Origin of the sequence: Paenibacillus solani, from assembly GCF_050475945.1 — a bacterium.
Classification (GTDB): domain Bacteria; phylum Bacillota; class Bacilli; order Paenibacillales; family Paenibacillaceae; genus Paenibacillus_AQ; species Paenibacillus_AQ solani_A.
Map to the genome: position 1 here is coordinate 692,059 of NZ_JBCMXJ010000005.1, position 57,671 is coordinate 749,729.

The following is a 57,671-nucleotide window of genomic DNA, read 5'->3' on the forward strand; positions in this document are numbered from 1 at the left end:
ACGGCGCACTTTCTTGGCGGTCTGCTTCATGACTACACTCTCACCGAATGTGACCTGTCCATCACCGGCAATGGCTGCTTGGCCATTATGCCGAACTGCACATATCGTAGTGGCATGAAAAGTCATTTCCATGATGCAAGACCTCCCTGAGAAAATAAGTTTAGATTGTATTCAGTTCATTGTCGCTTACAAACACTCTCACTTTATCAAGAGCACGGTTTGCGAGCGCTTCGTTCTTCTCCTTTTTGTTGCGAATCCTTTTCTCCAGGCTTGGCAGAAGACCAAAGTTCGCATTCATCGGCTGGAAGTTTTCAGGATCAGCATGGGTTATGTAATAAGCCATGCTTCCGATGGTTGACTCTTGAGGGAAGACGACGCCCTCCTGTCCAAGAGCTGCCCGCGCCGCATTGATGCCGGCTATCAGTCCAGAGGCCGCGGATTCCACATAACCCTCCACGCCGGTCATTTGCCCTGCTAGGTATAGATTAGGCCGGGTTTTCACTTGATAGGTCTGTTCCAGCAATCTCGGTGAATTAACAAACGTATTGCGGTGCATGACGCCATAACGTACAATTTCAGCGTTCTCAAGACCGGGAATCATAGAAATGATCCGTTTTTGCTCGCCCCACTTCAAATGAGTCTGGAAACCGACAAGGTTATAAAGTGTTCCCGCTGCGTTATCTTGACGAAGCTGCACGACTGCATGAGGCAGCTTGCCTGTATGCGGGTTCACTAGTCCTACGGGCTTCATTGGGCCAAACAATGCTGTTTGCTTGCCACGCTGCATCATAATCTCGATCGGCATGCAGCCTTCGAAATAAATCTCTTTTTCGAATTCTTTTAATTCCGCGACTTCTGCATGGATAAGCGCATCATAGAAGGCGTCAAACTCTTCTTCCGTCATAGGGCAATTCAGATATGCCGCTTCACCCTTATCATACCGCGAGGCAAGATAGACCTTGCTCATATCGATGGAGTCCTTTTCCACGATCGGTGCAGCTGCATCATAAAAATAGAAATAATCCTCGCCCATTAGCTCACGGATTTGTGCAGATAATGCGGGAGAAGTCAGCGGACCTGTGGCAATGACAACAATCCCTTCTTCAGGTATATGCTGGATTTCTTCATTTACAACCTCAATTAACGGATGTTGATGCAGTGTTTCCGTAATCTCTCCAGAAAAACCGTCACGGTCAACGGCCAGAGCCCCGCCCGCCGGAACGGCATTGCGGTCTGCAGCTCCGATGACAAGCGAATTCAACATCCGCATCTCTTCCTTCAGTACACCAACGGCATTAGTCAAGCCGTTCGCCCGGAGCGAATTACTGCACACAAGCTCTGCGAACTTGTCCGTATGATGCGCCGGTGTTTTTACAACCGGTCGCATCTCATATAGTGTAACGGGTACGCCGTGGCTCGCAATCTGCCAGGCAGCTTCACTGCCCGCAAGACCTGCCCCGATAACCGTAACCCGCTGTGATTGTGATTCAGTCAATGTCTTTACCCCCTGTATGCCTTACAAATCTGCTGTTTCGTCTTGTTCCTCGACCATCTCGGAATAATCACAAGAAGTACATTGGAGCTTGACACCTTGCTTGCTTTTTTTCTCTACCATTAAACTGCTGCAGTTCGGACACGGCTTCGTTGACGGTTTATCCCATGATACAAAGTCACATTCCGGATAACGATCACACCCAAAGAAGACGCGCCCCTTCTTACTGCGGCGTTCCACGACATGCCCTTCCTTGCATTTCGGGCAAGCCACACCAATATCTTTTATGATCGGCTTTGTATTTCGGCACTCTGGGAATCCTGAACAAGCAAGGAACTTGCCGAAACGCCCCAGTTTATAAACCAAGTGCTTGCCACATTTTTCGCAGATCTCATCGGAAACCTCATCTTCGATTTCAATTTCCTTCATTTCCTCTTCTGCTACTTCAAGGCGCTTTTCGAAAGATTCATAGAACTCTGCCAATACTTTGACCCAATCCTCAGAGCCTTCCTCCACATGGTCCAAATCTTCTTCCATGTTTGCCGTAAATTCAACGTTGAGAATCTCGGGGAAAAACTGCTCCATCTGTTCGATGACAAGCTCACCTAGCTCGGTTGGCATAAACTTCTTCTCTTCAATGGCAACATAGCCTCTCTTCTGGATCGTCTCCAGCGTAGGTGCATACGTACTTGGGCGCCCGATTCCGAGTTCTTCCAGAGTCCGGACAAGACGCGCTTCCGTATAACGCGGAGGCGGCTGCGTAAAGTGCTGCTTCGGCTCGATCTCCTTCTTCTCCAGGATGTCACCTGTATGAAGCTCTGGCAGGTACTTGTCTTCCTCTGTCGTTCCATCATCGTTGCCTTCGACGTAGACTTTCATGAATCCCGGAAAACGAACCTTCGAACCTGTCGCCCGGAAAACGGTCTTACCCGCTGTGATATCCACGGAAAGCGTATCCAGTACAGCAGAAGCCATCTGGCTCGCCACAAAACGTTCCCAAACCAGTTTGTACAGGCGAAGCTGGTCACGGCTCATAAACGGCTTCACTGACTCAGGATCTCTCAATACGGATGTTGGGCGAATCGCTTCATGCGCATCCTGCGCATTGGCCGCTTTTTTCGAATATTGTCTTGGACTCTCCGGCACGAACGGATCTCCGTACTTCTCGGTAATGTAATCTTTTGCTTCCTCTTGCGCTGTACCGGAAATCCGGGTGGAATCGGTACGCATATACGTAATCAAACCTACAGTGCCTTCCTTGCCAAGCTCGACACCCTCGTATAATTGCTGTGCGACCGACATGGTCTTGGCAGCTCGGAAACCAAGCTTACGTGCAGCTTCCTGCTGCAAGGAACTTGTCGTGAATGGCGGCGACGGGTGCCGCTGACGTTCACGTTCCTTGACCTCGCCAACCTGAAAGGAAGCATCCTTGATCGCTTCGAGGATTTCATTGACTTCCTCTTCATTCGTCAGTTCCTTCTTCGCGCCATTCAACTGAGTGAACTTAGCTTCAAATGCAGAACCGTTAACGGCCAGCTTGGCTGTGATGGTCCAATATTCTTCTGGTATAAAAGCGCTGATCTCGTTCTCGCGATCGAGAATGATCTTCACAGCTACCGATTGAACACGACCAGCGGAGAGACCCTTTTTCACTTTCTTCCATAATAGTGGACTAATCTTGTAACCAACCAAACGGTCCAGGATGCGTCTGGCTTGCTGCGCATTTACGAGATCCATGTTGATTTTGCGCGGCGTCTTGAAAGCATCCTTCACCGCGGTTTTCGTTATTTCATTAAATACAACCCGCAGGCTTTGAGTATCATCAAGCTCCAGCGCGTGCGCAAGATGCCATGCAATAGCTTCCCCTTCGCGATCGGGGTCAGCTGCGAGGTACACTTTTTTCACCTTTTTGCTAGCATCCTTAAGTTCCTTTAAGACAGAACCTTTTCCGCGGATCGTAATGTATTTCGGATTGAAGTCATTTTCCACCTCAACCCCGATCTGGCTCTTCGGCAAATCGCGAACATGACCCATCGAAGCCTTCACGATATACTTGCTGCCGAGATATTTGCCAATCGTTTTCGCCTTGGCAGGCGACTCTACGATGACGAGTGAATCCGCCACAGGTTCATCCTCCTCTCCAACATTCAAACTTTCCCATTATATGATCTTATATATAGCACCGGGTAATTGGGTAATCTGCTTTTTTATGATTAAAGATAACAGAACTGAATGCAAATGTCCAAAATCCCATTGGGTACGCTCGATCATCTCATCAAGCGAACTGTGCCCCTGTTCGAGCATATGGTATATTTGCCGTTCATCATTTGTCAACCCGGCAATATAATCAGGATGCTCTTGACGAAGACCCCGCCGCTCCTTATTGTATGTATCCGAAGCCCTCTTTGGCAACCATGAATCATATTCTTCTATTATATCCCTTGCTTCTGTTACCATCTTGGCGCCTTGCTTAATTAAATCAAGAGTCCCTCTGCTCTTTGGGGAAGTAATAGGCCCCGGCACAGAAAACACATCCCTCCCAGCCTCCAAGGCTAGATCCGCCGTGATTAACGAGCCGCTGCGGGCGTCTGCTTCAACCACTACAGTGCCCAGCGTGAGTCCTGCAATGATCCGGTTTCTCTGCGGAAAGAAACCAGGCAGCGCATTTGTGCCAGGCGGATACTCCGATATAATCAGCCCTTTAGCAGCGATTTCTTCATATAGAGAACGGTTCTCCGGTGGATATATGATATCAATGCCAGCTCCAAGTACCGCCACGGTCTTCCCGCCGCTTCGCAAAGCAGTCTCGTGAACCACGCTATCAATGCCTTTGGCCATTCCGCTAACGACTGCAAGCCCCGACCGTGCCAGCTCTTCCGATAGCATGGCAGCTATTTTCCTTCCATAAGCTGTTGGCACCCTTGTGCCAACCATAGCAATTCCCGGCAGCTCCATCATCTGGATGTCACCAATGCAGTACAACACCCAAGGAGCTTGGGGCGCTGATCTTAATGTATCAGGATAAACTTTATCAAGGGCTGTTATAATACGGACTTTCGCACGGCTTGTCAATTTCCAGTTACCTTCTGATTCCTCAAGGCGCCTGTATTCTTCCTCATTCGACAGTTCGACACTTTTCTTCTCAACAAGTAAAGGAAAGCTCCTCGTCAACTTATTTGCTCTTTCGACAGATAAGCCAAGAGCCCTCCAATCATTCATATCATACGACAGCAGGCCTTCATGCAGCCCACCGGTCGTCATAATCCGGTTGATTGTCTTCCATCCAATACCTTCACTTTCGTGCAACGCAATCAGCAGTATATTGTCTATCTTCATAAGGTGGCCTCCTTAAAATATAAAATCAACAACAAAAAAGCAACCTTTTATCCCCTTGAATGGAAATAAAAGGTTGCTTACCTTAAGTTATATTCATGGATTAAGCCTGTTATCGCACTACAATGAAAACCTTAGTGAGTCGTACAAGACTCCAGAAGGCCTTTCTCTTCAAGCACGCTTACGAGGGTTGATCCCATTTCAGCTGGCGTAGGAGCTACTTTGATGCCACAGGCTTCAAGTACGGAAATTTTTTCCTTGGCCGTACCTTTACCACCTGAAATAATGGCACCCGCATGGCCCATGCGTTTTCCTGGAGGTGCAGTTGCACCACCAATGAAGCCCACGACCGGCTTGGTCATGTTCGCTTTGATCCACTCCGCCGCTTCTTCTTCAGCTGTACCGCCGATTTCACCAATCATGATGACCGCTTTGGTATTCGGATCTTCATTAAACAGTTTTAAGACATCGATAAACTCAGTCCCTTTTACCGGGTCCCCGCCGATTCCCACAGCTGAGGATTGGCCGATGCCGCGGGCTGTCAACTGGTGAACAGCCTCATAAGTCAAGGTGCCGCTTCGGGATACAACGCCGACATGTCCTGGCGTGTGAATATAGCCCGGCATAATGCCGATTTTACATTCACCCGGCGTGATAACACCTGGGCAGTTAGGACCGATCAGACGAGTTTTCTTGCCTTCCATATAACGGGATACTTTTACCATATCCAGCACCGGGATGCCTTCCGTGATGCAAATAACCAGTTCCATTTCAGCATCAATAGCTTCCAGAATGGAATCAGCTGCAAAAGCAGGCGGCACATAAATAACGCTTGCCGTTGCACCTGTTTTGGCTTTCGCTTCCTCAACGGTATTGTAAACCGGCAATTTAACGGTTTCGCCGTTCTCCAGCGTGATTTCTACTTCAGTACCACCTTTGCCCGGTGAAGTTCCGCCGACCATTTGTGTACCGTAATCAAGGGCACCTTTTGCATGGAACAGGGCTGTTTTGCCTGTAATCCCTTGTGTGATAACTTTTGTATTCTTATCGATCAAAATACTCACGATTGATTCACATCCCCTATTGTTATTTGAAAATGAAAGCAACCGCACGGCAGAGCTCTATGACTCATCGTGCCATGCCTCTTCAGGAATGAAATATTACTGAACGAGGGAGACGATCTTCTGTGCTCCATCGGCCATGGAATCAGCAGGCACGATATTCAGACCAGACTCAGCCAGAATTTGCTTGCCAAGGTCCACGTTCGTTCCTTCCAAACGTACAACAAGCGGACGCGTTAAGCCCAACTGTTTCGCTGCTTCGACAACACCGGTAGCAATAACGTCACAACGCATAATACCACCGAAAATGTTAACGAAGATTCCTTTTACCTGAGGATCGGACAAAATAATCTTGAAGGCTTCTGTTACCTTCTCAGTTGTTGCACCGCCCCCAACATCAAGGAAGTTAGCCGGGTCGCCGCCGTAATATTTGATGATATCCATCGTAGCCATAGCAAGACCGGCACCGTTAACCATACAGCCGATATTGCCATCAAGAGCTATGTAACTCAAGTCGTATTTGGATGCTTCGATTTCCTTCTCATCCTCTTCATCCAAGTCGCGCAGTTCAAGGATGTCTTTATGACGGAACAACGCATTGGAGTCAAAGTTAAGTTTCGCATCAAGAGCCATGACGTTTCCGTCACCTGTTACGACAAGCGGATTGATTTCAGCGATAGAGCAATCCTTCTCCACGAATGCCTTATACAAGGCCAGCATGAACTGAACAGCTTTACCTACCAATTCATTTGGGATATTGATCGAATATGCTAGCTTCCGAGCTTGGAATGTTTGAAGTCCGATCGCCGGATCGACAACTTCCTTAAAAATCTTCTCAGGAGTTGCTGCTGCAACCTCTTCGATTTCAGTACCGCCTTCTTCTGACGCCATCATGACGACACGGCCTGTGGCACGGTCCACGACCACACCGATGTAATACTCTTTGCGGATATCGCAGCCCTCTTCAATAAGGAGACGCTTGACTTCCTTGCCTTCCGGACCTGTTTGGTGAGTCACCAACACCTTGCCCAGAATTTCTTCGGCATAAGCACGAACCTCATCAAGGCTCTTAGCCACCTTAACACCGCCGGCTTTACCACGTCCACCTGCGTGGATCTGTGCCTTGACAACGGTTACGGGACTGCCCAAAGATTGTGCTGCTTCCACAGCTTCTTCTACCGTAAACGCCACTTTGCCGTTCGGAACAGCGACTCCATATTGCTTCAGTACTTGTTTTCCTTGATATTCATGGATATTCATTCTCGAATCCTCCTATCAACATGACTGGAACAAGGCTGGCTGACACAAAAACTAATCTATGAAAAGTTCTCATTGTCAACCTTTATATATTAAACCCAAGCTATTGTAACATGTTTTTAAAACGCTTACCTTAAAAAGTTCACAGTTTATCCAACCTATTTGGCATCGGTATGATTCCTTCCAGATATAAATTGGAATTATATGTAATTAAACTTCTATTTTTTACTGATTAAACGCACCAACCCGATAGCCCCCAAGATGACAATGGCAAGACCCACAATTCCAGCAATAAGCGTGATGATAATATTTTCCCATAAAATAACCATTCTACAATCCTCTCTCCTATTCCGGTATATTCACAGTAACTTTTACTATTATACCATTATATCCCTTTTCATGTGAGGTTGCCGGTCGATCTTATATAACAAATCACTTTATCCTTTTTCTGCTATCCGTTAGAATGGTTGAAAAGCAAGTAAGCGCATCCATAAGGAGATTCAACATGAAATGGATTCATTCTTTTTTTCCGACCCGTTCTTTATTCGTTAAAATGCTGATATATTTTCTCGTCGTCATTATCCTGTTGTCGTCTTACAATCTGTGGTCGATGACATTTTACTCTCGCAACGTGAACAACGAGATCGTCAAATATAATTTGACGCTCATCCGCAACACGGTCGATAACTTTGAGAAGCAATATTCGACTTGGAAAAGCCTGCTTCTTAATCTTCAGCATAATGAGTTTGTCGGCAATATTAGCAGACAAGCGGATGCTGGCGGCAAAAGAGGCATCGATTATTTGCAGGTGGATATGGTGATGGACCAGATCAGAACCCTTGTAACTCAGCCGTATTATCATTTGAACAATGTCATGATCTACTATCCGAAACACGCCTTCCTGCTTGAACGCGACGGAATCGTCAATGATGACCGGATGTTTAAGCATTATTACATCAGCGATTCCTATCCTTATGAGTTCTGGAAACAGGGTGATCATGCAAGCCGCGGCTTCCTTCAAATGCTTCCGAGTAGTCTTTTTTCAATTGGGACGGAGAAAAATGAAATGCAGTTGCTGCCGTTGATCACCAACGTGCAGGGCAGCTCCTATAACATCATCGCCTTCGTCAATATGAAAAGCTGGTATGAATCATATAAAGGAATGGCCGGTTCCCGGTTTCTGTTACAGGATCAGGATGGAAAAGTGCTGTTTCAATCTTCCCCTGATCCTAAATCCGAGCTTCTGCCGGAGTGGGACGGTAAATCGGAGTGGATTAAGCAGAAGGGATCATACTATTTTTTCGAAAAGGGTGCCCGTTCGGGATTGACATACGTCTCTATTATTCCGCATAAGGAACTTAATCAGAGCATCAGCCGCATGAACTGGTTTGCCGTACTATTATTTGCAGCTACACTCCTGATAGGCACGGTGGCATCATGGGTCTTCTCCCGTAATATCAACCAACCGCTGAAGAGGATGATAAGAGGATTGGGGCAATCGGAGATGGAGCAGTATCAAGGCAGCATCGCTGAGTTCAGCGCCATATCTAACCATCTGAGTGGCTTGCAGCACGAACGCAAAACAATTAAGGAATGGATGGACCACACCAAGCCCTTACTGACCAGCTACCACTATCTGGCGCAGTTCAAGAACATTGCCATAGACACCTCCGCTTCCAAGGAGCTTTGGGTAGGCGAAGGAACGTTTGTGGTCATCATATATCAGCTTCGTTACCGTCATATCACCACTCATCAACTCGACGCATTGATGACGAGAGCAACCGGGAAGATCAAGGATATCATCACGATGCAGATCCAGGAAGAATTTCCTTTATCGCATACCCTTCAAATGGAAGGCAAGCAGATCCTGTCCATTGTGTATACCCAAGATCGAAGCGATTTACAGCAGTCTCTTCAGCAACTCAAGCGTATCTTTGACCATGATCAAAGCACCTATCTCGTGAATATTGCCGTTTCGTCGGTCTTTCAGCAGACCTCGGAGTTTGACCAAGCTTATGCTGAAGCCGCGTCTCTTCTGCTGCAAGCAATGCCGCTTGAAGAGACTCAGATCATATGGGAGAAGAAACAGTCTGAGGATATAACAGGATTTACTGCTGAGCAGGAGCATGAGTTCTACGTGAACCTGCAGGCAGGCAACGAGAGCAGCTGCCAGACATTGATCGAGCGTGCCCTGGAAAGGCTGCAGCGGCAGGGGGTTACTGCTGAACAACTGAGCCACTTCGCCAAATCGGTATCTGTCCGCATGAGAAGAACGATGGAACTGTTAAAAATTAATACCGAGGTATTTTCCGATAACGATGAGAAGTTTGCTTACAGCGTAACCTCGGAGCAATATCGGGATATTCTTTTGGATGAGCTCGCCCATGCAGCCCAGGCCATCCGTCTGAAACGGGAGGAACATTACGATATAATCCAATATGTCATTCATTATCTCGAGTCCCATTACGCTGAAGAAATCTCTCTGGAGCAGCTGGCTTCCAAGCTTAACATGTCGCCTACATACTTATCCGGGTATATTAAAGAAAAAACAGGAAGCAATTTCAGCGACCAATTAAATGCAATTCGGATCATGAAAGCGAAGGAACTTCTGGAAACGACAAATACGCCGATTCAAGAAGTTGGCAACCGGATCGGTTACCGCAATGTCACCTCCTTCATCCGCATGTTCAAAAAAATAACCGGCCAAACACCTGGCGATTATCGGAAGACCCATTCGTTCCGATCATAGCAGGTGAGCGGCCGGCCGCTTAACCTTTTACAGACCCAATTAAAGCTCCTTTTACAAAGTACTTTTGTATAAATGGATAAACAAGGAGGATTGGCAGGGTAGACACCATGATAGTAGCAAATTTCAATCCGTCTTCAATGACCACAATATCACCTACAACCGGTCCTTCTGTTCCCGTAAATTGTCCAGATAATACGATATTTCTTAATATCACTTGCAGAGGCTGCATATCCGCATCACGCAGATACAACAGAGGACCCATGAAGTTATTCCACATGCCGACTGCGTAATACAATCCAATGGTGGCAAGGACCGGCTTGGAGAGCGGAAGCACAATCCGAAAAAAGATGCCGATCTCGGATAGACCATCGATTTTGCCTGATTCTTCAAGTTCCTGAGGCATCCCCATAAAAAAGGTCCGCATGATAAGCAGATTCCAGGTGCCAACAGCTCCAGGAAGGACCATGCCCCATATCGTGTTGACAAAACCAAGCTCCTTCACAACCAGAAATGTCGGAATCATCCCGCCATTAAAAAACATCGTAAAAACGATCATCATCAGGATGGGTTTGCCCAGGACCATCTTAGATTTGGACAGGGCATAGGCACCAAGTGCTGTTACCATCAGCGAAATAGCGGTTCCCAGGATAACATAAATCAGGGTATTCTTGTACCCCTTCAGTACCCGCCCGTCCTCGAACACGTACTGATACATATCCAGATTGAAGCCCTTCGGCCAAAGCCACACTTCTCCTGAGGCGATAGCAGCGGAATCGCTGAGCGATACAGCCAACATGTAAACAAAAGGGTATAAACATGCCACTACGATCCCAGACAGGATTACGGCATTCAATGCGTCAAACCAATTCCATCTCTGTTTCATCACGTACCTCCTCTACCAGATGCTGCTGCCACTGACTCGCCGGCTGAACCAATTCGCCGCGATGATGAAAATAAAGCTGATGATGCCCGTGAATAGATCAATCGCCGTGGCATAACTGTAATTGCCTTGCGTTAAACCGACCCTGTATACGTAAGTCGATATAATATCTGCCGTTTCGTAAGTGGCTGGAGTTGCGAGCAGATACACTTTTTCAAAACCGATCTCCAGTATTTTTCCAATATCCAGTATCAATATAATCACGATCGCCGGTGCAATGCCGGGCAGTGTAATATTCAGCGTTTGCTTCCAGCGGTTCGCGCCATCCATGCGTGCCGCTTCATATAATTGCGGATCAATGGCCGTCAAAGCAGCCAAATAGATGATGGTCCCCCATCCGATATGCTGCCAAACATCTGTTGTAATATAAATCGTTCGGAACCAGGAGGCCTCTACCAGAAAATTGATTCGGTCCAGCCCGATGGCATTCAGCAATTGGTTGACGACTCCGCCTGTTGGAGACAAGAACATGACTGCAATTCCTGCCACTACTACATTGGATATGAAATGCGGAAGATAACTAACCGTTTGGACAAACCGTTTCAGGAATGATTTACTCACTTCATTAATGAGCAGCGCCAAGATGATCGGAGCCGGAAATCCAAATACCAGCTTATATAAACCAAGCAAAAATGTATTTCTAAGGACCGGCCAAAAGTCCGGTGTATTAAAAAACATATTAAAATACTTAAACCCTACCCAATCACTTTCCGTTATCCCTTTAAAAAGGTTGTAATCCATAAAGGCAATGGAGACCCCGAATATAGGAACATACTTAAAAATGATGTAATACAGAGCACAGGGTAGAAGCAGCAACAGCAGATATTTATCCCGTTTTAACTTGTGTAAGAAACTTTGCTTCTGTGCTTGCACAAAACGTATCCTCCTTCTCATGCTGAAATCCTTATTAACCTGCGAATTGCTGCCCTCTTACGGACCGGGTTTTGGCCTGTCTTACACCAGGACCGGTCCGTTTGAGATAGCAGTGTGTTCATTCATTTAGCCGACGAGCCGCGTGAATGATTAATTGCCTTCGTTCAAGAATTTTTGTGTACGTTCATATGCGCTTTGATGAACTTCCAATACCTTTTGCACGCCAAGTTTGTTTACTTCTGTGACATAAGTATCCCATTCATCGATCGATTTCTGTCCCAAAATAAACTTGGCAATCTGCTCTTCATGGAACTTCTTCACGGTTTCGCCTACCATACTCAGCACTTCATTCTCCTCATTGGTATAGGCGAGTCTTGGCTGCGCTTTGGTTTCATGATCCGGAGCGATTTTCATCGCTGCCTGCATTTTGGGGGAATACATGGATTCATACGCCGTCATGTCCAATACGGTATGAGCTCCTATCGTTGCGATGCCCGTCTTGGTTCTCAAGTCGCCAAATTCTTTATAATCCTCATTAAATTTACGGACCCCATTCTCGGTCGTGAAGGTCTCTCCTTCCTTACCCCAGGTTGCCAGCTCGATGCCTTCAGGAGAATACAGAAAATCCATGTATTTCAGCAGCCGATCCCGCTCTTTCGAATTAGCCGCTACCGAAAAACCGTCAGACTGTAATCCGGCAAACACATTCTGAGACTTGCCATCTGGTGTGCCGACTGGTGGAACCATATAATCCAGACTGAATTCTGAAGCCTTGTCTCCCAGGACCAGTGGCAGTTCATCCATGATCCCGATATAGTCACTAGCGATGAAAGCTTTGTTCTGAAGCAGCAGATCATTAAACTGCTTGCGTTTATGCGCCATAAAATCAGGCGCAACCAAGCCTTCTGTATAAAACTTGTTCATATACTCAACCATCTTCTTGTAGTTGTCCTCGGTTGGACCATAGCGCCACTCTTCATTATCGTAATCGTAATAATATCCACTGTTGGTGTTAAACCCTGGCGCCATATTAATCAAGGGACTCAAGCCGTTAAACACCGCAATCGGGAAGCTGTCCGGATACAGTTCTTTTAGTTTTTTGGCAACCGTGTAGAGCTCGTCGTAAGTAGTCGGCGGCGTCAGATTATGCTTCTTAAATATGTCGTCCCGATACAGCCAAGACCGCCTGGATTGCTGCTCAAGCCCATATAACGGCAAGAAATAATTTTTCCCTTCGGGAGACAGAATCGCTGCCTTCACTTCAGGATGTTCTTCTAGGAACTTCTTGTAGTTGGGCATCTGATCCAAGTGCTCAAAATAATCAACAAATGCGCCACTGGCTCCGTGTGTATTCGCTGCATTCAAGCTGTTAACCATCATAAGATCTGGGATCTCGCCTGAGGAGATCGCCAGATTCATCGTCGTGGTGTAGTCGCTCATGACGGGTTGGACCTTGAAGGAAATGCCAGTTTCTTCTTTTAAGTATTTATAAATTGGCCAGTTCTCTTTATAGGGCCAGTTCGTATGCGAGAAGGTCATCATTTGTAATGTGACTTCCTTCCCTAAGGCAGCGCTTTCAAGATTAGCCCCTTTTGCTTCATTATCTTTAGAACAACCACCGAGTAGTGTTCCGATCATGATGGTCGCCAAAGCCACCATCCCCATCTTTCGTTTCCAAATCCTCATGCAACCCTCTCCCTTATATCTTGTAATGTAAACACCAATCCACTTCATGCATATTGGCGTTTGTGATTATGATTCTACTTGCAAGAACTGTATGCTGCCTACTCACATTCCTTCCCGTTATTGACCTGACCTAAGATTATGAAAAAGTGGCAATTATCTTAAATGAGGTATATCTACCCCTGCGATCCCGCATGAATACTGGGTTTTTGGCTCACGGCATTATGACTATTAGAGCTTACAGAACGTTTCTGCTTGATCCAGCACATACAAGCTACCCTGATAACACAGGAGTACAAGCTTTACAAGCTGTCATCGGTGGAGGTACGCCTACCGTAAGCGCATCTATTATTATCGAGCGATTGGCGTAACAAATAGCTCTATCTATCGCACAAAAAAGGAACCCGCCGCAGCAGGGGTTCCTTTCTTTTTGTTTCAATATCTCAGGCATGAATTGACAGTAGAGAGGTAAACTTTTACAATACGGACAAGAATCCCCCTAACGAAAATGAGGAAGCACCCTTTTCGAATCACGGATATTCTGCAATGTATTCAATTCCAAGATATCGAAAAAGAGGTGCTTTTATGATGTACGGAAAACTTCATAGTGCTTGCTTGCACGGCATTGACGGTGTGGTCATTCAGGTGGAGATCGACCTCGCGAACGGTTTACCGCAGACGACCATCATTGGCCTTCCAGACTCGTCCATTCGCGAATCCGTAGAGCGGGTCCGGGCAGCGATCAAAAACTGCGGGTTTAGTTATCCTTTACAGAGGGTAACCGTCAATCTCGCTCCGGCCGATCTGCGTAAAGAGGGCTCCTCCTTTGATTTGGCGATAGCCATTGGTATTTTGCTGACAAGCGAGCAATGGTCTTTCGCAAATGCCGGACAATTATTAATTATTGGCGAGTTGGCACTCGATGGAACGCTTAGACCAATTACCGGTGTTCTCCCGATGGTAGAACAAGCCAAAAAAGAAGGATATACCGGAGTTCTGCTCCCGCGTGAAAATACATCAGAAGCTGCTCTAATAACGGGTATGGAGGTCTACGGAATTCAGCACTTGAAGGAACTGGTCACGGATGAAGCAGACGAGAATATGGAGGAGGTTGGTACCGGAAGAAAAGGAACTCCCCTGCAAACCGTCTCACTGTCCAAGCTAAAGTATGATCGATCTGTGCATGTAGACACCAAGCGGCAGGGTTATCCTCAAGAGATGCAGCTTGAAGACTACAAAGACGTAATAGGACAGCAGCACATTAAACGAGCCCTTACGATCGCTGCGGCAGGGATGCATAACATCATGCTAATCGGTCCTCCCGGTACCGGCAAAACGATGCTCATGAAGCGACTCCCTACCATACTGCCGCCCTTGGCCGATGAAGAAGCGCTGACTACAACCAAAATATTCAGCGCAGCCGGGAAGTTAAAACCTTCCGAAGGTCTGATGAGAAGACGCCCCTTCCGTTCCCCACATCATACTATATCGGCAGGGGGACTTATCGGTGGTGGCACCATTCCCAAGCCAGGCGAGGTCAGTCTGGCCCACAAAGGGATCCTCTTCCTGGATGAACTCCCTGAGTTCTCAAGACATGTGCTGGAAGTTCTGCGACAACCCTTGGAGGATCGTGAAGTGACCATCAGCCGGGCACGGGCCGTATTTACCTTCCCGGCGCATTTCATGTTGGCCTGTTCAATGAATCCCTGTCCGTGCGGTTATTATGGCAGCGACCATCCTCACCAACGCTGTACCTGCAGTGCTTCCCGGATCGCTCAATACCGCGCCAAAATATCAGGGCCGCTGCTGGATCGGATCGACCTGCAGGTCGATGTGCCTCGGCCCAAGGAATGGCCGGGCAACAAAGCGCCGCTGTCATCTCAAGAGATGCGGGAACAAGTTCTTGCTGCCCAAGCGCTGCAAGTGAAGCGATACAAGAGCCTTCCCTTCTACTGGAACAGTGAACTATTCGGCAGTTTCCTAAGGACTCATGCCGTGCTGAATAAAGAATCGGCGGAACTTCTTCAGACAACCATTGACACGCTGGGTCTAAGCATGCGCGCTTATGACCGTATCTTAAAGCTGGCCAGAACCATTGCCGATTTGGAGGCTTCCGATGGGATACAAAGCCGACATGTTGCTGAAGCCATTCAATATCGCCAGTTGGATCGCCAACATATTATGACCGAAGACACAATCCATTAATGAAATGAGTGAATACCCTTGATCATCAGACTTATGAACGACCAAGATATGAATAATATTATCGACATATGGCTTACCACATCCATAGATGCCCATCATTTTATTCCAGCCCAATACTGGCAATCTAAGATTGAAGAGATGCGGAACGTTTATCTTCCGATGGCTGAAACCTATCTGCTTGAGGATGACGGTCAAGTGTTTGGCTTTATCTCACTTGTAGAGGATCATCTTGCAGCATTATTCGTGAGTACAACCAGTCAAAATCAAGGATATGGAGGTGCGCTGCTCCACCATGCCATGGACCTGCGAAATGTATTGAAGCTTCAAGTATATGAGGAGAACCGAAACGCTTTTCACTTTTATCTAAAGAATGGTTTCCAGGTTCTTGAAGAAGCCGTGGATAGTAATACGGGACAAAAAGAGCTAAACATGATTTGGAATAAGGAATTAAAGCCGTTATGAACTAGAAACACACGGTCCGAACATATGCGTATACTGAAAAAATAAACTGTGATATGCAAAAGAAGGTGATGTACCTGAACTCCATCACCTTCTTTATTGTTGTAATTCTTATTATTTTCTAAGGATCGTGTTCGGTCTAAAATGCATTCTCAATATGTTCCATCGATATTGCTGTCAGATCTGCGCCTAACATGACCGAGATAACGTCAAACCGAATCGGCCGTTCGTAATAACGTTTCTGATGTATGTACTGCTGTGCCGTGTTTCGAACCTGGATCATTTTGCGGGCATTCACCGATTCGGAGGGGGTTCCGAAACTCGTCGTTCCGCTTCGGCTCCTTACCTCAATCACCACCAAGATGTCTCCACTTTCAGCTACGATATCCAATTCACCAAAGCGACAGCGCCAATTTCGGTCCAAAATCTGATACCCTTTCTCAATCAGGGCGGTAGCAGCCAGTTCTTCTGCAGCGGCTCCTTTTTGTTTGCGGTTGTCCTTCTTTCCGAATGAAGGGGTCATTAAGACATCCTCCCTTCATCCCTCGCTTGGCGATCTGCTTGATATACATACGTTAGCACTTCCGCTACCAGCTGATACAGCTCTGCTGGTATCTGTTGGTCCAAATCCAGCTTGGAGAGAATCTCCACCAACGCTGCATCCTCTTGTACAGGAACGCCATGCTCTTTGGCTCTATCTAATATCGATTCCGCCAGCTTGCCTTGTCCTTTGGCCACCACGATCGGGGCTTCGTTCTCGCCAGGCGTATATTTAAGGGCGACCGCCTTTTTCATGGCCGTTAGCGCCTCTTGATCTTTCTCCCGGTCACTCATATCCGCATATCCACCCCTTTATAAACCTGTGGGGTGTACTCTGCAGCCGTTCCCTGCACGGACATGGACGTATCTGATACCACGTGAGAGGCTGCAGGCAGCGGCTCTGTTTTTACGCTGAGTAATTGGTACCCAATCGAAGAAACGGCTTGAGCCAGCTCTTGCTTTCTGCCCTCAAACAGCTCGGCAGCAAAGCTCTGATCATTCCGGAAGTTGAGGCTGACAATGCGGTCAACAACCTGTACATCGATTAGGGTAGTTCCCAAGAAGCTCATATCCAAATCAAAGAGCAGCCTGCAGTTCGTCGCATCCAGTTCCCCTTTGCGCCCTCTCCGCGATTGAATATGTACCGATGCCGTTTGCTCCCCATCGGCACCCTGCAATGGGATGAATATGGTGACTTGTGCAAACGGCGCTGTTCGATCCGTATTCAGCAATAGCTGCTGGCCTGTCAGATGCTGCACGATTTGCTGAGCTGCTTCTTTAACTGCGGGCGGGACGTCTTGACTGGACAGCACCTGCAGTAGAACCCCTTTTAATGTATCTTGCAGGGCAACCGTCGCCTCGTTAGATGACGCTGAAGCCATGGCCACCTGATGTGCGGCAGCCATGTTGTTCTGCTGCACAGTTGGCATATGCTGCTGTGTGATACCAGGCTGGTTCACTATGCCCCCCTGGGCATTCGGTACAGCTTGCTGGTTCGCCTGGACTGCGTTTCCTGGCATGCCAGAAGAACCGGGTGCAGCCGCCGGGGCACTATTACTGCCCGAAGCGGTGACCGCAGGAGGAGTAGCAGCTTGTCCACCAGATTGTCCACTTGCAGAAGCAGGAGCGGATGCAGGGACATTCGCATTCGCTGCTGTCGCCCCCTGGGGAGCCGCTGCGGATGCTTGGCCGCTACCGGGGGGCACGGTTCCCTGCTGCCCGCCAGCTGGAGCGGCGCTACCCGGGCGCGCCGCTTCGCCCGCGGGGCCCGTACCGGCCCCGCGTAAAGCCTGCTGCTCGTGCTCTGCACCGAGCAGCTTCAACAGCCGCCCCACCCACGGCTCCGCATCCGGGGTGAGCGGCTTTGGCGAAGGGCCCAGGGGTCCTTCGCCAGGAGCCGCCGCCGATCCCGTGGGGACGGCGGCGGCTTGGCCGGCGGCAGGCGCAGCCGTGCCGCCGCTGGCCCATGGCTGCGCCAGCTCGCCGCGCAGCTGCTGCAGCAGGCCCTGCAGCTTGGTCAGCAGGCCCTGCTGCTGACCTGTGCTGGCCTGCGCAGCATTGACAGCGGCACTGTGTCCAGCCGCTGTTTGCTGTGACGTCATACCAGGTGCTTCTCCGCCAGCACCTGGCGCTGTTGCAGCAGAAGCAGCATTTTTTCCAGCATCCACGGGATTCCCGGCAACTTGACCTGTCACAGATGCCAACTGCTGCTCCAAAGATTGCAGCAATTGATGCAGCTGCGGGCCGAATACCGCCTGGTGCAGACCTCTCACACTTTCAGGCGAAACCGGCAACCCGCGGTGGAAAGCAATCGCAGCAGACTCTGCCCACTCCGCAGCTGGAATCTGTGGCGGCTTCACAGCTAAAGCTTCACGAAACATGGCTATATTTTCTTTCGTTAGTGGAACCCCTGCGTTTTGCATGCCCCGAATCATTTCCCGATTCTCTTTTGTATCCGGGAGCCCGGCAAAATCGAGTACCTCGGCCATCGAAGAAGGAGACAAAGGTTGTCCCGGCAAATGACTCAGCGGTTTAAGCACCGCCTGCCCCCCTTCTCCCGGCGGCTGAACTTGAAGCAGGGCAGTTTCCCCGGCTCGAAGCGGCGTCTCCAGTTGAGCTTTTACTTGTATGCCCTGGATTTGCACCGTCGCTTCCTGGCCGTCTTCCGACACGTTCATCACGACACCGCGGACGACCTGACCCGGCTTTAATTCCAACGTCTTAGCGTCTCCAGGCTTTTGGTCTCCCAGAAGACCGCGAATCAACGACCCGATGTTCACGATAGTTCCTCCCACACCTTCCATTTACCTTTATATATCGGCAGCAGCCCGCCTTTTGGCAAGGGCGGGCTGCATTGAAATCTAGAATAAAGACAATTGCTCGATCTCCATGTTTTTCAAAAAACTTCTACGATGCATGGCTGTGGGCCCATATCGCTGTAGTTGTTCCCGATGAAACTTGGTTGCATAGCCTTTATGCACAGCAATCCCGTACTCAGGGTACCGTGTTTCCCATTCGTTCTCACATAATCTGTCACGAGTGACCTTGGCTACAATGGAGGCGGCAGCAATAGATTGGCTATTCGCATCGCCCTTAATGATGGCGCGCTGGGGAATATCACAATCGACCTTCTCGGCATCCACAAGCAAAAACTGAGGTTCGACTGCCATTTGTTCGATGGCCATCTTCATGGCAAGTCTAGCGGCCTGTTTAATGTTGATCCTGTCGATTGTTTCTGCATCTACCAGTCCAATGCCAACAGCCAATGCTTGTTCCATTATTTGGTCGTAAAGTGCTTCCCGCTTCTTTGCGCTAAGTTTCTTGGAATCATTAATACCTTCAATGACTACCCCTTCTGGCATAATGACCGCCGCGGCGACCACATCGCCGAACAAACACCCACGTCCGACTTCATCAATACCTGCAATATGTATATAACGGCTCCAGTACTCACGCTCGTACATTAATAAATCTGTCATAGGTTTAACCCCTTTGGTTCCAAATTACCGCTTGCATCCAATTCTCACATACGGTGTTTCATAACATTCTATGAATCTAGTCACTCTACTAGATTATCATACATGACATTGGGCGTCACTCGTGCATTCTAAACACTTTAGAGCTCCGCCCGCTTCAAAAGGATGTCGAATGGTTTTAACAATAGGAAGTTTACCTTTATATAAAAAGATGACTCCCGACAAGAATCAGGAGCCATCTTCTAACTTGGACTTAAGGCTATTATTATCCACCTGCAAAACAACCAACCTCCTTATTTTCGGAGGTTGGTTGTTTTGTATTAAATATAAAGGCGATGAGCCCTCATTTAATAAGGAGATTCCATCGAATATCGCCCCAGCTTACCGGCGCGAAGTTCGCGCAAGAAAATACTTGAGGCTTTTTCCAAATCGACTCTTCCGCCGCTGACGATACAGCCGCGTTTTCTTCCTATCGCTTCCATGACCGCGACAATCTCATCCGGGTTGTCCAGATCCGTTGGGCGCTCTTTAAGATCAAAGCGCTCGCTCATCGTTTCCCAATAATAGTTCGTGAAATATTTGATCGCAAAAAAAGCAATATCTTCTACGTTCAAAATTTCCTCTTTGATGGCGCCGGTAACGGCCAAACGGTACCCTACATTCTGATCCTCAAACTTCGGCCACAAAATACCGGGTGTATCCAGCAGCTCCATTTCACCACCGGTAACCTTTATCCACTGCTGCCCTTTGGTTACGCCCGGACGGTCTCCCGTGGCGGCGATGTTGCGGCCAGCAAGCCGGTTAATCAGCGTAGACTTACCTACATTCGGTATACCCACGATGAGCACACGCATGGCGCGAGGGTTCATCCCCTTAGCGATTTGTTTATCGATCTTCTCTTTTAACAGCAATTTTATCTGATTTGGTATATCTTTGACGCCTGTCCCTGTGTATGCATCTACAGGAAAAGCGGTAAGGCCCTGTTCTTTAAAGTAGGCCTGCCATTGCCTTGTAACCTCAGGATCGGCCAAATCGGCTTTATTCATGATGATAAGGCGCGGCTTGTTCTGCAAAATTTCGTCAATCATCGGATTCCGGCTTGAGAGCGGAAGTCTTGCATCGATGAGCTCAATGACGGCATCAATCAGCTTCAGCTTCTCCTGAATTTGGCGGCGCGCTTTGGTCATATGTCCAGGAAACCATTGTATTGTCAAACGTCGTCACCCCACTGTACCTGCAAACTTTCATCGTTTTTATAGCGCCAGGCTAATGGTTGATGAGCCCTATGTCTTTAATCGGCCAGAAGATCAAGTCTGCACGACCAATAATATCCCCAAAAGGAACATATCCTATCATACGACTGTCCGTGCTGTTGGAACGGTTATCCCCCATTACAAAAACATGTCCTTCTGGCACAACTCCGTCCTGAACGAACGAGTTCGGAAAATTGGTTGTGCTATTGTACAATCTGTCTTCAGCATGGGCTTGATCAATTGCTTCCTGTATGTAGGGTTCGTTCACAAGCTCCCCGTTGACAAAAACTTGATCGCCTTCAACTTTGACTGTATCACCAGCTACCGCAATCACTCGTTTAATGAAGTCTCTGCCCTCATCAGGAACATGGAACACGATAACTTCCCCACGTTCCGGTTTGCGGATATCGTACAGAATCTCGTTAACGATCAGTTTCTGATTGGATACAAAGTTAGGCTCCATTGATGGACCTTGCACAATAAACGGTTTAAAGAGAAGCCAGCGAATGAGAATAACGAGAACCAGAGCAATGAGAAGAGCTTTCAGCCATTCTACAAGCTCATTTTTAGCCTTCTTGGCCGGTTTTCCTACATTAGTTTCAATTGCCTCCTGGTGTTGTTCTTTCTCCATAACCCACCGTCCTCTCTATAGATCGCTTTCACACTATCGCGATTTTTGGATATACAAAAGGGGCTTGTATATACGCACAAGCCCCCCTCACCGCCTTGTAATTAACGACGAATTTCTTTAATTCTCGCTGCTTTACCGCGCAGTTCACGAAGATAATAAAGCTTCGCACGACGCACTTTACCACGGCGAGCCACTTCGATTTTCTCGATTTTAGGCGAGTTGATTGGGAAAGTTCTTTCCACACCAACACCGTAAGAAATTTTACGAACAGTAAAAGTCTCACTGATTCCGCCACCGCGACGTTTAATAACTACACCTTCAAACAACTGGATACGCTCACGAGTACCCTCGATAACCTTAACGTGTACTTTCAAAGTATCACCAGGGCGAAAGCTCGGAATATCCTTACGAAGTTGTTCTTCAGTAATCGCTTGAACGATATTCATCATCTATGACTCCCTCCTCTCACACAGGCGTTCTTGCATCTTCCGGAAATTATATGTATTTCCTTCATTATCCGCAGCGGACCACCGTATTCACAACAAAAGAAATAGTAACACACTTTGCAAATTGAATCAAGTAGTTTATCTTGACACCATGTTGGTAATTTGATCATTCACAGATATCTTTATCTCATAATAAAAACCGCAATCAGCAATGGTTGATGCTGACCGCGGCTCCATAAGCTTAATTCATCTTTTTACTTGAATCATGTAAACCTTTATGACGTTCACTATAATATTCAAGAATGTCATCAACTGTCTCAAAATGTACCTCTGTATGTTTTGTTTCTTCAATACTCGCTTCGCTTGTTTGTCTATGCTCTGTCATCATTCAAGTTGCCTCCTAGCCATGAGTAATTCTCAACTGATTATATATTACCCAGCAATGGTGGAGCTGCATCAGCCATGCTTAAAAAATTATATCCATGCAATACAAACAGATCTAAGAGCCGATTCTGAAGATAGAAATCCTTACGGCCGTTTGGGGAGCTGTGATTGATTTCGTGACAGGGGATAAATTATACAAGCTAACAGTATTACCCGCACTCAGATTTATGACTGCTAATCCCGATACTTCCGTGTTCGTTGAATTCGAATTCATGCTCGCCCCACTGGCCGTATTGCCATTCACAACGATTCCGAATGTATTAGGAGCGGGCTGGCCCTCGCCGAGTGATACCTGCCAATCAAAGTAATAGAAACCTGCAGTCTCAATGGTCAGCGTTGTTGAACCGTTATACGTTACACCTTGCAGCGTGCTCGATGAAAAAGTAACCGGTGCGTTGCTGTTCACATTTTGTGTGGTTCCGGCATACGTCAAGCTGCCGCCCACGAGGGTCGTTGAACCCGTTGGACCGATTGGACCCGTTGAGTCGGTTAATCCTGTAACTCCTGTCGCACCTAGCGAGTCTATTACTCCTATTGGACCTGTCACGCCGGTAGCCCCGCTTAGTCCTGTGTCCCCAGCAGCTCCGATCTCTCCAGTTGCACCTGTAGTACCTGTCGACCCGGTGGGACCAGTTTCACCTGTTGCACCCGCTAGATCTGTAACTCCCTTTGCGCCATCCGCTCCCGTACAACACGTTACTCCTGTTATCCCACCAGACTCCCCTGGAGGTCCCTCCGGGCCTGTTTGGCCTGCAGCACCAACGGTACCGGTGGGACCAGTTCCTCCCGGCATACCGGGCAAACCAGCAGCTTCTGTTGAACCTGTTGAACCCGTTGAGCCCACTCCTCCAGTTGGTCCTGTTGCTCCTGTTACACCCTGCACCCCATGGCCCTGCACATTGACTAACATCTCCTGAATCTTAAGGTCCTGAACACTTTTAGCGCTCGTCCTTGCAATAGCTGGAAGAGATTCAAGGGCAGCTTCTTGGACATCCATAGGTATACCTAGTTTAGTTATTGTTCCTGAAAGAGCATTCGTATAGTTCGTTATCTGTTCATTCAGAAGATCCGGCGAGCCTCCATTTAGCAGAAAAGCAATTATTTGATCCGATGCTGCTTGCAGCCTGACCACCTGCTGAGGAGACTCCCCCAATCTTTCAGCCTGCTGATTAATTCCCTGAAGAACTTCAGCAAGTCTCTGTCGCGATCCACTTCCTTCATCTGTCATAGCATTTATGACATAAAAGGGCAGATTAATCATGAGATTCAGCAGTGGAACTGCATCTACACTTTGGGGCATATTTGCCAACCTCAATTGAACGTCATTACGTGAAGCAGCAATTTCCGGACCAATCGCGCTACCGACACCGATTCTATCTCCATACGATTGAAACAATGTCAGAACCTCGTTCACTCTTATCAGAATCTCTTGTTGATTATCCGCATTAGAGATTCTGGCTATCTGTTGAACGACTTCTCTAAGGTCCTGTCTTTCCCGTAGTGAGAACCTCATTCCCGAGATCAATTCGTTTAGACTTTGCAGCTGTATTTTGATAAGCGTAAAATTCTCATTAGCCGAATTCTCCATAAATGTACGTATCAGTGGTGTCAGTTGACAGACCAATGTGACGAATCGGGCAGCTTGGTTTCCAACTCGAGTACGTCCAGGTGTAAGTCCTTTAATTACAGCCTTGCCGTCTTTTCGTTTTCTCTTTTGTTGCCTCAATCGATATCACCCCTCACAATCTCTTGCATCCGCAAACACCTATTTCTCACATTATTCATCCGCTCCCGATTATGTTCTCAGGTACAAGGGGTCAAATGGATTGTCCGTATCAATTCAACAAATTTCTGAAATAAAAAACAGACCTGTTTTCACAGATCTGTTCTTAGCTTTACCACAAATGGCTATGATCCCGCTTCTTGCTGAAGCTTGCTTATAAATGCCCGATCTTGTTTGGTCAATTCCAGCTTGTCCAACAACTCTGGGCGGCGCTCCCATGTTCGTTTGAGTGCTTGTTCACGACGCCACAGCTCTATATTCGCATGATGGCCGCTTAACAAAATATCCGGCACCTTAAAACCTCGAAACTCAGCCGGGCGTGTATAGTGCGGGTATTCCAGCAAACCTGTGCTGAATGAATCCGTCACCGCTGAAGTTTCATTGCCGAGCACTCCAGGTAATAATCGTACGACAGAATCAATGACCACCATTGCAGGTAATTCACCGCCTGTCAGTACATAATCTCCAATAGATAACTCGTCCGTAACAAGAAATTCCCGAATCCGTTCATCATAACCTTCGTAATGCCCGCATATAAACACCAGATGCTCTTCCTGAGACAACTCTTCCGCCTTCTTCTGCGTAAAAGTCTCACCTTGCGGACACATCAGAATAACCCGCGGGGGCTTGCCTGCACTTGAGGTTTCCGCCGTAATCTCAACAGCAGGATGTGTTTCCTCCTCTTGATTCAAAATCTTATTCGGATCGGAAGCGAGGATGTCCTCTACCGCGGCAAATATCGGGTCCGGTTTTAATACCATTCCCCCTCCGCCGCCATACGGAGTGTCATCCACCTGCCCATGCTTGTTACCGGCATACTGACGGAAATTTATAGCGTTCAGGCTCACAATTTGTTTCTCGGCTGCTTTACCTAGAATACTCGTGTGGAACACCCCATCGAACATCTCAGGGAAGAGCGTCAATACATCAATCCGCATGAACTATAACAACCCTTCCATAAGATGCACGCGGACAAGCTTCGCTTCTTTATCAACATCTAGAACAACATCCGGTATGGCCGGAAGAAGAACTTCTTTGCCTTGAGGAGTTTTTACTACCCACACATCATTAGCTCCTGGCGTCAAGATTTCGGAGATTGTACCGAGCTCCTCAGCGGGCTCTTCATCGGTCATGACTTTGCAACCAATAATTTCATGAAAATAGTATTCGTTCTCCGGAAGCTCCTCTTGCAGATCAGCTGTAATCTTCAGGAGTGAGCCCTTGTATTTCTCAACTTCATTTATACCGTGAAGCTCCTTAAACTTAAGGATATACATATTTTTATGGAAACGGGAAGCTTCGACCGTAACTTCCATTTTAACTCCCTTTTCCGTAACAATGAAAAGCTTGCTCTTGGGTGCGAAACGCTGGTCGGCAAAATCCGTATGCGGTACCACTTTAACTTCTCCGCGGATGCCGTGTGTGTTCACAATTTTGCCTACGGTAAACAACTTTTCAGACATGGTGTTCCTCCTGCATCACTTAATAAACGTTCACGCTGGTATGACCGCTGATTTCTTCAGCATGTACGAAAAAGGGCTAGGACATGCATCCTAACCCCCTTTCGTATATTTTAAGAAATGATATCAACGGTCACCCGTGTATCCATTTTAACCGCCGCCGATGTTACGACTGTACGCAATGATTTGGCGATACGCCCTTGCTTGCCTATGACCTTCCCGACATCGTCAGGATGCACGTACAGCTCATAGACAATCAAGTGCTCCTTCTCAACTGTCTTTACAGTCACATCTTCTGGATGATCCACTAAAGCCTTAGCAATAACTCGAACTAATTCTTCCATAGATAACCCTCGCGATCAGCTCTTATTTCTGATGCTTCAGCTCATGAAACTTCTTCATTACGCCCGCTTTGCTAAGCAAGTTGCGAACAGTGTCAGATGCTTGCGCACCATTTTGAAGCCAGTTCAGTGCTTTTTCTTCATCGATTTTAACTTCAGCCGGTTGAGCAACCGGGTTGTAATAACCGATTTCCTCGATAAAACGGCCATCACGTGGGGAACGGGAATCAGAAACCACCACGCGGTAGAAAGGAGCCTTGTGAGCACCCATGCGTTTCAGACGAATACGTACTGCCATTTGAAAATTCACCTCCTTCAAAGAATGTCCATTCAATAGAATCCGAACTTAACGGAACGGGAACTTCATGCCTTTTCCGCCAGTCAGGCCTTTTAGCTGTTTTAACGCTTTGTTCTTGCCGCCTTTAGGTCCCATCATATCAGAGAACTGTTTCATTACGCGGCGCATCTCGTCAAACTGCTTAATGAGCCGGTTCACTTCAGCCAGCGAGGTACCGCTGCCTGCCGCAATCCGTTTGCGACGGTTGTGATTAATAATGTCAGGCTGCTGCTTCTCCGCTGTCGTCATGGAGTGGACAATAGCCTCGATGCGTCCCATCTGCTTCTCGTCAACCTTGAGATCCTTGGCTTGCTTCATCTTGCCCATGCCTGGAATCATATCCATCAGCTGATCCAAAGGACCGAGCTTCTTCACCTGATCCATCTGCTCCAGGAAATCCTCGAACGTAAATTCGGCATTACGCATCTTACGTTCCATTTCCTTCGCTTTGTCAGCATCAATATTCGATTGTGCTTTCTCGATGAGAGACAGCATGTCGCCCATACCGAGAATCCGCGAAGCCATCCGTTCCGGATGGAACGGCTCAAGCGCATCAATCTTCTCACCAAGAGCAGCGAATTTGATAGGGCATCCGGTTACCGCTTTAACTGACAGAGCGGCACCGCCACGAGTATCGCCATCCAGCTTCGTAAGCACAACGCCCGTGAGCGTCAACTGCTGGTTGAAGCTTTCCGCTACATTCACCGCATCCTGACCCGTCATCGCGTCAACGACAAGCAGGACTTCATCAGGATTCACCACGCTGTGAATCTGCTTCAATTCTTCCATCAGCTCTTCATCGACATGAAGACGACCGGCCGTATCGATAATGACATAATCGTGCCCGTTATCTTTGGCATGCTGGAGACCTTGCTTCGCAATTTCAACCGGGCTTGTCTTGTCTCCTAAGGAAAACACCGGCACATTGATCTGATTGCCGAGTACTTCGAGCTGCTTGATTGCAGCCGGACGATAGATGTCGCCTGCCACGAGCAGCGGCCGGCTGTTCTGCTTCTGAAGCAGCTTGGCCAGCTTACCCGAAGTGGTTGTCTTACCGGCTCCTTGTAAACCGGCCATCATAATGACCGTCGGCGGTTTATTGCTCTTCGCCAGTTTGGCTTGGCTTCCGCCCATCAACTCCGTCAGCTCTTTATTAACGATGTCAATGATCACCATGCCAGGCGTGAAGCTGTCCATTACTTCCTTGCCGATGGCCTTCTCTTTTACTTTGGATACGAAATCCTTAACCACTTTGAAGTTAACGTCGGCTTCCAGAAGCGCGAGTCTAACTTCACGCATGGCGGCTGTTACATCTTCTTCGGACACCTTGCCTTTACCACGAAGCTTGCTGAACACATTCTGTAGTCTGCTGGTCAATCCTTCAAACGCCATATCCGCCACCTCCGTTCATACTTAATCCCATACCTTTAATCGCTCAACCATATCGGTCATTACATGCTTATCTTGTTCATCCAGGTCGCTACTCTCTACCATTTCCCGGAACTTATCCAGCTCCCGGATGCGCGTCTCATGCTTGTTCAGGAGACCCAGCTTCTCTTCATAGGACTCGAGCACCTGCTCTGCGCGCTTAATATGCTCATAGACGGCCTGACGACTAATCTCAAATTCACCGGCAATTTCCCCCAGGGAAAAATCGTCATGGAAATAATATTTCATAAAAGTCTGCTGTTTCTCTGTCAGCAGCTGCTCATAGAAATCGAACAGAAGATTGATCCGGTTCGTCTTCTCGAGCCGATTCTCCTGACTCATATAAGGGCACCCCCTCGTCAAGGAAAAACACTTTACAGTTCACTTAACGAAACTTATCATACAAAAAAGAAAGAAGGATGTCAAGCCATTTCCCTTGTCATCCTTCTACATGGATAAAAACCTTGCTTGGATCATGTTCAACCGAGAGGTAACAGATAAAGCAGTATCGCAAAAAAGTGAAGAATCGATCCTGCCAGCACAAACAAATGCCAGATCGCATGATGGTACGGGAAGCCGCGCCATACATAAAAAATGGTTCCCAGCGTATACAGCACGCCGCCAATGACGAGTAAGTTCATCCCTTGAGGCGCCACCACCGCGGTTAGCGGATTCCAGGCAATGACAATCAGCCAGCCCATCGCAATATAAAACAGGGTCGAGAGGAACAGAAACTTTTTAACGAAAAATGCTTTGAAAATGACACCGAACAGGGCAATACCCCATACGATCCCGAACAGACTCCAGCCTAGCGTGCCCCGAATGGCAACCAGCAGGAAAGGCGTATACGTCCCCGCAATGAACAAGTATATGGAGGAGTGATCCATAAACTCGAAGAAATCCTTGGCTTTCCCGTCTCTCAAACCATGTACAAGCGTTGAGCTCAAGTACAGCAGGAGCATCGTTGATCCGTAGATCGTAAAGCTCACCACATGCCAGGCAGTGCCTTTCAAACTTGAAAATACAATCAGGAGCACCAGGGCAGCAACGCTTAGTGCCGCTCCTATGCCATGTGTAACTGCATTCGCTATCTCTTCTCGGCGTGGATAAGTGTACGTGTTGGCCATAACAGGTATCCTTTCGCTTGAAATCTTTATAGAGGTTGTTCAAATGTCATCTTTTGATAAGAAAACCTCTATCGAGGCCACTTCAAGGATGAGCGACCGCGATGTGTAGGTAGGTTTTCTTGCGATATAGAATTTCATCAGTTCCACTGATAACTCATAAATTCTATATCTAACACGAAGCAGCACGTGAAGCTTAATCGACATCGAATCTTGAATTCAGCCGGGCCTTCCGGTGCTCACGTAGGTTTTGCCTACGCTCCGCTCCTCAATCCCTAGCTTCATCCAACCTTCTCGGTGCTGAAAACCTGACTTTTGAACCCTACTTATATTATAAGCTCTTCGGGCATGCAAAATCCAGCGACTGACATATCATTGGTTCTGCGTCTGGAAGAATTGCTGAATGGCATGAACGATCTGACTCGACGCCGTGCCATCGCCAAACGGATTAGGAGCACCCGCCATACGCCCATAAGCTTCCTTATCGGTAAGCAGTAATTCTATGCCTGCCTGTACCGCATCCCGCTCCGTGCCAACACACATCAAGGTGCCGGCCGTAATCCCTTCAGGCCGTTCGGTTTTATCTCTGAGCACCAATACCGGCTTCCTAAGGGAAGGAGCTTCCTCCTGAATGCCGCCGGAGTCGGTCAAGACCAGATAGGAGCGCTGCATGATATGGTGGAGATCAACGACACCCAGTGGTTCGGTCAAGTGGATTCGCTCGTACCCCTCAAGCTCTTGCGCGATTACTTCCTGCAGAGCCGGGTTTGGATGGACCGGGTATATCACTTCAATGTCAGGGTGTTTCTGGATTACCCGCTTCACCGCTTCGAACACTTCCTTCATCGGTTCTCCCCAGTTCTCTCGCCGGTGCATGGTCATCAGGATGAGGCGGCTGTCTTTTTGCAGTTTATTCTGTATCGGATGCTTAAAGGGAGCCTGAAGCGTCCATTTCATCGCATCGATGCCAGTATTTCCCGTTATATACACATGATTCGACCGATTCTCGGAGGTGAGATTCTCAGCCGACCTTGACGTCGGTGCAAAATGCAGATCGGCCATTCGCCCGATCCACTCGCGATTCATCTCCTCAGGAAACGGTGCATATTTATCATACGTTCGCAAGCCAGCCTCTACATGGCCTATCGGAACTTTTGCGTAATATGCAGCCAAAGCACCCATACATGCAGTAGTTGTATCTCCATGAACTAACACCAGATCATATGATGACGCTTGGAATACCTGCTCAAATCCTTTTAAAAGGTCTGCGCTCAGACTGTACAAAGACTGTCCTTCCTTCATGATGTTCAGATCAATATGCGCCTTTATGTTAAAAAAGCGCAGCACCTGATCCAGCATATCCCGATGCTGGGCAGTAACGCATACGATGGGCGCAAGTCCCGGAGCCTGTTCCAATTCCTTAACCAGAGGAGCCATTTTGATCGCCTCCGGACGTGTACCAAATATGACAAGAACCTGTTTATTCACGAATCTTCACGCTCCTTTTTTATATGAAAAGATAATCTGAAAATTCGTGCTACAAGTCATTATATGAATAATTAATAGATTCGTTCCCAGCATGCTCACGTACGTAGAAAGCAACCATTTTTTAGCAGCATCCACCATTCGTCCAATCTATAAAGCTAGCAATGCATATATTGTCTCGAGCAACTAAGAAAGGAGGAAACCTCTTGGCTATTATCATTTATCCGAGAACGATGAACTGGTCGTATATGAAACAGAGGCCGCAGCAGCTTATGATTCAATTGGGGGCGCTTGGTCATCAGGTTTTCTTCGAAAACCTGGCACCGCTAGATAAAGAATTCAAAGAAATTGAACCGAATGTGTATCTGTTCACAGATACCAAAACATTTCTTTACAAGAAGCTGCCCGCGCTCCGCAAAGAACATCCTATCGTGGTGTGGACGACCTGGTCTAAACTCCGGACGCGCATTGCCTCTCTCTTCAAGCCGGACATTACGATCTACGACTGCTGTGACGAATTTCCGCATTGGGCTAAATATGAACCCAAGATGATCGAGATGGCAGACCATGTCGTGTGTACCGCAGAGGTGATTCGCACCCGCTTGTCCCTCGCATATCCCGATAAACCTCTCACACTGATCCCTAACGGCGCAGACTCATCATTTTTTCATATTCCAACCAGTGCAAGACCCGCCGACCTGCCTCCAGGTCCTATAGTGGCATACATCGGCGCCTGGGCCTATTGGGTTGATCACGAACTGTTCGCTAAGGCAGCCGCCCGTTTCCCTAATGTTCAATTCGTATCCATTGGAGCTCCTTATGGCAGTTCAGGTGATTATTCGGAGCTCACCAATGTGCATATACTCGGTGAAAAGCCGCATCAGGAGCTGAAGCATTACCTCGCTCATATTGATGTCGCATTGATTCCCTTCCAATATCATCCGATTACACTGGCAACGAATCCAGTCAAAGCTTACGAGTATCTGGCATCGGGCGTACGTGTCCTGTCAACGGCCCTGCCGGAATGCATTGCAATGGAGCCCCATGTGACAACAGCCACCACTCACGAAGATTTTCTGGGCAAGCTGGCCTCCATGCTTCATAATCCGGATACAGCAGGGCATAAGCATAAGCGCGTTGCCTACGCCAAGGAGAACCGCTGGATAGAACGCAGCTTGAAAGCTGATCAAGTGATCCGACGGGCCATCCTGGACAAGGGCTTGAAACTCCGTTGACATCTTATGCCGTCCTCCGTGCGCAGCCATTTGGATACAGGGCTACTGATGCCGCTGCTTATCGAGAACAGGTTCTTCATGAGGTGAGTCGTATAGATCGGGAGTGGGTTCTGTGGAACTGCAGCAGACTCTTTACGCATATAGATGCACGGATTTCCGCGGCGATGCCGAAGTCTATTCCAGACCATATTGTCTGCATATGTATGAACGGCGTTCCTCTATATTGGCGAACATCCTGGCTCATTCCCATTCTCGCTCGCTGGAATGATAAACTGCCGGCTGCCCGATTTCTCCCTTATGATCTACTGCCTGCTGATCCAAACCTTATCCTCCACATGGATTCGACGCCTGATCATTCGAATCAACATGAAATGAATTATATTCGTCCCATACTGTCTGCGAGTCGGTCACGAGAGACTACCGGCGGCTCCAACACTATGCTGCCCAATAATATCGAACCCCCACCACAACCTGCTTTGTCCATTCTAATGAGCATTCATAACATGAGGGATACGGTAGGCTGGAGCATCCGTTCTGTGCTGGCTCAATCCATGGATAACTGGGAGCTGCTAATAGGAGATGATGCGTCTGATGACGAGAGTTTGGAGGAGGTCTGCGCTTACGGTGACAGCAGAATTCGCATCCTCTCGCAGCCTTACAATCGAGGTAAGGCAATCATGATGAATCGACTGCTATTGGAAGCCAGAGGCCGATATATTCTGGAATTGGATGGGGATGACTGGCTGGCACCAGATGCTTCCGCTCTTCTCACAAAGGCTCTTGACACAAATCCTGAACGTGCGCTAGCAACAGGATGGTATGGATGGTGGGAGCGTACCCGGCAGTATGGACCCTTATGGAGAAGGAACATCGATTCAGGGAAGCTTTTTTTCGAATACTCAGCATCCATGAATCTATCAAAAGATCGGGGCCAGCCGATTATCCCCCGTATGTATCGCAAATCATCCCTTATCGACATTGGCGGCTGGCGGAACCGAGAGGATCATCTGGGTCGGGTTTTCGAAGATATCGACATCACTACCCGGCTTCTCAAACACAGTTCGCCAGTTTCGGTCGATGTTGTTTTATATCATCGAGTCATACATGGAAGCAGTATCAGCCAACGCAACCGCAACCTCTTCGATGTCTGGTATTGGCATTTCAACAAGAGTTAGACTGCATCAGAACAAAAGGAGGTGAACATCATGCATATAGCCGCTTCCGGATACTATGGCATGGGAAACTTTGGCGATGACTTATTTCTTCACACCCTTCGCCAAGTATTCCATGATCATCACGTCTATCCCTGGAATTCACGATTGGATCCCCATCAAACCGATGCCTTTATCATCGGCGGTGGAGATTTGATTACACCCTACTCGTTCAATTCCTATTACTTTCCCCCTCAACTCATAGGACAGCCTACTTGGGTCTATGGCGTTGGGATTGTAGATGCCTATCCCGAACATACTTGGCCTAAAGAGCAGGTATCCGCATACCGGGATATGATCTCCAAGGCTAAGCGCGCCGTATTCCGGGATAAGCGTTCTTCTGCAATCGCCAAACGGGCAGGCTTTCATCATAACGTTGAAACGGCTCCTGATATGGTATTCGGCTATCGTCAGCCGGATATCCCTGTAAAACGTTTCTCTAAACGTCCGACAATAGGCGTTGTTATATTTTCTTATGAATCCTTTCCGATGGACAATATGACTAAACTGCTGGGCCATCTTATTGCAAAAGGCTACCACACCGTTTTGATCCCGGTCATTCATCACCCCGGAAATGCATACTCGGATTACGACACTTGTCTGCAATTAATGAAGAAGGTGAAGGAATCCACGCAGGGCGCTTCCATCGAAACGCTGCCGTTTCTCATGGACCTTGAGCTCACTTACAGTTTTATTCAATCCGTGGACTATTTGATTTCCTATAAGCTTCATCCATCCCTGGCTGCTCTTCGTGCTGGCAAGCCTGTGCTGGCGCTCAGTACGATGAGTAAGGTAAAAAGCCTGCTAAGTTCATTTCATCTTGGTCAATATTTTACGAATTACCGTCAGCCTCTTGATGCATTGATTGATAGAACCGAAAGCTTTCTTGAAAATGGTCCTGGGGACGTCCAGCGGATCATTCCGTTAATTCGGGCTACGGAAAAAGAAAGCACCGCATCGCTTCTGGAATTAAAACGCCATATTGAAAAGCACGGCCATAAATAATTCAGAAAGGAGAATGTCTATGTGCTGCTTCCTGTTCTGCAGAAGATTTGGAAGACGCATCAAAGAGTTGACCAGACAGGTGGAGTCATTAAGCCAACAAACCGAGCTGTTGACCGAGCAGGTAGAATCGCTGGAGTATCAACTCCTCACAGGTTTAACCATAAACCCGGAGCTGACTCAATATTTTGAAGTACGTACCGGTCAACGCGTTAGGGTTGGCACGACGTTTGTCACTTTGGAAGGCGTCGTCCTGGCTACAGCTGAAGACGGGGTACAGCTCCGCGAAGACACCGGCGATCTTGTGCTGATTCCGTTCAATAATATTACGTCCGTTCAATAATATTCTGGACGCCCGCTAGTCAGCGTGAATTCCCATTACAGCAAGGAGGGATATCCATATGCGCTATGTAGATTGGCTGCAAGGATTCATTGGATCAGAAACCGAAGTAACCGTGTCGGGAGATGTGATCGTCGGTACGCTCACGAAAGTAGGCACTGGAACCATAACCTTAGAAGTCCCCCCTATCATCTACGGCCCGCCGACCAATACTGCGATCATCCCGCTTCGTTCAATTGAATTCGTTCGAATTGTTTCTTCCTGATCGTTAAGATATAACATAAACCGACCGTACGTAAAAAAGGACCGAAAGCATCACTTTCGGTCCTTATGTGTATCTATTCGAATTAACTAAGCGCAGAAGTTTAACCTTGTTGCTCTGTACTCTCTTCTTCCTTGATCAAGCCTGCGAACAGAGCATGAACGAATTGTTCCGAATCAAAGGTTTGAAGATCCTCCATCTTCTCGCCAAGACCCACCAGCTTCACCGGCAGATTTAACTCCTGCCGGATCGCGATTACAATACCACCCTTTGCAGTGCCGTCCAGCTTGGTTAACACGAGACCCGTAACGCCGCTTTTCTCACCGAAAAGCTTCGCTTGGCTCAGTGCATTCTGACCCGTCGTGGCATCAAGCACCATTAAGACCTCATGGGGTGCGCTTGGAATTTCCCGTTGAATGACGCGGAAGATCTTGTTCAGCTCTTCCATCAGATTGGATTTGTTCTGAAGGCGTCCCGCCGTATCACAGAGCAGCACGTCCGCTTGCCGCTGTTTGGCTGCCTGAACCGCATCAAACATGACGGCCGCCGGATCCGAGCCAGGCTGTTGTTTAATAACTTCTACGCCGACTCTCTCGCCCCATACTTCGAGCTGTTCGATTGCCCCAGCACGGAATGTATCTCCCGCTGCAAGCAGCACCTTCTTGCCTTCCTGCTTGTAACGATGAGCAAGTTTACCGATGGTTGTTGTTTTACCGACCCCATTTACGCCGACAAACAGGATAACCGTAATTCCATCTGGGTTCTCACGCAGCTCATTGCTGGTGTCATCCCGAAGAAGGCCCATCAATTTCTCCGACAATACCGGCTGCAGATCAGCGGCATCCTCAATGCGGCGTTTCTTCACTTCGGCACGCAGATCGTCCATCAGGTCCATCACCGTATTGACACCGACATCTGCGCCAATCAAGATTTCCTCCAGTTCCTCGTAGAACTCTTCATCAATCTTTTTACGGCGAATGACCAGATCTGATACTTTCTCGATAAACCCCTTACGCGTTTTTTCCAATCCATCGCGGAATTGCTTTGTTACGTTTTCCGTTTTGCTGGAAATGCTCTCTTTTAACTTCTTAAAAAAGCTCATACGTACCCTCCATGTCGTTATGTTAAATTAGGCAATCTCCGCTTCCTCATTCTCAAGCTTGACGGATACCAGCTTTGATACGCCGCCTTCCTCCATTGTGACGCCGTACAGTACGTCAGCCTCTTCCATTGTCCCTTTGCGGTGGGTGACCACAATAAACTGTGTTTGTTCCGAGAACTCCCGCAGATACTGGGCAAAGCGAACCACGTTCGCTTCATCAAGGGCCGCTTCGACTTCATCCAGCACGCAGAACGGAACTGGCTTGACCTGTAGAATCGCAAAGAGGAGCGCCATGGCGGTTAATGCACGTTCACCACCGGAGAGCAGCTGCAGATTTTGCAGCTTCTTGCCAGGAGGCTGGGCCACGATATCGATCCCCGTCTCAAGTAATCGATCCGGATCGATCAGGATCAGGTCGGCTCGTCCACCTCCGAACAGCTTCGTAAACACCGTCCCGAATTCGCGCCGGATGGCATCGAATGTCAGCTTGAAGCGCTTGGACATTTCATCGTCCATTTCCTTGATAACCTGGTACAGCGTTGTTTTGGCTTCCACCAGATCTGCCTTCTGCTCGCTCAGGAACAGATATCTCTCATTGACTCGCTGGTACTCTTCAATAGCACCCAGATTCACGTCTCCGAGAGCAGATATAGACCGCTTCAAATCACGCACTTCGTTTTGAGCGGCAGCAATATCTTCCGGAATCGGATACCGCTGTTTGGCAAGCTCGTAACTCAGCTCATAGTCCTCGCTTAATTTCTTCAAAATATTCTCCAGCTCCACATCAAGCCGGTTTACTCCGATCTCGGTCTGCCGAAGCTGTTCATCCACCGCTCTCAGCTGTGTCCGTTGTTCCTTGGTCTCGCTCTCTTCAAGCTCCAGCTTCCGGCTTAGTGCGGTACGTGCAGCCCGCTTGAATTCAAGCTGCTGCGTTGCCTCTTCCTTCTTCAGCTTGTACTGGTTCAAATCCTCGATTTGCTTTACACTTTCGCTTTCATTCTGATTCAGATCTGCCTGAACAGAGGACAGCATCGTACGATTCTGCTTCTGCTCCTTCTCGTGATTGTCGACATCGGACTGCAGACGCTTGAGCTGTTCCTCCAGCGAGAAGGTTTCCTGATCCAGCTTACCTTCGCGGACCTTTAGAATGGTCAGCTGACTCTGAAGTTCTTCCTTGGCCGACTCGTTTGCTTTACGAGCAAATTCAGCTGCTTGAATGGCCAGATGAGTCGATTTCTCTTCCTCCTCCAGCTCGGACAACAGCTTCTGTGCCCGTTCCCGGCTTTGCTGAATCTCCTTGGCTTCCTTCTCTTGACTGCTCTTCTCTTCACCTGCCAGCTCGGCTTGCTCCAGGACGTGACGCAACTCATGTTCAAGCTGCTTACGGTCTCCGGCTGCCTGCTGTTCCTCAATCCGTTTATCGTCTCCCGCTTTACGAAGCTCGTCCAGCTTGTCCTGAGACTGTATCATTTGATTCCGAACACCTTCAATGCCCTGCCGGAGCTTCTCCAGCTGCATCTCGGTTTCCGAAATTTCCTGATCCAGCTGCTCCAGCTGACGTTTGCGTCCAAGCAGGCTGTTCGTTTTTTTGTGCTGACTGCCGCCTGTCATGGATCCGCCTGCGTTAACCACATCTCCTTCAAGAGTAACGACACGGAAACGATAGGAGAACCTTGCAGCAATCTTGTTCGCTTGCTCCAAGGTCTCGGCAATGACGACATTACCAAGAAGGCTGCCGACAATATTGCTGTACCTTGTGTCATATTGAACCAATTCGGAACCAAAGCCTACGAACCCCGCTTCGCCTTCGGCCAAATTCCTGTCCGATGCAGATACTGTCCGTGGACGGATGACATCCAAGGGCAGAAAGGTCGCGCGTCCCAACTGGCGCTGCTTCAAGAAGGCAATCGCCTGCCTGGATACGGATTCGTTCTCCATGACGATATGCTGAACCGATGCCCCAAGCGCCGTTTCCATGGCAAGCTCCAGCTTTTCCGGTACGCGAATAAGCTCTGCAACTGCCCCGTGAACACCATGGAGCATGGATTTGCGGGAAGCCTTCAGCACTTCCTTAACGCCAAGCATAAATCCATCGAAGTCGTCTTGAAGCTCTTTCATGGTATCCCGGCGGGAAATTTGCGCTTCCCGTTTCTGCTCCCATTTTCGAATCGCGCCCTGTGTTTCTTCCTGTAATTTCTGGAGGGATTGATACCGCTCACTCTCGCTAATATAACCGCTTCGAAGATCCGCAATCTCCTTGCCAAAACGTTCAATGCTTCGATCAATGCTGTCTTTGCGGCGCAGTAAATCCTCTTTCATCGCTTCCCACTTACCGGATTCCTCTTGAGCCCGATTCATTCGTCGATCAAGCGCTTCCTGCTGCTGGTCGGCGTAACGGATTTCATTTCGGGCTTGGGCCATCTGGTTCATGAGCTCCAGTAAATTCCCTTTTAAACTCTCTTCCTGCTGTTGGCTGATCCCGCCGGTCACGCCCACCAGCTTCGCTTCCTCCGCAGACAGCTGATCCCGCACCTGGGTTAATTCAAGCTGCAGCTCCTGCAGCTTACTCTTCATGGTTGAAAGCTCGCCTACCCGCTCGCTTAAGCGTTGATCACCCGAATGCAAGCTGTCCTCCAATTGTTCACGCGTGCGTTCCAGATTACGACGGCGTTCCTTGAGAACCTCACCGTAGCCTTCGCTTTTCTCAAACAACTCACTGAATTGGAGCAGCTGATTCTGGAGATCTTCAACTTCTTCTTCGAGCTGGCGAAGCGCCGATCTGTCACTCTCCAACTTGGCATCGTGAGCGGATACTACAGTGGACAGTGCAAGCTGCTCTTCCTTCAACTGTTCCAGCTTGGTATTGGCCTCGCTCCATGAGGTATGTATCTGCTCAATTTGATACACATACAGGGATATTTCTTTATGCTTGAGGTCCTCACGAAGCTCTTTGTAACGGATCGCTTTCTCGGACTGCTCTTTCAGCGGTCCAATCTGATCCTCAAGCTCCGTCACCAGATCATGGATGCGCAGCAGATTTTGCTCCGTTTCATCCAGCTTGCGTACAGACTCTTTTTTACGAGATTTATATTTAACGATACCGGATGCTTCCTCAAAAATCCCCCGGCGATCTTCAGATCTTGTGCTCAGAATTTCCTCGATACGGCCTTGTCCAATGATGGAGTAAGCTTCTTTACCTATTCCAGTATCCATGAACAGCTCGGTGATATCTTTTAAACGGCATGACTGCCTGTTGATGAAATATTCGCTATCCCCGCTGCGGTGCACTCGTCTGGTTACGGTGACCTCATTAAAATCCAGCGGTAATACATGGTCAACATTATCCAGTGTAAGCGAAACCTCGCCATAGTTGACCGCTTTACGCGCATCACTCCCGGCAAAGATAATGTCCTCCATTTTGCCACCGCGAAGGGATTTGGCACTCTGCTCGCCAAGCACCCAGCGGATGCCATCGGAAATATTACTCTTGCCGCTGCCATTCGGACCTACAACGGCGGTAATGCCCCGAACAAATTCCATTTCCGTCTTGTCGGCAAATGATTTAAAACCTGCTAACTCGATCCGTTTCAAAAACATATTCGACCTATCACCTCTCTTGCTATTGTACCATAAGTAGAATCGGCTTCACCGCCTTCTTTGGACGCCATACATCCAAGAGAAGCATTCATCCTTATACCAAAAGATAGACAACGAAAAGAGCAAAAAACAGTCATCCTAATCCGGGTCCGGTTATCCGCTTGACTGCTCTTTGCTCTTTGTTTGTCATCACATCAGCGAAGCTTTAGGCATCCGCACGTTTCAGCTGCTTTAAGGCTACTGCCGCTGCCTGCTGCTCGGCTTCTTTCTTGGATCTGCCGCTTCCGCGTCCAAGACATTCGCTTCCCATGTATACTTCCGAGACAAACTCCCGCTCATGTGCCGGTCCTCGCTCTTCTACGATACGATATTCCAGTGCGCCCATGCCGTGATGCTGGGTCAGTTCCTGAAGCTCGGTCTTATAGTCGCTCATCTGCGGACGACCGTTGACGGTCACCGTCGGAAAGACGTGGTCGCTCAAAAAACAACGAACCGCTTCCAACCCCTGATCCAGATAAAGCGCCCCCACAAATGATTCAAATACGTCAGCCAGAAGAGCCGGGCGAGTGCGTCCGCCCGTCATTTCCTCTCCTTTTCCTAGCAGAACGTAACGTCCAAAATCCAAACCTACTGCAAATTGCACCAGAGAGGGCTCGCATACGATAGCGGCCCGCAGCTTGGTTAACTCACCTTCAGGTCGGTCTGGAAAAAGGTTGTACAAGAATTCGCTGACGGTCAGCTCCAGAACCGCATCTCCCAAAAATTCAAGACGCTCGTTGTCCTGACTCTGACTGAAGCGATGTTCGTTTACATAAGACGCGTGGGTAAAGGCCTGCTTCAACAGCATTGCATTGCGAAACTGGATTTGAAGTTTATGCTGTAACTGCTTCAGATCTCCACTCAACACACTGTCCCCTTATTCGGCGTATTTTTTCAGGATAATCGTAGCATTATGTCCGCCAAACCCGAACGAATTGGACATTACGATATCCAAATCGGCTTTGCGCGGATGGTTAGGTACGTAATCAAGATCGCATTCCGGATCCTGATCCTCCAGGTTAATCGTTGGTGCAATGATTTGGTTCTTCAAGCTCAGTCCACAAATAACCGCTTCGACGCCGCCAGCCGCTCCCAGCAGATGACCTGTCATCGATTTCGTTGAACTTACGGCCACTTTATAGGCATGATCACCAAGAGCCATCTTCACAGCCTTCGTTTCGGAACGGTCACCAACCGGAGTTGAAGTACCGTGGGCATTAATGTAATCCACGTCTTCAGGCGAAATGCCCGCATCACGAATCGCCATCTGCATGCAGCGAGCTGCTCCATCCGGATCAGGCTCAGTAATATGATGGGCATCAGCGCTCAGGCCATAGCCAAGAACCTCGGCGTAAATTTTAGCACCGCGTTTCAATGCATGCTCCAGGGATTCGATCACGAGTACACCAGCGCCTTCGCCCATGACAAAGCCGTCACGGCCCGTATCAAATGGCCGGCTCGCCTTCTCCGGTTCATCATTGCGGGTAGACATCGCACGCATGGCGCAGAAACCTGCCATCCCTGTCGGACGAATCGTTGCTTCCGCTCCGCCGCAGATCATGACATCTGCATCACCGCGCTGAATCAAGCGGTATGAATCACCGATTGAATGCGTACCGGTAGCACAAGCTGTAACCTGTGTGGTGTTAGGTCCCTTGGCTCCCAGATTGATCGACATTTGGCCTGAGGCCATGTTCGCGATCATCATCGGAATAAAGAATGGGCTGACACGCTTCGGGCCCTTCTCCAGCAGGATATTATGCTGATCTTCCCATGTTCCCAAACCACCGATACCCGAGCCTATCGAAACGCCAACCCGCTCTGCATCGGCGTTTACACCAATCTCAAGTCCGCTGTCCTCAAGGGCCTTGGAGCCGGCTGCAACCGCAAGCTGCACAAAACGGTCCATCTTGCGGGCTTCTTTGCGGTCCATGTAATCCTCTGGATTAAAATCCTTCATGGATGCGGCAATCTGGGTGGTGTAATCGCTCACGTCAAACGCTTCGATGCGGGATACACCAGATTTGCCTTCCATCAAACTATTCCAGAATGTATCAATATCCTGACCGATGGAAGTCATGACTCCCATTCCCGTTATAACGACTCTTTGTTTCAAACCAGGTTCACCTCTATATGGACTGCCTGTCCATCTGTACAACCCAAGTAACAGGTCTCAGATGAACGAAGACAGTAGTAATCTATCACTTGTTCGCATTGAAGCTATAATTGAATGTGGAGAAGTCCCGCCTTGCTAAAGAACGGGACTTAACTGTAAAGACTTAGGTATGAGATTGTATGTAATTTACAACTTCACCTACGGTCGTAATTTTCTCCGCATCTTCATCAGAGATCTCCATATCAAACTCATCTTCCAACTCCATCACCAATTCAACTACATCGAGAGAATCAGCTCCAAGGTCGTCTTTGAAAGATGCTTCTAATGTTACGTCAGCTTCGTCAACACCCAGGCGGTCGATAACGATGCGTTTCACGCGTTCCAATACATCGGACATCCGGCTCACCTCCTCTTGGTAATTATACGAGATATGACTTCAAATTGCCATAGAAGGCATTTGAAAACGATTGAAGTGCCCAGTAGTCCATACCTGAGCATTTAGCGGCCCTACATATACATGCCGCCGTCCACGTGAAGCACCTGTCCAGTCATATAAGATGCACTGGAAGATGCTAGAAAAGCAACCACGCCGGCAATCTCTTCCGGCTGGCCCAAACGGGCCAGCGGTATACCGCCAAGCAGGCCTTCTCTCATATCCTCAGGAAGTTCCCGGGTCATGTCAGTATCGATGAAACCAGGCGCCACTGCATTTACGGTAATCCCGCGGGAAGCCAGTTCCCGTGCAGCAGATTTGGTCAGACCGATAACGCCGGCTTTGGCCGCAACATAGTTAGCTTGTCCCGGATTGCCAAGCGCCCCGACAACGGAGGATATATTGATAATACGTCCGTAACGCTGTTTCATCATGGGACGCGTTACCGCTTTGAGGCAATTGAATACCCCTTTCAGATTCGTTTCGATTACCTGATCGAACTCCTCTTCCTTCATGCGCATAATTAGATTGTCTCTAGTAATCCCCGCATTATTCACCAGAATATCAATTCGACCAAAAGTCTCGAGTACCTGCTTGACCATAGCATCGGCTTCTTCGGTCCGTCCAACGTTAGACTTAATGGCGATGGCCGATACGCCCTTAGCCTGGATCGCTTCCACAACTTCTGCAGCAGCCGCTTCGCTTCCTGCATAATTGACAGCCACATTAGCGCCCAAGTCTGCTAGCCCAAGAGCAATGCTCCGGCCAATGCCCCGGGAAGCACCCGTAACAAGCGCAGTCTGTCCTTTTAGAGCTTCACTCATACCTGTTCCTCCTTTCCAGAGTGATCTGGTTATTATCAAACGTTATCTATTCCAGCGTTTCCAACAGGCTGACACTGTCCAGACTATTCACATTGATAACTTTAACCGATTTATCGATTTTCTTAATCAGACCGCTGAGAACACTGCCAGGACCAATCTCGACGAAGGTATCCACACCTTGAGAGATCATCCATTCCACGCTGTCATGCCATAGTACAGGAGAATATACCTGCTCCACCAGCAAACCGCGTATGGCAGCGGCATCCTCCACCGGACGAGCCGTCACATTAGCTACTACCGGTACGGAAGGAGTATTGAACGAAGCCTGCTCCAGTTTGCTGGCCAGCCGCTCAGCCGCCTCCTTCATCATGGATGAATGGAAAGGTCCGCTGACTTCGAGCGGAATGGCCCGCTTGCCGCCAGCTTCCTTGACTCTTTCTGCAGCAGCTGCAACACCAGCCGCTGATCCCGAGATGACGATTTGCCCCGGACAGTTCATGTTTGCAAGTTCTACAACATGTCCCTCTGCGGTAATATTCTTGCACAGCTCGGATAATGCCTCACGGTCTGCACCTAGCACGGCAGCCATTGCACCTTGTCCTCCTGGAACTGCTGCCTCCATGTATTCCCCGCGAGCTCTGACGATCGATACAGCTTCTTCAAACGAAAGTACGCCTGCGCATACAAGCGCGCTGTATTCTCCCAGGGAGTGTCCCGCAACGTAATCGGGCTCGACCCCCTTGCTGCGAATCGCTTCCAGGTAAGCCACGCTGGTTGCTAACAGAGCCGGTTGAGTATTTGCCGTTTGTTTCAATTCTTCCTCAGGCCCATTAAAAATAATGGAACTGAGTGCAAATCCAAGCTGATCATCAGCCCTCTGAAAAAGATCCCTTGCGGAAGGAACCGCATCGTAGGCATCCTTTCCCATTCCGACGGACTGAGCGCCTTGACCTGGAAATATAAATGCTGTTTTACCCACAATCGTTGGCTCCTTTCTCTTATATCACTAGGTATAGCCCTTTGGTTACCAGATCAGCACGGAGGAACCCCATGTTAATCCTCCGCCAAAACCAACCATCAACACTTTATCGCCTTCTTTTAGACGGCCGGACTCCTGCGCTTCGACAAGAGCAAGTGGTACGGAAGCCGCCGACGTGTTCGCATATTTATCAACGTTGATCACAACCTTCTCTTCCGGAAGTTCCAGCCGCTCCATTGCCGATTTAATAATTCGGATGTTCGCTTGATGAGGGATGAATAAGTCAACATCTTTTTTGTCGAGACCCGCTTTGTTTAATACAGCTTCAGTCGCAGAGCCCATGACGCGCACTGCAAATTTGAACACCTCGCGGCCATTCATGTAAATATAATGCTTGTTAGTATTGATCGTTTCAGCGGAAGCCGGCAATCTTGAACCGCCTGCTTCAATATACAGATGTGCTCCGCCTGCGCCTTCCGCACCCAGATCAAAGGCTTGGAATCCACGGCCTTGCGGCACTTCGCCGACAATGGCAGCGCCAGCTCCGTCGCCAAACAGAACGCAGGTATTGCGATCCGTGTAATCCGTAATACGGGACAAACAATCCACCCCGATGACCAGAGCGTTATTGTACATGCCAGTTTTTACGAAATTTGTGGCTGTTGCCAGGCCGTATACAAAACCTGAGCAGGCTGCCGACAGATCAAAAGCTGCTGCTTTCTTGGCTCCAAGGCGATCCTGAAGCAGACATGCTGTGGACGGGAAGAACATATCCGGCGTAATCGTCGCCACAATAATCAATTCCAGATCCTCAGCAGCCATACCGGCGGATTTCAATGCATTCACTGCCGCATGATAAGCCATATCTGACGTCGCTTCATCCGGTGCAGCGATATGACGCTCACGAATCCCAGTCATTGAGACAATCCACTCATCACTTGTATCTACCATTTTCTCTAAATCGCTATTCGACAATATCTTCTCAGGTACGTATTTGCCTGTGCCGATAATACCGACCGGACGCAAATTGTTCATTTCCTCACTCACTTCCCGCTGATTTCATTCGAAATGCTCTCTACCAACCGATTCTGAAGCGCTGTTCGCGCTTGGCGAATGCCGTTCTTGACTGCATTCGCATCTGAAGAACCGTGGCTTTTGACAACCAAGCCGCTTAGTCCAAGCAAGGGCGCTCCGCCATGCTCCTTATAATCGAGCGTCGATTTCAAGCTCCGAAGCTCCGGCATCATCAAGGCGGCAGCCATCTTGGTCTTAAGCGACTTGCTGAACTGCTCTTTCAACAGCGAAAAGAGTGCATCAGCTGTTCCTTCAATCGATTTCAACAAAATATTGCCCGAGAACCCGTCACATACGAGCACGTCACATACCCCATTCATGACGTCTCGGGACTCAACGTTCCCAACAAAATGAATAGGCAGCTGTTCCAATAGCGGATAAGCATGCTTCGTCAATTCATTGCCCTTGCCCGGCTCGGTTCCGACGTTCAACAGGCCAACCCGCGGTTTAGCGATTCCATGCACCTTCTCGCGATACAAACTGCCCATTAAGGCATACTGCTGCAAATGCTCGGGCTTGGAGTCCATATTCGCGCCGAGGTCCAGGGCAAGCATACCTTTACCATCAAGCGTAGGGATCATGGGTGCCAGCGCAGGGCGCTCGATTCCGTTCATCCTGCCCACGACGAGCAGACCGGTCGTCATAAGAGCTCCCGTGTTGCCAGCCGAGATCATGGCGTCCGCTTCACCTTCACGAATCATACGACCCGCAACGACCATGGAGGCGTCTTTTTTCCGGCGAACAGCCTTTACCGGCTCATCCTCAGCCTCGATGACTTCACTGGCATGAACAACCTTCAAATTGGAAGGCTTGTCCTTAAGCAGCGCTCCAATCCGCACTTCATCCCCCACGAGAATAATCTCGGTATCGCTCCATTCCCGCGCAGCAATCAGTGCACCCTCCACATTACTCTGGGGGGCGTTGTCGCCGCCCATTGCATCAACCACAATTCTCATGCCAAACTTCCTCCTATACTTATGTCATTCTCCTGTCGATCGGTAGATTACGAAATTCCCCTGAAACACCATTTCATCAGCGACATAAGTAAACACTTCCACCTTGGCCTTTCCCTTCTGGCCTGCAATGGACCTGACGTAGGCTTTGGCGATGCACTTCTCGCCCAGATGCACTTGTCTCAAGAACCGTATATCAGCTGAGGACGTTAACGCAATTTCATCATTGATTACGGCAACGGCAAGTGAATTGGCTTGTGCAAACACATAATGCCCCCGGGCAATCCGTGTTTTGCTGAATACATGCTCTTCTCGGATTTCGAATATGGATATACCGCTCTTGTCCAATTGCAAGTCCACGACATCACCGATCACTTCTTCAAGAGACAGGGAACGAACCTGATCATAGGAATGCTCAGCCATTTGCTTCATTCGTTCGCGAAGCTCCGGGATGCCAAGCTCCATTCGGTCAAGGCGAATCGTCTGAATGCTGACTTTAAGTTGGCGAGTCAACTCGCGGTCCGTAACAAAGGGATTCTCGTCGATCAGCTGAATCAGCCGCTGGTGACGGTCTTTCTTGGATAAACGATCGATGACGAAACAACTCCTTCTGCCGCTATGAAAGCCGCCATTCTTCAAACCTACATATATGTAAATTAGCCGCAAATATTAGAACCTGGTACTAAAATAAAGTATAAATCATGTCACGTGAAAAAGAAAGGGGGCTTAAAACAAAAAAAATAGCACCTCACCAAAGATGAAGTACTACTTATTAGAAAACTATTGCTTGATGATCTCTCTTGCTTTATACGTTCCGCATACTTTACATACGCGGTGAGCAAGTTTCAATTCACCACATTGCTCGCATTTCACCATGCCTGGCACAGCCAGCTTAAAATGAGTACGACGCTTGTCACGACGTGTTTTGGACGTTCTACGTTGAGGTACTGCCATGTTCCCACCTCCTTATCAGTTCAACCCGCTAACACGGGTGCCATATCCATCATCATTTAAAGAAGTCTTTCAGTCCGGCAAGCCTTGGATCGATCACTTCCGTATCACAATCGCATGTGCTTTCATTCAGATCCTTGCCGCAATTCGGGCAAAGTCCCTTGCAGTCAGCTTTACATACAGGAGCTAGCGGAAGGTCGAGCAAAAATGTCTCTTCTACATAAGGAGTGAGATCCACACTCTCACCTTGCACGTATGTAGTATCGTCATCCTCATCCTGAATTGCTTCAAGATCCTCCACCGGTTGGAACACTTCATGAAAAGGGATGTTCACTTGTTCGCTGATCGGCTTCAGGCAGCGGGAGCAAGTCATCTCCAGCCCGCCCTGCAGTCGTCCACGAACATCCACCGCACCAGTAACCGTTGGAGTTACTGTCAGATCCACTTCTAGTGGCTGAACAGCAACAATATCCTTTCGGCCCTTAACGACATTGCTAACATCCACGGTTTGATGGAACAGTAACGGTTGATCGCCGGTTGTCAATTTTCGAAATTGAATTAGCATATCCATCACTCCAAACAAACAAAGATTATTATACCGATTCCAAAAGAGTTTTGTCAACAGGAGAACCCGAAGGAGACCATTATTATTTCCCGATATTGTCACTCCATACTACGCCATATCCACCACATTAGGCAATGTGTTTATTTTTGCAGGAACACCATCTTATTATGTTATATTCTTATCAAGGAGTTGAAGAATTCATGAAGACGGTTGGCATTGTCGTTGAATATAATCCCCTGCACAACGGTCATGTGCTGCATTATGAAAAATCCAAGGAAGTGACGGGCGCCGATGCCGTTGTTGCAGTGATGAGCGGGCCATTTCTCCAGCGTGGCGAGCCTGCCATTGCGGGCAAGCGTGCCCGAACTGAAATGGCCCTTGCCATGGGAGTGGACCTGTGCATAGAGCTTCCTGTCACCTATGCCGTGCAGCCGGCCGAATGGTTTGCGCACGGTGCCGTAGCCATTTTGGAAGCAACGGGAGTCGTGGATTGTTTATCATTCGGATCGGAGAGCGGAACGCTCGAATGGATGCTGCCGCTGTCCCGATCGCTTGCGAATGAATCCGGTGTACTTCAATCTGAAATTGAAAAGCATCTTCAGGAAGGCATGAACTTCCCATCCGCTTACGGAGCGGCGGCGGCTGCCGTATTTGGTGATTCGGATTCCGATATCATTCACCTGCAATCCATGCTGACGAAGCCTAACAATGCTCTGGGCCTGCATTATCTAATTGCCCTTCATCGCCTGGGCAGCCGTATCACGCCCTACACAATAGCAAGAGAAAGCGCGCAGTATCATGATCCGCTGCCGGGATCGTCATCCATTGCCAGTGCCACCGCCATTAGGAACATTATACTTTCACAAAGCCTGGATGCTGCCAGACCCTACATACCTGAATTCACGTACAGCATCATGGCAAGAGAAATAGAGAACGGACAGGCTCCCATGGAGTGGGAACAATTTCGGCAGCCCTTGTTCCAGGCATTGCTCACACATACACCCGCACAGCTTCAAGGCTTTCTCGAAGTGACCGAAGGTTTGGAATACCGAATTAACCGTACACTATCAAAATTACAAAAACCAACAGTCGATGCGCTCCTCGAATCGCTTAAGACCAAACGCTATACGCGTACCAAGCTTCAACGCATGCTCTTGCACATCATGTTGAATCATGACAAGGCATCCATGAATCGAGAAGAACTGGCAAAAGGGCCGGGATATATCCGAATCCTAGGCTTCAGCGATCGTGGTCGCATGCTCTTGAAAAGAATGAAGCAGCATGCCACGCTTCCCGTTATTCATAAGCCAACAGCGCTGGACCATCCTCAGCTGGAGAGAGATCTTAGGGCAGCTGCCGTTTATGCCAACGGACATCCTCAGCCGGAAATAAAGTGCTATTACAGCGACTATCTGCTGCCGCCGGTTACCTCTTAGGCGGCAGCTTCTCCAAATAATCCACGGCATCCTGCAGATCATCCACCGGGATCAGTTCCATATTCGTTTTAATCCGATCTGCCCTCTTCTTGGCCTCATCGTAATTTTTTCGAGGCACAAAAAAGAAATCAGCTTTCTTCCGGTCTGCAGCTACAATCTTATGTTTTACTCCTCCGATGGGACCTACCGCACCAGTCTTATCGATCGTACCCGTTCCAGCCACTCGATAACCCTTGGTTAAATCACCTTCAGTGAGCTGATTATAAATTTCGAGGGTGAAGATAAGCCCTGCTGACGGTCCACCAATATTGGTATCCGCAAAATGAATCGTATGGCCGGGATCTGCCGGCTTCACTTCCTGCATGGTTGCGATCAGAACGCCAAGACCCGGTCGCTCAGTCCCCGTCTTCTCATCTTTAATGCTTACCAGTTTGACCTGCTCTTCCACGGTTTTCCCTTTGCGTTCAAGCTCGACGGACACGACTTCACCGATGCTTTTTCCACTTAAGAGGCTGGCGATTTTCTCGTTATCCTCTGCAGGCTGCCCATCGATTTTGATCAATTTATCACCGGGCAGAAAATGCTTCGCATTGGTCGAATTCTCGGAAATCGACATCACGAATACATAGGCTGGCTTGATGCTGTATTCAATGTCAGCTTCCCGATAGGCAGCTTCCATCGCAGATGACTGGGATGAATTCATGTAATACACCTGGGTAGCTGCATATTCATCCTTGCTTTGGTCACCCATCTTCTCTGCCTTCTTCACAACCTCGGCATTAGGGTTAAAGGCAGACAGCATCAGTAAAGCCATATTCGCGTAGCTTGCGGACACTGTTGTCATCATAAAAGTTCCCTCTTCTACCGGATCGCTATTCTCAACCTGGATCATCGGGCGAACCTCTTCAGCGCTTCCTGGCTGATATATCAGATAAGGGGTCGGCATATAAACAACAACGTACAGCAAAACCCCAACCATCAACAGATACAGCGCTATTCTTAAGCCATTCGGTTTTACGGACTTCTTCATGTATCTCCCTTCCTTCCGCCTTCAATCTCCTGCCTTCCATCAAGTTTGGTCTGATGGTTGTCTCCTCAGCATAAAGTTGTACTAGCCATCTTTACGCAGAAAGGAGAATCCTTATGAATCATGACAAGGCCGTCAAACCATCAAGCGGGATATGGAGCACCCTTCTTGTCGGCGCCTTTGCTTTCCTGCTTGTCCTGGCTGTCGTCAGTGCTCCCGAACCCGCCTTCAAGGCCACCCTGGAAGCACTTAAATTATGGTGGAATATCGTATTTCCAGCTTTACTGCCTTTCCTCGTATTGGTGGAAATACTCATTGCCTATGGCTGGGCACACGGGGTCGGCGTACTGCTGGATCCCTTGATGAAAAAAATATTCAAGCTCCCCGGTACCGGCGGCTGGGTTCTTATAACCGGAATGACAGCAGGTTTTCCTGCCGGAGCCCAGGCTGCTGCCGGTATGTATAAACAAGGTGAGCTTCAAGCCATGGATGCCGGCAAGCTTGCCGCTTTATCTCACTTTTGCAATCCGATGACCATTCTCGTTGTCATTGGTACAGGACTGCTGCATCAGCCGCAAACCGGATATTTGCTGCTGATCGTTCACTGGGGTTCTGGACTTCTGGCCGCTTGGTTCATGAGTCTCATTGGTAAACCGGCTCCTTCTACGGACAAACAGGTATCAACCACGGCCTATTTTAAAGTCCGCAGCAAACAAGCACAGCGTTCCATTCTGATGCGAGCAGCCACCGCCGCGCGGGATGCCCATAGGCGGGATGGACGGAGCTTCGGAAAATTACTCGGCGAATCCGTTACCCGCTCCGTACAGACCTTAATGATGACAGGCGGTTATATATTGTTCTTCGCCATTCTTACAAGAGTATTAACCAGTTACCCGCTTTCACAGTTTCCACCCTATCTTGTACCCATAATCTTGGAAATTCACCTTGCAGCCCAGTTCATCAGCTCCTCGGTATTCTCATCAGTATCCCTGCAGCTGGCTGTTCTGTCCGCTGCTATGGCATGGAGCGGCGTCAGTGCCCAGCTGCAAAGCATGTCGATGATGCGGGAAACGGGTCTCTCTTGGCGTTTCTTTATGAAAAAGCGAGCTCTGCATTCTCTTTTCGCGTTTGTAATCACAGTCTTATTGTGGAGACCGGTCAGTGCGTTATCTGAGGGGCATGTCCCAGCCTTTCGAACAGAGCCTTTAACTCATGGAGGCGAAGATACGACCTACAGTTTCTGGACCGGATTACCATCCATTATACAACTTCAAGCCTTGATCTGTTTATTGTTAATCGCCGCTTTCTGGGTATGTTCCCGTTTCATTGGTCGCCATGACCACTGAATTTGCGGCGCAGCGCCTCATCAACCTCCGGGCTTACGAGGTCTGTTGTATCTCCGTTAAAGTGTGCAATTTCTTTAACAAGGCTTGAGCTCAGGAAGGAATACTTCGGATGTGTCATCATAAAGATCGTCTCGGCATCCGGATTCAGTTTATGATTCGTGGATGCCAGTTGAAGTTCATATTCAAAGTCGGTCACGGTACGGATCCCGCGCACGATAACCTGGGCATTCTTCTGGCGGATATAATTCGCCAGAAGGTCGCGGAAACTGTCGATCTCCACATTCGGCAAATGTGAGGTTGCTTGTCTCAGGAGATCTTTACGTTCTTCTACTGAGAAGAGCGGATTTTTACTCAAATTATTCAGCACGGCTACTATCAGCAGATCAAACTGCTTCGAAGCACGTGTAATGATATCCATATGCCCCATAGTGACTGGGTCAAAGCTTCCTGGATAAACAGCAACACGGTATGTACTTGTACTCTCGTTAGTCATTTTGTAACTCCTCCTCGTCAAGCTCAGCAGCTTGATCTTGCGCAATTTCATAACGGTATATCGAGATGGCCGCTTCGCCATACTTCGCGGTACGAAGGCAACGAAAATCGCCAAAATTCTCAGGATAATTGTAACTTGATTCGTACTCTAATACTACAACGGCCGTATCTTGCAGCAAACCTCGCTCTGCCATATCGAGCATCAGCTCATCCCCGTTCTTAAACCTGTACGGCGGGTCCAGGAAGACCAAATCGAATCGATTGGCCCGTTTCTCCAGCGCTTTAAGCGCTCTGGCTGCATCGTTACGGTACACCTCTGCCCGATCTTCCAGCCTGGTGGCTTTCAAATTCTCCTTGATCGTACTGATGCTTTTCGGCTCGACATCAACAAAAACAGCACGATCCATCCCCCGGCTTAATGCCTCGATGCCAAGGCCACCCGTGCCTGCGAACAGATCAAGCGCCGCTCCCCCCTCAAAGTAAGGACCGATCATACTGAATATGGATTCTTTCACTTTATCCGTCGTTGGACGGGTGCTTGTACCGGGCACGCTTTTAAGCGGCCGACCTTTTGCACTTCCGGATACTACTCTCACTGCTTCATTCACCCGTTTCATTTATCTGTTAATTCAATTCACTGACCGTGCCATTGACAGTGATTATCGTAACACAATCATCCCGTATATGAAAAATGAATCATGCCATGCTTGCATCTTTTTTTCAGAGCGATGTATATTTCTGCCATAGCCGGGCATCCTTGAAATATCGACATCAATGAATGTCGTAGACAACCGCGGAGAAGACTTACGTTTCCCCATAAGCTCTTCGTCCGGTTTCTCCTCTCCCATGAGGGTGCTCTGCAAAGAGCACCCGAACAAAATCCCTGCAGCCTCAAGCTTATGTTGCAGGGATTTTGTTCTTTTTTTATATGTTTTCCACTCAAGACGTCTCCGAATATCGGAGGCGTTTTTTTTGCAGGAATAACTCGGATTTTATCGAATCAATATAGCTGTTTGAAAAATATTCCTAATTGTAAAGTGAAGAGAGGTCATGTAAGTGAGAAGAACATGGTATGTTCTCGTATTGTTTAGCGTGCTGGCGGGACTTGGTTTTGCGGGTACGATGCAAGTGGTCGCTTCTGCTGAAGAGTCTACGCTCCAAATTAGCGATATTGCGGGAAGAAACACCTACCTGATGAATGACGGCTCCATGTGGTCCCTGATTGACGGACGACATGCCATACGGACGCCCGGTAAAGTTGCAGCCATCAGCGGTTATGAATACGGCGGCATAGGTATGACGCAGGATGGACGGCTGGTGAAATGGGATATCGGTAAAGGCCCCGAGGTCGTTCCGGGAACAAGCGGCGTTAAGCAAATCGCGGGTTCCTACTGGCTGAAAACAGATGGTACCGTATGGTTCGAAGCGAAGAAAGCGAATAACCTCAGCGGCATATTGCTCATCGCCGATGCGGATCAAGAATTTGCCGCTTTATCCTCAAACGGAGAGCTGCTGTTAGAGGACAACTATAAAAAGGATCAATTCAAGAAGCTCGGTATCGTGGAAAACCCGGCAGGGGTTAAATCCATGACGATTCACAGCGGGCGTGTTGCCCTGCTGCGTGACAACGGTGACGTGGTTGTATACGAAACATCCAACTTTGATGATAACGGGCGCATCATCCCGGTTACCGTTGCCCAGAATGCAGCTCATATTGTTTATGTTTCCAATGAGCCGACGGATCTCCTGATTGTGACGCTCCAAGACGGAACCGTGTGGACAACGGGAGTGTATAAAGACCGTTGGAAGCTCAAGGAGCAAATTGCTGGACTAAGCGGAATCGTAAGAACCTCCATTTACGGAAACGCAACGGATCTGTCGGAAGGTTTCTATGCCCAGCGCTCTGACGGAAGCTGGATACATCACATGAACGGACAGAACAAATCGGTTGATGTGCCTGTCGTTAAAGCCTTATCGGTTTCAATATCTGATGCCAAGCCTTATGTAGGAGATACTCTTGAAGTCAGTATCCAGGAGACATACACGAACGGGGCCAAAATTAAAGTGCCGGTTAAAGATGCGGAGATCGATATTGAGAAGCCTTATGTAATGAACGTACAGAGAAACGGTACACTGAAGTCTGCGGGCGTTGGCAAGACGCAGATTACGGTATCTTCGGGTGGTTTGTCGAAGTCGTTAACGGTATCGTCCAGCCTCCGCAACAATTTAAAATATGCAAAACAAGTGAACGGGAATATCATGGTGCCGGCCAAACCCGTTATACAGGCACTGGGTGGCACCTATTCGGCCAAAAACGGATCCGTGGAAGTCAAGTTTGGCGAAACTGTGCTTACGTTCAAGGCAGGCAGCAACCAGGCCACAGTAAATGATAGCGCGCTGCGTCTAAAAGCTGCACCGGAGAACGAAAAAGGCGAGCTGCTAATTCCCGCTTCCTTGTTATCCGATTTTCTAGAAGCAAAAATCAGCTGGGATGCCACGTGGAAACAAGCGAATATCTCTTTCGGTGAAAATGCAGCCATGGCCGTGGTCTCTAGTGAAACGGCTGGCTTAATCAAAAAAACGATGCAAGGCAGCTTGGTTAAATTTATCGGCCGGACGTATTGGGTGAATGATTTTGAAGACTTGGAACGCTTCTCTAAATTGACGGTAAACGACATTTTGCCGGACGACAAGGGAGAATTCAATGTGATCTTCAAAACAAGCTCAGGAAAAACAGTGAAAAGCTATCCTATGCGTTCTTCGGAAGTGATGCAGCTGTTTGCGGACCGTTCTTCCTTATTAACCTACGACCCTTACCAAAAATACAAATGGTCCGCATCCGTCTGGAAACAAATTAAAGCAGGCCAGGTTTCTCTCGGCATGACAAAAGAGCAGGTGCAGCTGTCATGGGGGAATCCCGCAGCCAAGGACATTACAACCGGCGGCGGGAAAACCATTGAAACCTGGGGATACTCGAATTTCGATATTGTATCTTTTGTAAACGGCAAGGTTATATTGATTATGATGTAGTCACTAAAATTGCTTCCTTAATAACAAAACCGCCAAAAGAAGCTCTTTTGGCGGTTTGTCGTTTTGACTGCTCATGGTGCTTGGTCATCATTTTTTGATTCATTAGGTTTGTTCAATTAAAGATGGATTAGATGAATGCGCGAGTTATGATAACCAACAGGATGAATAATACCAAAATAGCACCTACAGAAGAGCCATATCCATAGCCACCGTAACCTTCTGCTACCCCGCTCACATGAATCCCTCCTTTATAGAACATACCACATGTTATGTCGATACCGCACAATTGAGCTGGGCTGCCGCCTGTTCGCATGAAAAATAATGAATTCGCCCAGAAGTTAAACGAACTAGCTACGAGAGGAGAAATCCTCGCCCTTGTATGTTCATATGAGAGAGGCCTGATAAGAACGATCTATCGTCCACCATGCCTTCATGTTCATTGCTAAAATTCTACGCCTGCTCGGAATATTCCTGGTCGCTTCGCCCGGGTTCTTGGCCTGCGAAGATTCTTCGCCTGCGGCGATCCACTAATCCTTCTTCACCAAACTCACGATAAATGCGCATCCATACTTTTAGCCGGCCGATGTCTGATATTTGCAAGGCGGATGCAACTTCTTTCTTCGTCATTCCTTCTAACCGCATGGCGATTGCCTTTTTTTTCGTTTCGAAACTGTAATGCTGAAATGTCTGTCCCTTTTTCGCCACGATTATCACCTCTTACTAGCTTATATCGGTTATAATTGGCCTACTTTCAATACCTGCACAAGATTCTGAAATACATAGACTTCGAGGTCTTATAATCAAAGCATTACCTACCCAGATAAATCCAAGTTATGGTATAATCCACTCTAAAACATTACATGGAAATTGAGGGATCTATTTGTTTAAACTCATTATTTTTGGATTTCTGTTTTATATCCTAGGCAACCCTATCACAGCGATCCTGGTGCTGCTGCTTATCCTGTATGTGCTGGATCGCCGTTTCGTCGGGGTGTCTCCAAGTCTTGCAAAGCCGATAAAGCGGGCTCGAAATATTTCCAAGCTCCGCAGACAGATTGCAGCCAGCCCAAGTGATGTATCATCCCGCCATGAGCTCGCAAGATTGCTTATAGAGCGTCGCAGATATAGTGAGGCCTTGAAACTGCTGGAATCGATAAAATCCAGTTTAGAGGATTCCGCTGAATATTGGGACGATCTTGGAAATGCACGCCTGCACACGGGCCATATTGCTCAGGGAGAAGCTGACATTCTCCATGCGCTGGAGATCAACCCAAGAGTTAAATATGGCCAGCCATATCTTAGGCTTGCCGATACGTTTCGGGATTCGGATCGGGAAAAAGCACTTCAATACCTAGAGCAATTTCACACCATTCAATCCTCCTCCAGCGAAGCCTTCTATCTTCTGGGACAGATGAATCAATCACTTGGCAAAAAAGAGGAGGCGAAGTCCTCTTATCAAGAATCTCTGGATATATATCGCTCGCTGCCCAAGTACAAAAAACGGCAGGAGCGTAAATGGGCCGTAAAAAGCTTTTTCAGGAAATTATTCTTAAATTAATGAATGCTGCCATATAAAAAGGCGTCCTCCACGGTCATGGACCATGGGACGCCTTTTTATGATGATCTATGGGCTTATTTTAGCGGCTTGTACCCTAACCGATGTAATTGTTCCGCGATTACACGGTACCCCCGTCCATTGGGATGTAAGCCATCCACTGACAGCAGCTCCTTCTCTCTTCCAAGAAATTGAGCATAGATATCAGCCACACGAAAATAATCATCACTTAACTTTATCAAGTGCCTATTGAAACGAACCACATATTCCGTTGCCTCTGTCCAAGCCGGATATGGATTATACAGACCGATAGCCCGAATATAATAAAGTTGGCTGTCGGCAGACTTTATTCTGCGGATCGATCCGACGATACGATTCACATGCTCTTGACAGCGATACAAAGCAGCATCCAGCACGTTCCGATTCGGGCGACCACCGGCAAGCTTTACGGCGCGGATTAAGTCGTTGCCTCCAATTGACATCGTAATGATATGGGCCTGTTTTAAATGAAATCGATATGTCGGCAGCCGAACCACCCGATCGGATAACTCCTCTGACGTTAGTCCATTAACCCCCAAGTTCTCATGGGCCACGAACTGCTGCAGCTTCTCTTCAGCCATTCGGCGGTATAACGGAACAAAACCACTGCCGGGCATCGTTCCGAGCCCGAAAGTCAAGGAATCGCCGACAGCGGTATAATGATAAACCAACCTATTCACCCCCTGCCCCGCTCATTATGACAATATTATATGAGTGGACCACGAATGGTGAAACGGGATATTGCCTTGAATGACATCATGAATTCCATTCTCGAGACAGTTACGATACTTTAACTGGTTACTTATTCTCCGGATTTCTCTACCTCGTAAACGCAACGGAAACGTTCAATACCTGGATATTGTTCACCCATGCTGTATACCTCAAAGCCGATACTGCGGTAAAAGTCTACGGCTTCTTCGTCAGTTTCGGCGATGATTGCATCGGGTTTAGGCTGAACCTCAAGCAGCAGCTCCAGAATCAGGCCTCGTCCATAACCCAGCCCTCTGTTCTCGGGAAGAACTGCCAGATGCCTGATAATAAGCTCATTCTGAACAACATCGAAGCCAATGATCCCCAGCAGAAGCCCATCCTCTTCGTATCCCAACAATCGGCTGTTTCCCGCCTGATAGAATGATGCCGCGCGGTCTACCGCTTCCGGATCTGGAAAAACCGAATAGCTGAGGAGTTCTTTAACTTCCGGTTGCAACGATTGCTTGGTTATATCTTTTAGCATAACGATCTCCAATCTGAACTCGTATAAATTTACAACATTTTCTCTGCACTGATCCCCAGCTTACGCAGCAGCGTTGCTGCCTGTGCTTTCTCATCATCTGACAAGCCGTTAAGTACCTCCACCATCCGTTTCTGATGGGCTGGAAAGATGGCTTCGAAGAGTTCATTCCCCTCGGCGGTAAGCTCAGCGTAAATAACACGGCGATCTTCTGCTGAAGCCCTGCGAACCAGCAGGTTTTTCTTCTGAAGCTTATCCACAACGTAAGTAATATTACCGCTTGAGATCAGCACCTTCTCTCCTATTTTCTGAAGCGGCTGCGGTCCCTTATGGTACAGCACATCCAACACGCCAAACTCAGTAGAATTCAAGCCGTGACTGTTAATGCTTCGATTTGAATGTGTCATTACTGCGTTATAAGCTCTGGCAAGGACAACCAACAAATGTAATGGGTAATCCTCATGTTCTTGAATATCCGACATACTTCACCCTCCGAATGATATCATGACATTAAGGTTAATGAACGCCGGATC

Annotated in this window: 59 protein-coding genes (2 of these 59 only partly in view); 12 read left to right on the forward strand and 47 right to left on the reverse strand. The window is 48.3% G+C overall.

Going from position 1 to position 57,671, the window contains the following annotated elements:
* From hslV to sucC, 6 genes are all read right to left on the reverse strand, one after another.
* Window positions 1-132 carry the 5' portion of an ATP-dependent protease subunit HslV gene (gene hslV, locus ABEQ74_RS04965; protein ID WP_053492625.1) on the reverse strand. 411 nt of this gene lie to the left of the window's left edge, so 132 of the gene's 543 nt are visible here — the first part of the coding sequence; its start codon is at window positions 130-132; the stop codon falls past the left edge of the window.
* Window positions 133-160: 28 nt separating this feature from the next.
* Complete coding sequence (gene trmFO, locus ABEQ74_RS04970; RefSeq protein ID WP_430120043.1) at window positions 161-1,495, reverse strand: FADH(2)-oxidizing methylenetetrahydrofolate--tRNA-(uracil(54)-C(5))-methyltransferase TrmFO; 1,335 nt, start codon at window positions 1,493-1,495, stop codon at window positions 161-163.
* 21 nt (window positions 1,496-1,516) lie between these two features.
* Window positions 1,517-3,616: a type I DNA topoisomerase gene (gene topA, locus ABEQ74_RS04975; protein ID WP_430120045.1), complete on the reverse strand. Its 2,100-nt coding sequence runs from the start codon at window positions 3,614-3,616 to the stop codon at window positions 1,517-1,519.
* Between the two features lie 36 nt (window positions 3,617-3,652).
* The gene (dprA, locus tag ABEQ74_RS04980) at window positions 3,653-4,828 is read right to left on the reverse strand and encodes a DNA-processing protein DprA (RefSeq protein ID WP_430120047.1); all 1,176 of its coding nucleotides are present in this window, start codon (window positions 4,826-4,828) and stop codon (window positions 3,653-3,655) included.
* A 131-nt stretch (window positions 4,829-4,959) separates the two neighbouring features.
* A complete protein-coding gene (sucD, locus tag ABEQ74_RS04985; protein ID WP_430120049.1) occupies window positions 4,960-5,889 on the reverse strand; it encodes a succinate--CoA ligase subunit alpha in 930 nt (309 codons plus the stop codon).
* 96 nt (window positions 5,890-5,985) lie between these two features.
* Complete coding sequence (gene sucC, locus ABEQ74_RS04990; RefSeq protein ID WP_430120051.1) at window positions 5,986-7,146, reverse strand: ADP-forming succinate--CoA ligase subunit beta; 1,161 nt, start codon at window positions 7,144-7,146, stop codon at window positions 5,986-5,988.
* Between the two features lie 502 nt (window positions 7,147-7,648).
* Here sucC and ABEQ74_RS04995 point away from each other — a divergent pair.
* The gene (locus ABEQ74_RS04995) at window positions 7,649-9,892 is read left to right on the forward strand and encodes a helix-turn-helix domain-containing protein (RefSeq protein WP_430120053.1); all 2,244 of its coding nucleotides are present in this window, start codon (window positions 7,649-7,651) and stop codon (window positions 9,890-9,892) included.
* Window positions 9,893-9,911: 19 nt separating this feature from the next.
* On the opposite strand, the gene ABEQ74_RS05000 is transcribed toward ABEQ74_RS04995, so the two are convergent.
* The 3 genes from ABEQ74_RS05000 to ABEQ74_RS05010 form a co-directional block, all read right to left on the reverse strand.
* A complete protein-coding gene (locus ABEQ74_RS05000; RefSeq protein WP_430120055.1) occupies window positions 9,912-10,775 on the reverse strand; it encodes a carbohydrate ABC transporter permease in 864 nt (287 codons plus the stop codon).
* 12 nt (window positions 10,776-10,787) lie between these two features.
* On the reverse strand, window positions 10,788-11,705 hold the full coding sequence (locus ABEQ74_RS05005; RefSeq protein ID WP_430120057.1) for an ABC transporter permease: 918 nt from the start codon (window positions 11,703-11,705) through the stop codon (window positions 10,788-10,790).
* A 150-nt stretch (window positions 11,706-11,855) separates the two neighbouring features.
* Window positions 11,856-13,391 carry an extracellular solute-binding protein gene (locus ABEQ74_RS05010; RefSeq protein WP_430120059.1) on the reverse strand — a complete coding sequence of 512 codons (1,536 nt, stop codon included), beginning with the start codon at window positions 13,389-13,391 and terminating at the stop codon, window positions 11,856-11,858.
* 585 nt (window positions 13,392-13,976) lie between these two features.
* Between ABEQ74_RS05010 and ABEQ74_RS05015 the strand changes: the two genes are divergently transcribed.
* Both ABEQ74_RS05015 and ABEQ74_RS05020 read left to right on the forward strand, forming a co-directional pair.
* On the forward strand, window positions 13,977-15,593 hold the full coding sequence (locus tag ABEQ74_RS05015; protein ID WP_430120923.1) for a YifB family Mg chelatase-like AAA ATPase: 1,617 nt from the start codon (window positions 13,977-13,979) through the stop codon (window positions 15,591-15,593).
* Between the two features lie 18 nt (window positions 15,594-15,611).
* Window positions 15,612-16,055, forward strand: coding sequence for an N-acetyltransferase (locus ABEQ74_RS05020; RefSeq protein WP_430120061.1), 444 nt, complete (start codon window positions 15,612-15,614; stop codon window positions 16,053-16,055).
* A gap of 136 nt (window positions 16,056-16,191) precedes the next feature.
* Here the strand turns inward: ABEQ74_RS05020 and ABEQ74_RS05025 are convergent, their stop codons facing one another.
* From ABEQ74_RS05025 to wecB, 17 genes are all read right to left on the reverse strand, one after another.
* Window positions 16,192-16,575, reverse strand: coding sequence for a YraN family protein (locus tag ABEQ74_RS05025; protein WP_430120063.1), 384 nt, complete (start codon window positions 16,573-16,575; stop codon window positions 16,192-16,194).
* Window positions 16,575-16,886: an EscU/YscU/HrcU family type III secretion system export apparatus switch protein gene (locus ABEQ74_RS05030; RefSeq protein WP_430120065.1), complete on the reverse strand. Its 312-nt coding sequence runs from the start codon at window positions 16,884-16,886 to the stop codon at window positions 16,575-16,577. The genes ABEQ74_RS05025 and ABEQ74_RS05030 overlap by 1 nt, the downstream gene beginning before the upstream one ends.
* The gene (locus ABEQ74_RS05035) at window positions 16,883-18,871 is read right to left on the reverse strand and encodes a hypothetical protein (RefSeq protein ID WP_430120067.1); all 1,989 of its coding nucleotides are present in this window, start codon (window positions 18,869-18,871) and stop codon (window positions 16,883-16,885) included. The genes ABEQ74_RS05030 and ABEQ74_RS05035 overlap by 4 nt, the downstream gene beginning before the upstream one ends.
* Window positions 18,872-18,952: 81 nt before the next feature.
* Window positions 18,953-19,570, reverse strand: a complete 618-nt coding sequence (locus ABEQ74_RS05040) for a ribonuclease HII (RefSeq protein WP_430120069.1) — start codon at window positions 19,568-19,570, stop codon at window positions 18,953-18,955.
* Between the two features lie 344 nt (window positions 19,571-19,914).
* Complete coding sequence (gene ylqF, locus ABEQ74_RS05045; RefSeq protein ID WP_430120071.1) at window positions 19,915-20,781, reverse strand: ribosome biogenesis GTPase YlqF; 867 nt, start codon at window positions 20,779-20,781, stop codon at window positions 19,915-19,917.
* A 52-nt stretch (window positions 20,782-20,833) separates the two neighbouring features.
* Complete coding sequence (gene lepB, locus ABEQ74_RS05050; protein WP_430120073.1) at window positions 20,834-21,451, reverse strand: signal peptidase I; 618 nt, start codon at window positions 21,449-21,451, stop codon at window positions 20,834-20,836.
* Between the two features lie 101 nt (window positions 21,452-21,552).
* Window positions 21,553-21,897: a 50S ribosomal protein L19 gene (gene rplS, locus ABEQ74_RS05055; protein WP_430120925.1), complete on the reverse strand. Its 345-nt coding sequence runs from the start codon at window positions 21,895-21,897 to the stop codon at window positions 21,553-21,555.
* Window positions 21,898-22,138: 241 nt separating this feature from the next.
* Window positions 22,139-22,285: a hypothetical protein gene (locus ABEQ74_RS05060; RefSeq protein ID WP_430120075.1), complete on the reverse strand. Its 147-nt coding sequence runs from the start codon at window positions 22,283-22,285 to the stop codon at window positions 22,139-22,141.
* Between the two features lie 111 nt (window positions 22,286-22,396).
* Entirely contained in the window at window positions 22,397-24,067 is a 1,671-nt protein-coding gene (locus ABEQ74_RS05065; RefSeq protein WP_430120077.1) for a collagen-like repeat preface domain-containing protein, read from the reverse strand.
* Between the two features lie 182 nt (window positions 24,068-24,249).
* Window positions 24,250-25,062 (reverse strand): tRNA (guanosine(37)-N1)-methyltransferase TrmD, encoded by an 813-nt coding sequence (trmD, locus tag ABEQ74_RS05070; RefSeq protein ID WP_430120079.1) that lies wholly within the window; start codon window positions 25,060-25,062, stop codon window positions 24,250-24,252.
* Window positions 25,063-25,065: 3 nt separating this feature from the next.
* On the reverse strand, window positions 25,066-25,587 hold the full coding sequence (rimM, locus tag ABEQ74_RS05075; protein ID WP_430120081.1) for a ribosome maturation factor RimM: 522 nt from the start codon (window positions 25,585-25,587) through the stop codon (window positions 25,066-25,068).
* A 110-nt stretch (window positions 25,588-25,697) separates the two neighbouring features.
* A complete protein-coding gene (locus tag ABEQ74_RS05080; RefSeq protein ID WP_053492605.1) occupies window positions 25,698-25,928 on the reverse strand; it encodes a KH domain-containing protein in 231 nt (76 codons plus the stop codon).
* A gap of 22 nt (window positions 25,929-25,950) precedes the next feature.
* Window positions 25,951-26,223 carry a 30S ribosomal protein S16 gene (gene rpsP, locus ABEQ74_RS05085; protein WP_006211361.1) on the reverse strand — a complete coding sequence of 91 codons (273 nt, stop codon included), beginning with the start codon at window positions 26,221-26,223 and terminating at the stop codon, window positions 25,951-25,953.
* A 48-nt stretch (window positions 26,224-26,271) separates the two neighbouring features.
* Window positions 26,272-27,654: a signal recognition particle protein gene (gene ffh, locus ABEQ74_RS05090; protein ID WP_009594989.1), complete on the reverse strand. Its 1,383-nt coding sequence runs from the start codon at window positions 27,652-27,654 to the stop codon at window positions 26,272-26,274.
* Window positions 27,655-27,675: 21 nt separating this feature from the next.
* A complete protein-coding gene (locus ABEQ74_RS05095) occupies window positions 27,676-28,032 on the reverse strand; it encodes a putative DNA-binding protein (RefSeq protein ID WP_430120084.1) in 357 nt (118 codons plus the stop codon).
* A 137-nt stretch (window positions 28,033-28,169) separates the two neighbouring features.
* The gene (gene trhA / locus ABEQ74_RS05100) at window positions 28,170-28,817 is read right to left on the reverse strand and encodes a PAQR family membrane homeostasis protein TrhA (protein ID WP_430120086.1); all 648 of its coding nucleotides are present in this window, start codon (window positions 28,815-28,817) and stop codon (window positions 28,170-28,172) included.
* Between the two features lie 369 nt (window positions 28,818-29,186).
* A complete protein-coding gene (gene wecB / locus ABEQ74_RS05105; RefSeq protein ID WP_430120088.1) occupies window positions 29,187-30,302 on the reverse strand; it encodes a non-hydrolyzing UDP-N-acetylglucosamine 2-epimerase in 1,116 nt (371 codons plus the stop codon).
* A 203-nt stretch (window positions 30,303-30,505) separates the two neighbouring features.
* Between wecB and ABEQ74_RS05110 the strand changes: the two genes are divergently transcribed.
* Genes ABEQ74_RS05110 through ABEQ74_RS05130 form a run of 5 tightly spaced genes read left to right on the forward strand, consistent with a single transcriptional unit; the run spans window position 30,506 to window position 34,352 of the window.
* Complete coding sequence (locus ABEQ74_RS05110) at window positions 30,506-31,534, forward strand: glycosyltransferase (protein WP_430120090.1); 1,029 nt, start codon at window positions 30,506-30,508, stop codon at window positions 31,532-31,534.
* Window positions 31,531-32,709 carry a glycosyltransferase family 2 protein gene (locus tag ABEQ74_RS05115; protein ID WP_430120092.1) on the forward strand — a complete coding sequence of 393 codons (1,179 nt, stop codon included), beginning with the start codon at window positions 31,531-31,533 and terminating at the stop codon, window positions 32,707-32,709. Before ABEQ74_RS05110 ends, ABEQ74_RS05115 begins: the two co-directional genes overlap by 4 nt.
* Window positions 32,710-32,739: 30 nt before the next feature.
* Window positions 32,740-33,750 carry a polysaccharide pyruvyl transferase family protein gene (locus ABEQ74_RS05120; protein ID WP_430120094.1) on the forward strand — a complete coding sequence of 337 codons (1,011 nt, stop codon included), beginning with the start codon at window positions 32,740-32,742 and terminating at the stop codon, window positions 33,748-33,750.
* Window positions 33,751-33,769: 19 nt separating this feature from the next.
* Window positions 33,770-34,090, forward strand: a complete 321-nt coding sequence (locus ABEQ74_RS05125) for a hypothetical protein (protein ID WP_430120096.1) — start codon at window positions 33,770-33,772, stop codon at window positions 34,088-34,090.
* Window positions 34,091-34,148: 58 nt separating this feature from the next.
* Window positions 34,149-34,352, forward strand: coding sequence for a hypothetical protein (locus ABEQ74_RS05130; RefSeq protein ID WP_430120098.1), 204 nt, complete (start codon window positions 34,149-34,151; stop codon window positions 34,350-34,352).
* Between the two features lie 100 nt (window positions 34,353-34,452).
* On the opposite strand, the gene ftsY is transcribed toward ABEQ74_RS05130, so the two are convergent.
* From ftsY to ABEQ74_RS05190, 12 genes are all read right to left on the reverse strand, one after another.
* A complete protein-coding gene (gene ftsY, locus ABEQ74_RS05135) occupies window positions 34,453-35,451 on the reverse strand; it encodes a signal recognition particle-docking protein FtsY (RefSeq protein WP_430120100.1) in 999 nt (332 codons plus the stop codon).
* 27 nt (window positions 35,452-35,478) lie between these two features.
* The gene (gene smc, locus ABEQ74_RS05140) at window positions 35,479-39,048 is read right to left on the reverse strand and encodes a chromosome segregation protein SMC (RefSeq protein WP_430120102.1); all 3,570 of its coding nucleotides are present in this window, start codon (window positions 39,046-39,048) and stop codon (window positions 35,479-35,481) included.
* 205 nt (window positions 39,049-39,253) lie between these two features.
* Entirely contained in the window at window positions 39,254-39,952 is a 699-nt protein-coding gene (gene rnc / locus ABEQ74_RS05145) for a ribonuclease III (RefSeq protein WP_053492594.1), read from the reverse strand.
* Between the two features lie 12 nt (window positions 39,953-39,964).
* Window positions 39,965-41,203 carry a beta-ketoacyl-ACP synthase II gene (gene fabF, locus ABEQ74_RS05150; RefSeq protein WP_430120105.1) on the reverse strand — a complete coding sequence of 413 codons (1,239 nt, stop codon included), beginning with the start codon at window positions 41,201-41,203 and terminating at the stop codon, window positions 39,965-39,967.
* 163 nt (window positions 41,204-41,366) lie between these two features.
* On the reverse strand, window positions 41,367-41,600 hold the full coding sequence (gene acpP, locus ABEQ74_RS05155; RefSeq protein WP_006211375.1) for an acyl carrier protein: 234 nt from the start codon (window positions 41,598-41,600) through the stop codon (window positions 41,367-41,369).
* Window positions 41,601-41,710: 110 nt separating this feature from the next.
* Complete coding sequence (gene fabG, locus ABEQ74_RS05160; protein ID WP_430120107.1) at window positions 41,711-42,460, reverse strand: 3-oxoacyl-[acyl-carrier-protein] reductase; 750 nt, start codon at window positions 42,458-42,460, stop codon at window positions 41,711-41,713.
* A gap of 46 nt (window positions 42,461-42,506) precedes the next feature.
* Entirely contained in the window at window positions 42,507-43,439 is a 933-nt protein-coding gene (gene fabD / locus ABEQ74_RS05165) for an ACP S-malonyltransferase (protein WP_430120109.1), read from the reverse strand.
* 45 nt (window positions 43,440-43,484) lie between these two features.
* Window positions 43,485-44,474: a beta-ketoacyl-ACP synthase III gene (locus ABEQ74_RS05170; RefSeq protein WP_430120111.1), complete on the reverse strand. Its 990-nt coding sequence runs from the start codon at window positions 44,472-44,474 to the stop codon at window positions 43,485-43,487.
* Window positions 44,475-44,482: 8 nt separating this feature from the next.
* Window positions 44,483-45,469, reverse strand: coding sequence for a phosphate acyltransferase PlsX (gene plsX, locus ABEQ74_RS05175; RefSeq protein WP_430120113.1), 987 nt, complete (start codon window positions 45,467-45,469; stop codon window positions 44,483-44,485).
* 24 nt (window positions 45,470-45,493) lie between these two features.
* The gene (gene fapR / locus ABEQ74_RS05180; protein ID WP_053494172.1) at window positions 45,494-46,060 is read right to left on the reverse strand and encodes a transcription factor FapR; all 567 of its coding nucleotides are present in this window, start codon (window positions 46,058-46,060) and stop codon (window positions 45,494-45,496) included.
* A gap of 186 nt (window positions 46,061-46,246) precedes the next feature.
* Window positions 46,247-46,420 (reverse strand): 50S ribosomal protein L32, encoded by a 174-nt coding sequence (gene rpmF, locus ABEQ74_RS05185; RefSeq protein WP_006211382.1) that lies wholly within the window; start codon window positions 46,418-46,420, stop codon window positions 46,247-46,249.
* Between the two features lie 52 nt (window positions 46,421-46,472).
* Complete coding sequence (locus ABEQ74_RS05190; RefSeq protein ID WP_430120115.1) at window positions 46,473-46,982, reverse strand: YceD family protein; 510 nt, start codon at window positions 46,980-46,982, stop codon at window positions 46,473-46,475.
* A 200-nt stretch (window positions 46,983-47,182) separates the two neighbouring features.
* Between ABEQ74_RS05190 and ABEQ74_RS05195 the strand changes: the two genes are divergently transcribed.
* The gene (locus ABEQ74_RS05195) at window positions 47,183-48,418 is read left to right on the forward strand and encodes a nucleotidyltransferase (protein WP_430120117.1); all 1,236 of its coding nucleotides are present in this window, start codon (window positions 47,183-47,185) and stop codon (window positions 48,416-48,418) included.
* Here ABEQ74_RS05195 and ABEQ74_RS05200 read toward each other — a convergent pair.
* Complete coding sequence (locus tag ABEQ74_RS05200) at window positions 48,408-49,448, reverse strand: SepM family pheromone-processing serine protease (protein WP_430120119.1); 1,041 nt, start codon at window positions 49,446-49,448, stop codon at window positions 48,408-48,410. The two genes, ABEQ74_RS05195 and ABEQ74_RS05200, sit on opposite strands and share 11 nt — an antisense overlap.
* A gap of 113 nt (window positions 49,449-49,561) precedes the next feature.
* Between ABEQ74_RS05200 and ABEQ74_RS05205 the strand changes: the two genes are divergently transcribed.
* Window positions 49,562-50,791, forward strand: a complete 1,230-nt coding sequence (locus tag ABEQ74_RS05205) for a nucleoside recognition domain-containing protein (protein ID WP_430120121.1) — start codon at window positions 49,562-49,564, stop codon at window positions 50,789-50,791.
* Here ABEQ74_RS05205 and coaD read toward each other — a convergent pair.
* Together coaD and rsmD are read right to left on the reverse strand one after the other, a co-directional pair.
* On the reverse strand, window positions 50,769-51,284 hold the full coding sequence (gene coaD, locus ABEQ74_RS05210; protein ID WP_430120123.1) for a pantetheine-phosphate adenylyltransferase: 516 nt from the start codon (window positions 51,282-51,284) through the stop codon (window positions 50,769-50,771). The genes ABEQ74_RS05205 and coaD overlap by 23 nt on opposite strands.
* Window positions 51,277-51,879, reverse strand: a complete 603-nt coding sequence (gene rsmD, locus ABEQ74_RS05215) for a 16S rRNA (guanine(966)-N(2))-methyltransferase RsmD (protein WP_430120125.1) — start codon at window positions 51,877-51,879, stop codon at window positions 51,277-51,279. The genes coaD and rsmD overlap by 8 nt, the downstream gene beginning before the upstream one ends.
* 460 nt (window positions 51,880-52,339) lie before the next feature.
* On the opposite strand from rsmD, the gene ABEQ74_RS05220 reads away from it, so the two are divergent.
* Window positions 52,340-54,313 carry a stalk domain-containing protein gene (locus ABEQ74_RS05220; protein ID WP_430120127.1) on the forward strand — a complete coding sequence of 658 codons (1,974 nt, stop codon included), beginning with the start codon at window positions 52,340-52,342 and terminating at the stop codon, window positions 54,311-54,313.
* 127 nt (window positions 54,314-54,440) lie between these two features.
* On the opposite strand, the gene ABEQ74_RS05225 is transcribed toward ABEQ74_RS05220, so the two are convergent.
* Both ABEQ74_RS05225 and ABEQ74_RS05230 read right to left on the reverse strand, forming a co-directional pair.
* Window positions 54,441-54,548: a YjcZ family sporulation protein gene (locus tag ABEQ74_RS05225; RefSeq protein ID WP_430120129.1), complete on the reverse strand. Its 108-nt coding sequence runs from the start codon at window positions 54,546-54,548 to the stop codon at window positions 54,441-54,443.
* A 215-nt stretch (window positions 54,549-54,763) separates the two neighbouring features.
* Window positions 54,764-55,018: a helix-turn-helix domain-containing protein gene (locus tag ABEQ74_RS05230; protein ID WP_430120131.1), complete on the reverse strand. Its 255-nt coding sequence runs from the start codon at window positions 55,016-55,018 to the stop codon at window positions 54,764-54,766.
* Between the two features lie 175 nt (window positions 55,019-55,193).
* On the opposite strand from ABEQ74_RS05230, the gene ABEQ74_RS05235 reads away from it, so the two are divergent.
* Entirely contained in the window at window positions 55,194-55,871 is a 678-nt protein-coding gene (locus ABEQ74_RS05235; protein ID WP_430120133.1) for a tetratricopeptide repeat protein, read from the forward strand.
* 74 nt (window positions 55,872-55,945) lie between these two features.
* Here ABEQ74_RS05235 and ABEQ74_RS05240 read toward each other — a convergent pair whose 3' ends face one another.
* From ABEQ74_RS05240 to rpiA, 4 genes are all read right to left on the reverse strand, one after another.
* Window positions 55,946-56,578 (reverse strand): GDSL-type esterase/lipase family protein, encoded by a 633-nt coding sequence (locus tag ABEQ74_RS05240; protein WP_430120135.1) that lies wholly within the window; start codon window positions 56,576-56,578, stop codon window positions 55,946-55,948.
* Between the two features lie 131 nt (window positions 56,579-56,709).
* The gene (locus ABEQ74_RS05245) at window positions 56,710-57,141 is read right to left on the reverse strand and encodes a GNAT family N-acetyltransferase (RefSeq protein WP_430120137.1); all 432 of its coding nucleotides are present in this window, start codon (window positions 57,139-57,141) and stop codon (window positions 56,710-56,712) included.
* Window positions 57,142-57,170: 29 nt separating this feature from the next.
* A complete protein-coding gene (locus ABEQ74_RS05250; protein ID WP_430120139.1) occupies window positions 57,171-57,620 on the reverse strand; it encodes a MarR family winged helix-turn-helix transcriptional regulator in 450 nt (149 codons plus the stop codon).
* Window positions 57,621-57,669: 49 nt separating this feature from the next.
* On the reverse strand, window positions 57,670-57,671 hold a 2-nt sliver of the coding sequence (gene rpiA / locus ABEQ74_RS05255; protein ID WP_430120141.1) for a ribose-5-phosphate isomerase RpiA. The gene runs 715 nt beyond the window's last position; a 2-nt sliver of its 717-nt coding sequence is all that appears in the window; the start codon falls outside the window, past its right edge; the stop codon is cut by the window's right edge — 2 of its three bases fall inside, at window positions 57,670-57,671.

What these genes read in the sequence shown, in the direction of transcription:
- dprA (WP_430120047.1), bottom strand. Translation starts at nt 4,828, where the DNA reads ATGAAGATAGACAATATACTGCTGATTGCGTTGCACGAAAGTGAAGGT.
- sucC (WP_430120051.1), bottom strand. Translation starts at nt 7,146, where the DNA reads ATGAATATCCATGAATATCAAGGAAAACAAGTACTGAAGCAATATGGA.
- ABEQ74_RS04995 (WP_430120053.1), top strand. Translation starts at nt 7,649, where the DNA reads ATGAAATGGATTCATTCTTTTTTTCCGACCCGTTCTTTATTCGTTAAA.
- ABEQ74_RS05000 (WP_430120055.1), bottom strand. Translation starts at nt 10,775, where the DNA reads ATGAAACAGAGATGGAATTGGTTTGACGCATTGAATGCCGTAATCCTG.
- ABEQ74_RS05010 (WP_430120059.1), bottom strand. Translation starts at nt 13,391, where the DNA reads ATGAGGATTTGGAAACGAAAGATGGGGATGGTGGCTTTGGCGACCATC.
- ABEQ74_RS05015 (WP_430120923.1), top strand. Translation starts at nt 13,977, where the DNA reads ATGTACGGAAAACTTCATAGTGCTTGCTTGCACGGCATTGACGGTGTG.
- ABEQ74_RS05025 (WP_430120063.1), bottom strand. Translation starts at nt 16,575, where the DNA reads ATGACCCCTTCATTCGGAAAGAAGGACAACCGCAAACAAAAAGGAGCC.
- ABEQ74_RS05030 (WP_430120065.1), bottom strand. Translation starts at nt 16,886, where the DNA reads ATGAGTGACCGGGAGAAAGATCAAGAGGCGCTAACGGCCATGAAAAAG.
- ABEQ74_RS05040 (WP_430120069.1), bottom strand. Translation starts at nt 19,570, where the DNA reads ATGACAGATTTATTAATGTACGAGCGTGAGTACTGGAGCCGTTATATA.
- lepB (WP_430120073.1), bottom strand. Translation starts at nt 21,451, where the DNA reads ATGGAGAAAGAACAACACCAGGAGGCAATTGAAACTAATGTAGGAAAA.
- rplS (WP_430120925.1), bottom strand. Translation starts at nt 21,897, where the DNA reads ATGAATATCGTTCAAGCGATTACTGAAGAACAACTTCGTAAGGATATT.
- ABEQ74_RS05060 (WP_430120075.1), bottom strand. Translation starts at nt 22,285, where the DNA reads ATGATGACAGAGCATAGACAAACAAGCGAAGCGAGTATTGAAGAAACA.
- trmD (WP_430120079.1), bottom strand. Translation starts at nt 25,062, where the DNA reads ATGCGGATTGATGTATTGACGCTCTTCCCTGAGATGTTCGATGGGGTG.
- rimM (WP_430120081.1), bottom strand. Translation starts at nt 25,587, where the DNA reads ATGTCTGAAAAGTTGTTTACCGTAGGCAAAATTGTGAACACACACGGC.
- ABEQ74_RS05080 (WP_053492605.1), bottom strand. Translation starts at nt 25,928, where the DNA reads ATGGAAGAATTAGTTCGAGTTATTGCTAAGGCTTTAGTGGATCATCCA.
- rpsP (WP_006211361.1), bottom strand. Translation starts at nt 26,223, where the DNA reads ATGGCAGTACGTATTCGTCTGAAACGCATGGGTGCTCACAAGGCTCCT.
- ffh (WP_009594989.1), bottom strand. Translation starts at nt 27,654, where the DNA reads ATGGCGTTTGAAGGATTGACCAGCAGACTACAGAATGTGTTCAGCAAG.
- ABEQ74_RS05095 (WP_430120084.1), bottom strand. Translation starts at nt 28,032, where the DNA reads ATGAGTCAGGAGAATCGGCTCGAGAAGACGAACCGGATCAATCTTCTG.
- trhA (WP_430120086.1), bottom strand. Translation starts at nt 28,817, where the DNA reads ATGGCCAACACGTACACTTATCCACGCCGAGAAGAGATAGCGAATGCA.
- ABEQ74_RS05120 (WP_430120094.1), top strand. Translation starts at nt 32,740, where the DNA reads ATGCATATAGCCGCTTCCGGATACTATGGCATGGGAAACTTTGGCGAT.
- ABEQ74_RS05125 (WP_430120096.1), top strand. Translation starts at nt 33,770, where the DNA reads ATGTGCTGCTTCCTGTTCTGCAGAAGATTTGGAAGACGCATCAAAGAG.
- ABEQ74_RS05130 (WP_430120098.1), top strand. Translation starts at nt 34,149, where the DNA reads ATGCGCTATGTAGATTGGCTGCAAGGATTCATTGGATCAGAAACCGAA.
- ftsY (WP_430120100.1), bottom strand. Translation starts at nt 35,451, where the DNA reads ATGAGCTTTTTTAAGAAGTTAAAAGAGAGCATTTCCAGCAAAACGGAA.
- smc (WP_430120102.1), bottom strand. Translation starts at nt 39,048, where the DNA reads ATGTTTTTGAAACGGATCGAGTTAGCAGGTTTTAAATCATTTGCCGAC.
- acpP (WP_006211375.1), bottom strand. Translation starts at nt 41,600, where the DNA reads ATGTCCGATGTATTGGAACGCGTGAAACGCATCGTTATCGACCGCCTG.
- fabG (WP_430120107.1), bottom strand. Translation starts at nt 42,460, where the DNA reads ATGAGTGAAGCTCTAAAAGGACAGACTGCGCTTGTTACGGGTGCTTCC.
- ABEQ74_RS05170 (WP_430120111.1), bottom strand. Translation starts at nt 44,474, where the DNA reads ATGAACAATTTGCGTCCGGTCGGTATTATCGGCACAGGCAAATACGTA.
- plsX (WP_430120113.1), bottom strand. Translation starts at nt 45,469, where the DNA reads ATGAGAATTGTGGTTGATGCAATGGGCGGCGACAACGCCCCCCAGAGT.
- rpmF (WP_006211382.1), bottom strand. Translation starts at nt 46,420, where the DNA reads ATGGCAGTACCTCAACGTAGAACGTCCAAAACACGTCGTGACAAGCGT.
- ABEQ74_RS05190 (WP_430120115.1), bottom strand. Translation starts at nt 46,982, where the DNA reads ATGCTAATTCAATTTCGAAAATTGACAACCGGCGATCAACCGTTACTG.
- ABEQ74_RS05195 (WP_430120117.1), top strand. Translation starts at nt 47,183, where the DNA reads ATGAAGACGGTTGGCATTGTCGTTGAATATAATCCCCTGCACAACGGT.
- ABEQ74_RS05200 (WP_430120119.1), bottom strand. Translation starts at nt 49,448, where the DNA reads ATGAAGAAGTCCGTAAAACCGAATGGCTTAAGAATAGCGCTGTATCTG.
- ABEQ74_RS05205 (WP_430120121.1), top strand. Translation starts at nt 49,562, where the DNA reads ATGAATCATGACAAGGCCGTCAAACCATCAAGCGGGATATGGAGCACC.
- coaD (WP_430120123.1), bottom strand. Translation starts at nt 51,284, where the DNA reads ATGACTAACGAGAGTACAAGTACATACCGTGTTGCTGTTTATCCAGGA.
- ABEQ74_RS05245 (WP_430120137.1), bottom strand. Translation starts at nt 57,141, where the DNA reads ATGCTAAAAGATATAACCAAGCAATCGTTGCAACCGGAAGTTAAAGAA.
- ABEQ74_RS05250 (WP_430120139.1), bottom strand. Translation starts at nt 57,620, where the DNA reads ATGTCGGATATTCAAGAACATGAGGATTACCCATTACATTTGTTGGTT.